This window comes from Kitasatospora sp. NPDC001683, assembly GCF_053596495.1.
In genome coordinates this window covers 1-57,034 of record NZ_JBSFGK010000042.1, presented here as the reverse complement: position 1 = coordinate 57,034, position 57,034 = coordinate 1, and the positions used below count along the sequence as shown (strand labels likewise).

General features: G+C 73.3%; 50 protein-coding genes (1 of these 50 cut by a window edge). 26 read left to right on the top strand and 24 right to left on the bottom strand.

Annotation, left to right across the window (positions count from 1 at the left end):
* Together ACWCYO_RS22635 and ACWCYO_RS22630 are read left to right on the top strand one after the other, a co-directional pair.
* Positions 1–666: the final stretch of a family 2B encapsulin nanocompartment shell protein gene (locus tag ACWCYO_RS22635; RefSeq protein ID WP_270146201.1), read on the top strand. 756 nt of this gene lie to the left of the window's left edge; 666 of the gene's 1,422 nt are visible here — the last part of the coding sequence; the start codon falls outside the window, past its left edge; its stop codon occupies positions 664–666.
* Positions 667–854: 188 nt separating this feature from the next.
* Positions 855–1,904 carry a family 2 encapsulin nanocompartment cargo protein polyprenyl transferase gene (locus ACWCYO_RS22630; protein ID WP_449785206.1) on the top strand — a complete coding sequence of 350 codons (1,050 nt, stop codon included), beginning with the start codon at positions 855–857 and terminating at the stop codon, positions 1,902–1,904.
* 69 nt (positions 1,905–1,973) lie between these two features.
* Here the strand turns inward: ACWCYO_RS22630 and ACWCYO_RS22625 are convergent, their stop codons facing one another.
* Positions 1,974–3,014 (bottom strand): NAD-dependent epimerase/dehydratase family protein, encoded by a 1,041-nt coding sequence (locus tag ACWCYO_RS22625; RefSeq protein ID WP_449785205.1) that lies wholly within the window; start codon positions 3,012–3,014, stop codon positions 1,974–1,976.
* A 230-nt stretch (positions 3,015–3,244) separates the two neighbouring features.
* On the opposite strand from ACWCYO_RS22625, the gene ACWCYO_RS22620 reads away from it, so the two are divergent.
* Together ACWCYO_RS22620 and ACWCYO_RS22615 are read left to right on the top strand one after the other, a co-directional pair.
* Entirely contained in the window at positions 3,245–4,582 is a 1,338-nt protein-coding gene (locus ACWCYO_RS22620; RefSeq protein WP_449785204.1) for a DUF1254 domain-containing protein, read from the top strand.
* A gap of 74 nt (positions 4,583–4,656) precedes the next feature.
* Positions 4,657–5,991 carry a DUF1254 domain-containing protein gene (locus ACWCYO_RS22615; protein ID WP_449785203.1) on the top strand — a complete coding sequence of 445 codons (1,335 nt, stop codon included), beginning with the start codon at positions 4,657–4,659 and terminating at the stop codon, positions 5,989–5,991.
* 249 nt (positions 5,992–6,240) lie between these two features.
* On the opposite strand, the gene ACWCYO_RS22610 is transcribed toward ACWCYO_RS22615, so the two are convergent.
* Positions 6,241–8,109, bottom strand: a complete 1,869-nt coding sequence (locus tag ACWCYO_RS22610) for a BACON domain-containing protein (protein WP_449785202.1) — start codon at positions 8,107–8,109, stop codon at positions 6,241–6,243.
* A 150-nt stretch (positions 8,110–8,259) separates the two neighbouring features.
* On the opposite strand from ACWCYO_RS22610, the gene radA reads away from it, so the two are divergent.
* Both radA and disA read left to right on the top strand, forming a co-directional pair.
* Positions 8,260–9,771 (top strand): DNA repair protein RadA, encoded by a 1,512-nt coding sequence (radA, locus tag ACWCYO_RS22605; RefSeq protein ID WP_270146208.1) that lies wholly within the window; start codon positions 8,260–8,262, stop codon positions 9,769–9,771.
* 201 nt (positions 9,772–9,972) lie between these two features.
* Entirely contained in the window at positions 9,973–11,031 is a 1,059-nt protein-coding gene (disA, locus tag ACWCYO_RS22600; protein WP_270151163.1) for a DNA integrity scanning diadenylate cyclase DisA, read from the top strand.
* A gap of 157 nt (positions 11,032–11,188) precedes the next feature.
* Here the strand turns inward: disA and ACWCYO_RS22595 are convergent, their stop codons facing one another.
* The gene (locus ACWCYO_RS22595) at positions 11,189–12,055 is read right to left on the bottom strand and encodes a hypothetical protein (RefSeq protein WP_449785201.1); all 867 of its coding nucleotides are present in this window, start codon (positions 12,053–12,055) and stop codon (positions 11,189–11,191) included.
* Positions 12,056–12,247: 192 nt separating this feature from the next.
* Between ACWCYO_RS22595 and ACWCYO_RS22590 the strand changes: the two genes are divergently transcribed.
* The gene (locus ACWCYO_RS22590; protein WP_270146212.1) at positions 12,248–13,162 is read left to right on the top strand and encodes an HhH-GPD family protein; all 915 of its coding nucleotides are present in this window, start codon (positions 12,248–12,250) and stop codon (positions 13,160–13,162) included.
* Positions 13,163–13,234: 72 nt separating this feature from the next.
* Here the strand turns inward: ACWCYO_RS22590 and ACWCYO_RS22585 are convergent, their stop codons facing one another.
* Positions 13,235–14,827, bottom strand: coding sequence for an MDR family MFS transporter (locus ACWCYO_RS22585; RefSeq protein ID WP_270146214.1), 1,593 nt, complete (start codon positions 14,825–14,827; stop codon positions 13,235–13,237).
* A gap of 219 nt (positions 14,828–15,046) precedes the next feature.
* On the opposite strand from ACWCYO_RS22585, the gene ACWCYO_RS22580 reads away from it, so the two are divergent.
* Positions 15,047–15,679 carry a TetR/AcrR family transcriptional regulator gene (locus ACWCYO_RS22580; protein WP_270146216.1) on the top strand — a complete coding sequence of 211 codons (633 nt, stop codon included), beginning with the start codon at positions 15,047–15,049 and terminating at the stop codon, positions 15,677–15,679.
* Positions 15,680–15,852: 173 nt separating this feature from the next.
* Here the strand turns inward: ACWCYO_RS22580 and ACWCYO_RS22575 are convergent, their stop codons facing one another.
* From ACWCYO_RS22575 to ACWCYO_RS22505, 15 genes are all read right to left on the bottom strand, one after another.
* Positions 15,853–18,204, bottom strand: a complete 2,352-nt coding sequence (locus tag ACWCYO_RS22575; RefSeq protein WP_270146218.1) for an immune inhibitor A domain-containing protein — start codon at positions 18,202–18,204, stop codon at positions 15,853–15,855.
* A gap of 275 nt (positions 18,205–18,479) precedes the next feature.
* Positions 18,480–20,999, bottom strand: coding sequence for an ATP-dependent Clp protease ATP-binding subunit (locus ACWCYO_RS22570; RefSeq protein WP_270146220.1), 2,520 nt, complete (start codon positions 20,997–20,999; stop codon positions 18,480–18,482).
* 655 nt (positions 21,000–21,654) lie between these two features.
* Positions 21,655–22,005, bottom strand: coding sequence for a histone-like nucleoid-structuring protein Lsr2 (locus ACWCYO_RS22565; protein WP_449785200.1), 351 nt, complete (start codon positions 22,003–22,005; stop codon positions 21,655–21,657).
* Positions 22,006–22,096: 91 nt separating this feature from the next.
* The gene (locus tag ACWCYO_RS22560) at positions 22,097–22,633 is read right to left on the bottom strand and encodes an amino-acid N-acetyltransferase (RefSeq protein ID WP_270146223.1); all 537 of its coding nucleotides are present in this window, start codon (positions 22,631–22,633) and stop codon (positions 22,097–22,099) included.
* A 9-nt stretch (positions 22,634–22,642) separates the two neighbouring features.
* Entirely contained in the window at positions 22,643–23,122 is a 480-nt protein-coding gene (locus tag ACWCYO_RS22555; RefSeq protein ID WP_449785199.1) for a BlaI/MecI/CopY family transcriptional regulator, read from the bottom strand.
* Between the two features lie 252 nt (positions 23,123–23,374).
* On the bottom strand, positions 23,375–24,931 hold the full coding sequence (lysX, locus tag ACWCYO_RS22550; protein ID WP_405000693.1) for a bifunctional lysylphosphatidylglycerol synthetase/lysine--tRNA ligase LysX: 1,557 nt from the start codon (positions 24,929–24,931) through the stop codon (positions 23,375–23,377).
* 100 nt (positions 24,932–25,031) lie between these two features.
* Entirely contained in the window at positions 25,032–25,790 is a 759-nt protein-coding gene (locus ACWCYO_RS22545; protein ID WP_270146227.1) for a hypothetical protein, read from the bottom strand.
* A 99-nt stretch (positions 25,791–25,889) separates the two neighbouring features.
* Entirely contained in the window at positions 25,890–26,675 is a 786-nt protein-coding gene (locus tag ACWCYO_RS22540; protein WP_270146229.1) for a type III pantothenate kinase, read from the bottom strand.
* Between the two features lie 53 nt (positions 26,676–26,728).
* On the bottom strand, positions 26,729–27,697 hold the full coding sequence (nadC, locus tag ACWCYO_RS22535) for a carboxylating nicotinate-nucleotide diphosphorylase (protein WP_270146231.1): 969 nt from the start codon (positions 27,695–27,697) through the stop codon (positions 26,729–26,731).
* A gap of 4 nt (positions 27,698–27,701) precedes the next feature.
* A complete protein-coding gene (locus ACWCYO_RS22530) occupies positions 27,702–29,375 on the bottom strand; it encodes an L-aspartate oxidase (RefSeq protein ID WP_270146233.1) in 1,674 nt (557 codons plus the stop codon).
* 15 nt (positions 29,376–29,390) lie between these two features.
* Entirely contained in the window at positions 29,391–29,840 is a 450-nt protein-coding gene (gene panD / locus ACWCYO_RS22525; RefSeq protein WP_270146235.1) for an aspartate 1-decarboxylase, read from the bottom strand.
* A 44-nt stretch (positions 29,841–29,884) separates the two neighbouring features.
* Positions 29,885–30,790, bottom strand: coding sequence for a pantoate--beta-alanine ligase (gene panC / locus ACWCYO_RS22520; protein WP_270146236.1), 906 nt, complete (start codon positions 30,788–30,790; stop codon positions 29,885–29,887).
* Positions 30,791–30,945: 155 nt separating this feature from the next.
* Positions 30,946–31,911 (bottom strand): Rossmann-like and DUF2520 domain-containing protein, encoded by a 966-nt coding sequence (locus ACWCYO_RS22515; RefSeq protein WP_449785198.1) that lies wholly within the window; start codon positions 31,909–31,911, stop codon positions 30,946–30,948.
* 74 nt (positions 31,912–31,985) lie between these two features.
* The gene (locus ACWCYO_RS22510; protein ID WP_270146240.1) at positions 31,986–32,675 is read right to left on the bottom strand and encodes a response regulator; all 690 of its coding nucleotides are present in this window, start codon (positions 32,673–32,675) and stop codon (positions 31,986–31,988) included.
* A 21-nt stretch (positions 32,676–32,696) separates the two neighbouring features.
* Positions 32,697–33,920, bottom strand: coding sequence for a sensor histidine kinase (locus tag ACWCYO_RS22505; protein ID WP_270146242.1), 1,224 nt, complete (start codon positions 33,918–33,920; stop codon positions 32,697–32,699).
* A 129-nt stretch (positions 33,921–34,049) separates the two neighbouring features.
* Between ACWCYO_RS22505 and ACWCYO_RS22500 the strand changes: the two genes are divergently transcribed.
* The gene (locus ACWCYO_RS22500) at positions 34,050–35,066 is read left to right on the top strand and encodes an SAM-dependent methyltransferase (protein WP_449785197.1); all 1,017 of its coding nucleotides are present in this window, start codon (positions 34,050–34,052) and stop codon (positions 35,064–35,066) included.
* A complete protein-coding gene (locus tag ACWCYO_RS22495; RefSeq protein WP_270146246.1) occupies positions 35,063–36,232 on the top strand; it encodes an NADH-quinone oxidoreductase subunit D in 1,170 nt (389 codons plus the stop codon). Before ACWCYO_RS22500 ends, ACWCYO_RS22495 begins: the two co-directional genes overlap by 4 nt.
* Position 36,233: 1 nt before the next feature.
* On the opposite strand, the gene ACWCYO_RS22490 is transcribed toward ACWCYO_RS22495, so the two are convergent.
* Complete coding sequence (locus ACWCYO_RS22490) at positions 36,234–37,130, bottom strand: hypothetical protein (RefSeq protein ID WP_405000694.1); 897 nt, start codon at positions 37,128–37,130, stop codon at positions 36,234–36,236.
* Positions 37,131–37,280: 150 nt separating this feature from the next.
* Here ACWCYO_RS22490 and ACWCYO_RS22485 point away from each other — a divergent pair, with 150 nt between their 5' ends.
* Both ACWCYO_RS22485 and ACWCYO_RS22480 read left to right on the top strand, forming a co-directional pair.
* Positions 37,281–37,733 (top strand): hypothetical protein, encoded by a 453-nt coding sequence (locus ACWCYO_RS22485; protein WP_270146248.1) that lies wholly within the window; start codon positions 37,281–37,283, stop codon positions 37,731–37,733.
* A 28-nt stretch (positions 37,734–37,761) separates the two neighbouring features.
* Positions 37,762–40,611, top strand: a complete 2,850-nt coding sequence (locus ACWCYO_RS22480; protein WP_449785196.1) for a toxin glutamine deamidase domain-containing protein — start codon at positions 37,762–37,764, stop codon at positions 40,609–40,611.
* Positions 40,612–40,644: 33 nt separating this feature from the next.
* On the opposite strand, the gene ACWCYO_RS22475 is transcribed toward ACWCYO_RS22480, so the two are convergent.
* Together ACWCYO_RS22475 and ACWCYO_RS22470 are read right to left on the bottom strand one after the other, a co-directional pair.
* Positions 40,645–40,935, bottom strand: coding sequence for a hypothetical protein (locus tag ACWCYO_RS22475; RefSeq protein ID WP_270146251.1), 291 nt, complete (start codon positions 40,933–40,935; stop codon positions 40,645–40,647).
* On the bottom strand, positions 40,932–41,216 hold the full coding sequence (locus ACWCYO_RS22470; RefSeq protein WP_449785195.1) for a hypothetical protein: 285 nt from the start codon (positions 41,214–41,216) through the stop codon (positions 40,932–40,934). Before ACWCYO_RS22470 ends, ACWCYO_RS22475 begins: the two co-directional genes overlap by 4 nt.
* A gap of 118 nt (positions 41,217–41,334) precedes the next feature.
* Here ACWCYO_RS22470 and ACWCYO_RS22465 point away from each other — a divergent pair, with 118 nt between their 5' ends.
* From ACWCYO_RS22465 to ACWCYO_RS22435, 7 genes are all read left to right on the top strand, one after another.
* Positions 41,335–42,627, top strand: coding sequence for an SUKH-4 family immunity protein (locus tag ACWCYO_RS22465; protein ID WP_270146255.1), 1,293 nt, complete (start codon positions 41,335–41,337; stop codon positions 42,625–42,627).
* A gap of 139 nt (positions 42,628–42,766) precedes the next feature.
* Positions 42,767–43,627, top strand: coding sequence for a glycerophosphodiester phosphodiesterase (locus ACWCYO_RS22460; RefSeq protein ID WP_449785194.1), 861 nt, complete (start codon positions 42,767–42,769; stop codon positions 43,625–43,627).
* Between the two features lie 95 nt (positions 43,628–43,722).
* The gene (locus ACWCYO_RS22455) at positions 43,723–44,685 is read left to right on the top strand and encodes a Ppx/GppA phosphatase family protein (RefSeq protein ID WP_270146258.1); all 963 of its coding nucleotides are present in this window, start codon (positions 43,723–43,725) and stop codon (positions 44,683–44,685) included.
* A gap of 540 nt (positions 44,686–45,225) precedes the next feature.
* Positions 45,226–46,029 carry a sugar phosphate isomerase/epimerase family protein gene (locus tag ACWCYO_RS22450; RefSeq protein WP_270151168.1) on the top strand — a complete coding sequence of 268 codons (804 nt, stop codon included), beginning with the start codon at positions 45,226–45,228 and terminating at the stop codon, positions 46,027–46,029.
* A 44-nt stretch (positions 46,030–46,073) separates the two neighbouring features.
* Positions 46,074–46,844 carry a class I SAM-dependent methyltransferase gene (locus ACWCYO_RS22445; protein ID WP_270146260.1) on the top strand — a complete coding sequence of 257 codons (771 nt, stop codon included), beginning with the start codon at positions 46,074–46,076 and terminating at the stop codon, positions 46,842–46,844.
* A gap of 139 nt (positions 46,845–46,983) precedes the next feature.
* The gene (ilvD, locus tag ACWCYO_RS22440) at positions 46,984–48,828 is read left to right on the top strand and encodes a dihydroxy-acid dehydratase (RefSeq protein WP_270146262.1); all 1,845 of its coding nucleotides are present in this window, start codon (positions 46,984–46,986) and stop codon (positions 48,826–48,828) included.
* 83 nt (positions 48,829–48,911) lie between these two features.
* Complete coding sequence (locus ACWCYO_RS22435) at positions 48,912–49,424, top strand: EamA/RhaT family transporter (RefSeq protein ID WP_449785193.1); 513 nt, start codon at positions 48,912–48,914, stop codon at positions 49,422–49,424.
* A 2-nt stretch (positions 49,425–49,426) separates the two neighbouring features.
* Here ACWCYO_RS22435 and ACWCYO_RS22430 read toward each other — a convergent pair whose 3' ends face one another.
* Both ACWCYO_RS22430 and ACWCYO_RS22425 read right to left on the bottom strand, forming a co-directional pair.
* Positions 49,427–49,618, bottom strand: a complete 192-nt coding sequence (locus ACWCYO_RS22430) for a hypothetical protein (RefSeq protein WP_449785192.1) — start codon at positions 49,616–49,618, stop codon at positions 49,427–49,429.
* A 225-nt stretch (positions 49,619–49,843) separates the two neighbouring features.
* Complete coding sequence (locus ACWCYO_RS22425) at positions 49,844–50,293, bottom strand: hypothetical protein (RefSeq protein ID WP_270146267.1); 450 nt, start codon at positions 50,291–50,293, stop codon at positions 49,844–49,846.
* A 179-nt stretch (positions 50,294–50,472) separates the two neighbouring features.
* Here ACWCYO_RS22425 and proC point away from each other — a divergent pair, with 179 nt between their 5' ends.
* The 7 genes from proC to ACWCYO_RS22390 all read left to right on the top strand — a co-directional run bounded on the left by proC (position 50,473) and on the right by ACWCYO_RS22390 (position 56,927).
* Complete coding sequence (gene proC, locus ACWCYO_RS22420; RefSeq protein WP_449785191.1) at positions 50,473–51,300, top strand: pyrroline-5-carboxylate reductase; 828 nt, start codon at positions 50,473–50,475, stop codon at positions 51,298–51,300.
* Positions 51,301–51,385: 85 nt separating this feature from the next.
* Positions 51,386–52,609, top strand: coding sequence for an MFS transporter (locus ACWCYO_RS22415; RefSeq protein ID WP_270146271.1), 1,224 nt, complete (start codon positions 51,386–51,388; stop codon positions 52,607–52,609).
* 66 nt (positions 52,610–52,675) lie between these two features.
* Positions 52,676–53,872, top strand: a complete 1,197-nt coding sequence (locus ACWCYO_RS22410; RefSeq protein ID WP_270146273.1) for an acetoin utilization protein AcuC — start codon at positions 52,676–52,678, stop codon at positions 53,870–53,872.
* A gap of 225 nt (positions 53,873–54,097) precedes the next feature.
* The gene (locus tag ACWCYO_RS22405) at positions 54,098–54,307 is read left to right on the top strand and encodes a helix-turn-helix domain-containing protein (RefSeq protein ID WP_045699258.1); all 210 of its coding nucleotides are present in this window, start codon (positions 54,098–54,100) and stop codon (positions 54,305–54,307) included.
* A gap of 174 nt (positions 54,308–54,481) precedes the next feature.
* A complete protein-coding gene (locus ACWCYO_RS22400; RefSeq protein WP_425311139.1) occupies positions 54,482–54,598 on the top strand; it encodes a 30S ribosomal protein bS22 in 117 nt (38 codons plus the stop codon).
* 220 nt (positions 54,599–54,818) lie between these two features.
* Complete coding sequence (locus tag ACWCYO_RS22395; RefSeq protein WP_449785190.1) at positions 54,819–55,913, top strand: NAD-dependent epimerase/dehydratase family protein; 1,095 nt, start codon at positions 54,819–54,821, stop codon at positions 55,911–55,913.
* A 6-nt stretch (positions 55,914–55,919) separates the two neighbouring features.
* Positions 55,920–56,927, top strand: a complete 1,008-nt coding sequence (locus tag ACWCYO_RS22390) for a lysophospholipid acyltransferase family protein (RefSeq protein ID WP_270146279.1) — start codon at positions 55,920–55,922, stop codon at positions 56,925–56,927.
* The last annotated feature ends 107 nt before the right edge of the window (positions 56,928–57,034 follow it).

The window sequence follows — 57,034 nt, the reverse complement described above, 5'->3', positions numbered from 1 at the left end:
TACGAGCTCAAGCCACGCGAGTACGAGCTCAGCGTCGCGCAGACCATCCTCAAGGTGCACACCCGGGTCGCCGACCTCTACAACAAGCCGATGAACCAGACCGAGCACCAGCTCCGGCTGACCATCGAGGCCCTGCGCGAGCGCCAGGAGCACGAGCTCATCAACAACCCCGAGTTCGGCCTGCTGGAGAGCGCCGAGTACGACCAGCGGATCCAGACCCACTCCGGCCCGCCCACCCCGGACGACATGGACGAGCTGCTCAGCCGCCGCCGCAGCACCAGGATGTTCCTGGCCCACCCCAAGGCCATCGCCGCCTTCGGCCGGGAGTGCAACAAGCGCGGCCTCTACCCGGGCACCGTCGAGGTCGAGGGCAAGCACGTCAGCGCCTGGCGCGGAGTGCCGATCTTCCCGTGCAACAAGATCCCGGTCGTCGGCGGGCACACCAGCTCGATCATCGCGATGCGCATCGGCGAGGACAACCAGGGCGTCATCGGTCTGCACCAGACCGGAATTCCGGACGAATACCAGCCGGGCCTTTCGGTGCGGTTCATGGGAATCGACGAGAAGGCCATCATCTCCTACCTGGTGAGCGCCTACTACTCGGCCGCGATCCTGGTTCCGGACGCCATCGGCGTGCTGGAGAACGTGGACGTCGCCCAGCGCTGACGACAGCCGCCGGCTCCGGCATCCGAGCCCGATCCGCGCCGCCCGGCCCTGGCTGGTGTCCCCGGTCGGGCGACCCCGGCCGGGCGGCGCGCCGCGGCGCGTACGGCCACCGGCCCGCCGCCCCGGCGCAATCCGGCCGCCCGACGGGCCGGCCGTCCCACGCACGCGCCCTACAGGGGGAGGAACCCATGACGAGCTCCACGCTGGAGCGGGACCACAAAGAGGGCCACGAGGCGGCCGACATCCTCGCCCGCGCCCGCGGGCTGGTCGACCCGGTGCTGCGGGCCGCCGTCGACTCGCTGCCCGGCACGATGCGCAAGGTGGCCGGCTACCACTTCGGCTGGTGGGAGGCCGACGGCACGCCCTCCGAGGCCCCGTCCGGCAAGGCGATCCGTCCCGCCCTGGTCCTCGCCGCCACCCAGGCCCTCGGCGGCACCCCCGGCACGGCCGTCGCCGCGGCCGCCGCGGTGGAGCTGGTGCACAACTTCACCCTGCTCCACGACGACGTCATCGACCGGGACGACACCCGCCGCCACCGGCCCACCGCCTGGCGGGTGTTCGGCACCACCGAGGCCATCCTGGCCGGCGACGCGATGCACTCCCTCGCGCTGCGGCTGGTCGCCGAGGACGCCCACCCGGCTGCCCGGGGCTCGATCCGCCGGCTGGCCGACTGCGTGGTCGAACTCTGCGAGGGCCAGCAGATCGACTGCGCCTTCGAGCAGCGCAACGACGTCTCGCTCACCGAGTGCCTGGCGATGGCCGAGGCCAAGACCGGCGCCCTGCTCGGCGCCGCCTGCGCGATGGGCGCGCTGTACGGCGGCGGGACGGAGGAGGCCGCGCAGGCGATGGACGGCTTCGGCCGCGAGATCGGCCTGGCCTTCCAGCTGATCGACGACCTGATCGGCATCTGGGGGGACCCAGCGGTCACCGGCAAGCCGGTCGGCGCGGACCTGGTCGCCCGGAAGAAGTCGCTGCCGGTGGTCAAGGCGCTCGGCTCGGGCACCCCCGAGGGCGCCCGGCTCGCCGAGCTGTACGCGCTGGAACGCCCGTTCAGCTCCGAGGAGTTGACGCGCTGCGCGGCCGCCGTCGACGCGGCCGGCGGGCGAGGCTGGGCGCAGGGCGAGTCCTGCGAGCGGATGGCCGCGGCGATGGCGCAGCTGGCCGTGGCCGTACCGGAGCCGTCCGCGGCCGACGAACTGCTGGCCCTCGCCGAGCTGGTGACCCGCCGCACCCACTGAGGCGTGCTCCACCCGGAGTGGGAAGTCGACCCGGCCGACCTCCCACTCCGCCGCGTCACCGGCGGCGCGTCATCCGTGCGCGGCCAACAGCCGCTGCTCCTTGGCCGGTTCGATGCCCTGGGTGAACTGCGACCCCGGCGCACGCTTGCGCCCCTCGGTGTCGGTGTCCTCGGCCGACCCTCGGGTGCGCAGCCACTCCCAGGTGTCCCGCGCGGTCTCCGCGAACGGGCGGCAGCGCAGCCCGGCCGCCCGGGCGCGGCTGCTGTCGACCTGCCAGATGTACGCCCAGTCCGGCAGGTCCGGCGCCCAGAAGGGGAGTTCGAACCAGGGGGTGACCTGGTCCGGCCCCTCGGCGAGCAGCGGCCCGTCGTCGACCCGGACCAGCTCGGTGCCCGCCGCGCCCGCGACCTCCCGGCAGGTCTCCAGCCACTGCCCGAAGGCAAGCTGCCCGGGCGGCGCCGTGGTGAGGAAGCGCCCCGCCGTCCCGGCCGTCAGCAGGTCGAGCCCGAAGGCGGCGAAGTCCCGGACGTCGATCACCTGCATGGTCCGCCCCGGATCGCCGGGGGCGAGCACCCGCCCGCCGCGGGCCATCCGCTCGAGCCACCAGGGCAGCCGGCCGCCGCGCTCGTACGGTCCGATCAGCAGCCCGCTGCTGAGCACCAGGGTGCGCCCGGCGCCGAAGCCCTCCAGCACCGCGCGCTCGCCGCCCGCCTTCAGCTCCCGGCCGAACGGCAGGCCGGGCGGGGCGTCGGCGGGGCAGGGGAGGAGCGGGGAGTCCTCGGTGATCATCCGGGTGGCCCAGTCGGCGTAGGCGTGCACCGAGGAGACGAAGGTGTAGTGGTCGGCCCGCTCGCGCAGCAGCCGGGCGGAGAGCGCGGCCTGGGCGGGCTGCTGGGCGGAGGTGTCGACGACGGCGTCCCAGCGGCGGCCCTCGACCAGCCGGACGAGGTCCTCGGCGCTGTCGCGGTCGCCCCGGACGGCCTCGACCCCGGGCAGGTCGGGGGCGCTGCGGCCGCGGTTGAAGGTGGTGACCTGGTGGCCGCGGGCAAGCGCTTCGGCGGCGTAGGCGCGTCCGAGGAAGGACGAGCCCCCGAGCAGGAGGATCTTCATGCCGCCCAGCTTGTCCCGGCGCCGCCGCCCGCACACCCGGATTAGCGCTGAGCAGAGTGCCGGATCGGCTGGGCCGGAGCAGCCGCGCCGGGCCGGGCGCCGCCCGACGTGCCACCCCACCCCACCCCACTTAGCATCCCAGATGTACCGATCGCTCGATCCATGATCTGATCCGGCGATCCACGATCTGACCCGATCCATGACCTGACCCGGCCTGGGAGAGCGACAGCATGGTCAACCCGGCACTCGTCGATCCGGCCACCATCCGCGCGACCGCGGCCGAGGCCTGGATCCGCGGCCACCCCGTCCTGCGGACCTACCGCACCCTCTACGCCCAGGCCCTGGACGAGGCGGACCCCGGCTACGTCGGCGGGTTCGGCGTGTTCCGGCACGCCGCGCGACCGGCCACCCCCGCCGACACCGACGCCGTCACCCCCGACAACGACACCCTCCCCTCCCACGCCTGGCTCGACCTGCGCGCCGAACCGTGGGTGCTCTCGGTCCCCGCCCAGGACCGCTACCACGTCCTAGCGGTGCACGAACTCGACACCCTGCACGCCGGGTTGATCGGTTCCCGGACCACCGGCCAGGACGCCGGGGACTACCTGGTGGCCGGCCCCGACTGGCACGGCGAGCCCCCGCCCGGCCTCCACGGCGTGATCCGCACCACCACCCGGCTGGTCGGCATCGTCGGCCACACCCGCCTCACCGGCACCACTCCCGCCGACCTCGCCGCACTGAAGGCCGTCCAGGAGCAGTACCGGCTGCGCCCGCTGCACGAGTACGCCGGCACCCCGGCGCCCGCCCCCGCCCCCGAACCGCTCTGGCCGGTCTGGCGCGACGAAGTCCTGGAGGGCGTCGAGTTCCTCACCTTCCTGGACTTCCTGCTCGGCTTCTTCCCGCTGACCGACGAGCTGCCACCCGCCGAGACCGAGCTGCGCGGCCGCCTCACCGACCTCGGCATCGACGGCCGCGGCGAGTTCGAACCCGCCGTCCTCCCGCTGGAGGTCCGCGCCGAGCTCGACCGCGGGATCGCCGACGGCCGCGCCCGGCTGACCCGGGCCCTCGCCGAACTCCGCGACTCCGCAGGCATGTTCGGCACCCGCGAACAGCTCGGCGCGGACTTCCTCCGGCAGGCCGTCGCCGCCGAGCTCGGCCCGTACGGGCTGCCCGCCGAGGAGGTCTGGTACGGCCGTTGGGCGGCGGACAGCGAGGGCCGCCGCCCGCCGAACGCCAGTGACCGCGACCACCTGATCCGCTTCGCCCCGGACGCCCTGCCCCCGGCCCGCTTCTTCTGGTCCGCGACCATGTACGCGCTCCCCGGGCACCGGCTGGTCGACAACACCCTGGACCGCTACTCGGTCGGCGGCGACACCCCCGGCCTGGTCCGCGACCGGGACGGCGGCCTCACCCTCTACGTCCAGCACAAGCGCCCCGCGAACGCCGACCACTCCGCCAACTGGCTGCCCGCCCCGGACGGCCCGTTCGCCGTCGTGCTGCGGATCCACGGCCCGGAGGCGTCCGTCCTGGACGGCCGCTGGCAGCCCCCGCCGCTCACCCCGCGCTGACCAGCCCCGCCCCCCGGGGCCCGACCGACCCGGCCCCGACCGACCCGGCTCCGACCCGATGAAGGACCCCTCCGATGAACCTGCCCGAGCTGGAAGCCCTGGCCGCCGACGCCTACGTCTACGGCTATCCGCTCGTCGCCGGCCTCACCATGGTCGAGCGCTTCGCCAAGGGCGGCCTGGGCACCCTCCCGGCGGCGCCGTTCAACCACTTCAGCCACGCCACCCGGCTGGCCGGCCCGGGCGACCAGTTCGTCTCGGTCAACAACGACACGATCTACTCGATCGCCCAGCTCGACCTCTCCGAGGGCCCGCAGCTGCTGCACGTCCCGGACACCGCCGGCGCCTACTACGTGCTGCAGTTCATCGGCGCCTGGACGGACAACGTCGCCTACCTCGGCAGCCGCGCCACCGGCACCGACGCCCAGACCTGGCTGGTCGTCCCGCCCGACTGGCACGGCACCGCGCCGGACCCGGACCGGGTGATCGAACTGCCCACCACCGTCGGCACCATCGTCGGCCGCTTCGCCTGCAACGGCCCGAGCGACCTGCCCCGGGTCAAGACGCTGCAGGCCGGACTCCTCCTGGAACCGCTGGAGCCCGGCGGCCTGGTCGCCGGACTGCCCGAGCCCGACCCGGACGTCCCCGAGCGGCTGGCCTTCTTCGAGCGCCTGCGGGTGTGGATGCAGGCCTTCCCGCCGGCCACCCCCGACGTCGAGTACCAGCGCCGCTTCGCCCCGCTCGGCCTGCTGGACGACGGCACCTCCCCGTACCGCGCGGCCGCCGCGGAGTGGACCCTCGCACTCGCCAAGGGCCTGGCCGCCGGACGCGAACGGGTCGAGGACGCCACCCGCCCGCCCGAGGAGCACCCGCCCGGCGAGTGGCGCTCCGCGCTCCACCTCTTCGACTACAACCTCGACCACCTGGGCCCCGGCACCCTGGACGACCCCGAGTGGCGCATCCCCGACCGCCGCGCCGCCTACCTCAGCCGCGCCGCCGCCGCCCGCGCCGGCCTCTGGGGCAACCACGCCTACGAGGCCTCGTACGCGGTGACCTACGACGACTCCGACGGCCGCCCGCTCACCGGTGCCAACAGCTACACCCTCCGCTTCGAACAGCCCCCGCCGGCCGAGGCCTTCTGGTCCGTCACCATGTACTCGGTGCCCGACTACTACCTGGTCGAGAACCCCATCAACCGCTACTCCATCGGCGACCGCACCCGCGGCCTGGTCTACGCCCCGGACGGCTCGCTGACCCTCACCCTCCAACACGACCAGCCCGACGACCCCACCGCCGCCGCCAACTGGCTGCCCACTCCCCTCGGCGAATTCCGCCCGATCATCCGCCTCTACCGCCCCAAGCCGTCCGTACTGGACGGCACCTACCAGATCCCCCCGATCCACCGCACCTGACGCCCCGGCCGCCCCGAGCCGCCGCCCCCGGCCGACCGCCGGGGCCCTCCTCGAGCCCGTGAGTGCCCTTCCGCGTGCCACCTCCGTCGCCCACCCGTCGGGCGCACGGCGGCAGTCGGGCCCTCCTACCGCCCTGGCGCCGTCCCCCGGCCGGTCGGCGGGGACATCTCGACCCGGAGCCCGCGCGCGCCCTTCCACGCGCCACCGAAGTCGCCCACCCACCGGGCGCGCAGCGGAAGTCGGGCCCTCCTACCGCCCCGGCGCCGACGCCGCACCCGTCGGGCGCGGGGAGGTGCTGCCCGTCGGAGTCGCCGAGGGCGTCGCCGTGCCGGTCGGTGATCCGGAGGGTGACGGCGCCCCCGACCCCGTCGGCGACGGCGTGCCCGTCCGGCTCGGCGTCGAGGTCGGCGTAGCCGTAGCCGTAGCCGAGGCCGTCGGCCCCCCGGTCGGTGCCGGCGAGGGTCCCGGCGAGGGCTCCGCCGAGGAGGACGCGGACCCGCCCCGGCTCGCAGGTCCGCCCTCCAGGGCGACCACCGCCTGCGAGGGCGGCAGTGCGATCCGGGCGGTCCAGTGGGTGGTGGGCGCGAGGTCCTCGTCCACGGTGACGATCACGGTGATCCGCTGCCCGGGTGCCAGCGTTCCCGAGTCACGGCTGAGGCGGAGCCAGCCGGCGCCCGTCGCGGCGCGCCAACGGATCTCCGTGGTACCGGAGTTGGTGAGGGTGAGCACCGTGCGGCTGCCGTACTCCGCGGCCTCGACGGTGAGTAGCCCGGCCGGAGCCGGGTCGGCCGCACCGGAGGCGGGGGCCCGTTCGACCGCGGGGGCCGGGGCGGCGACCAGGGCCGGGCTGCCGAGCGGGGTCGCGCCCCGGCCCGGTACCGGGACCGCCGGTCCCTGGAAGGTCAGCCGCGGAAAACCGGGAAGCAACGTTTCTGCATCCACGCCACCGACGCCGCCCGCACCCTCGGCCCCCGTACCCGCCAGCTCCAGCCCCGGCTTCCCCGCGCCCGCATCCGCCCCGGCCCCCGCCGCCCACGATCGCGACGGCTGCTGCCCGGAGTCCCGCCCGGCCTCGTCCACCCGCACCGCCGAGACCGAGGCCGCCGACCCCGCCCCAGCACCGCCCCGGTGCCCGGCCCACAGCGCGACCACCGGCGCCGCCAGGACGGCCGCGAGCACCCCGGTGGTCACCACCCGCCGCCGGACCGCCAGCCCCCGGCCCGCGTCGGGCGCCCGGTGCCGGGGGAAGCCGCCGTGGTCGAACCGCAGCCCGGGCTCGGCCGCCACCGCCCCCCGTCGCCCCGCCACCCCCACCGACGACGTCACCCCGCCCACCGAGGCGGAAACCCCGCCCACCGAGGGCGGTGCCGTCAGCAGCGGCAGCCCCGACAGCCCCGCCGCGCCCTCCGCCGCCTCCCCGGCGGACACCCGCTCCGCCGTCCCCCGGCAGGTCGGGCAGTCCAGCACGTGCTGCACCAGCTCCCGCCGCAGCGCCGGGCCGAGCACCCAGTCCCGCCAGGACTCCGCCCCGGCCCCGCCCAGCCGGTCCAGCTCGGGGCAGCTGCCCACCCCGAGCACCAGCAGCGCCGCCCTGGTCCGGGCCACCTCGGCCTCGGCGGCGCCGAGCAGCTCGCGGGTCCGCTCGAACGGCAGGCCGAGGACGGCCGCCACCTCCAGCGGGGTCAGCCGGTGCCGGGCGGACAGCTCGAGCGCCTCGCGCTGCTCCGGGTCCGTACCGGCAGCCTCCGGCCAGGCCAGCGAGGCCAGCTCACGTCGCCGCCGGACCGCCTCGGCCTCGCTCAGCCCCGCCCCGGACTCCGCCCCGGGGGCGACCCCCGCCCGGCCAGTCGCCCGACCCGACCCACCCGCCCCGTCCGTCAGCCGCCGCAGGCAGCAGTACCGGGCCAGCGAGAACAGCCAGGCCCGCACCAGCCCGGGTTCGGCCAGCCGGGCGCCGTGCCGCCGGGCCAGTTCGCGGACCTCGCGCAGGGCGTCGGCGGCCGCGTCGTGTTCGCACAGCACCGAGAGGCAGTAGGTGAACAGGCCGTCCACCTGCCGGTCGTACGCCGCGAGTACGGCGTCCGGCGCCCCGACGGGCCCAACAGTTCGCGTTGTCACCCGTCCGACGGTAGGGACAACGGGCCGCCCGCCCCCGCCAATCGCCGGGTCTGTACTTCTTTCGGGTAACAACATCGCCCATGTGTGTGGACGCGCGGCGCGTCCGGTCGCGGACCACGGCTGTCACACCCAGGCACTACCGTGGGCCGCATGCCTCCGCGTTCCAAGACCACCGCCAAGCCGCGCCCGGCCTACCGCTGCACCGAGTGCGGCAACCAGCTGCCCAAGTGGGTCGGCCGCTGCCCGGAGTGCAATGCCTGGGGCACGGTCGAGGAGTACGGCGCGGTGCCGATCCGCACCACCGCCGCCGGCCCGGTCAGCGCGCCGGCCCGCCCGATCGCCCAGGTGGACGGCCAGGTCGCGACGGCCCGTTCGACGGGCGTGCCGGAGCTGGACCGGGTGCTCGGCGGCGGCCTGGTCCCCGGCGCGGTGGTGCTGCTGGCCGGCGAGCCCGGCGTCGGCAAGTCCACCCTGTTGCTGGACGTCGCCGCCAAGGCGGCCACCGGGCAGCACCGCACGCTCTACGTCACCGGCGAGGAGTCGGCCGGCCAGGTCCGGCTGCGCGCCGACCGGATCAACGCCCTCTCCGAGCACCTCTACCTCGCCGCCGAGCAGGACCTCGGCGCGGTGCTCGGGCACATCGAGGCGGTCAACCCCGGCCTGCTGATCCTGGACTCGGTGCAGACCATCGCCTCCGCCGAGCTGGACGGCGCCCCCGGCGGCCCGGCCCAGGTCCGCGAGGTGGCGGGCGCGCTGATCCGGGCGTCCAAGGAGCGCGGCATGGCCACCCTGCTGGTCGGCCACGTCACCAAGGACGGCCAGATCGCCGGCCCGCGCCTGCTGGAGCACCTGGTGGACGTGGTGCTGAGCTTCGAGGGCGACCGGCACGCGCGGCTGCGGCTCATCCGCGGGGTCAAGAACCGCTACGGCGCCACCGACGAGGTGGGCTGCTTCGAGCTGCACGACGAGGGCATCGTCGGCCTGGCCGATCCCTCCGGCCTCTTCCTGACCAGGCGTGACAAGCCCGTCCCGGGCACCTGCCTCACCGTCACCCTGGAGGGCAAGCGCCCGCTGGTGGCCGAGGTGCAGGCGCTGATGGTGGATTCGCAGATCCCCTCCCCGCGCCGGACGACCTCGGGCCTGGAATCGCCCCGGATCGCGATGATCCTGGCCGTGGTCGAGCGGCACGGCGGGGTGAAGCTCGGCAAGCAGGACATCTACACCGCGACGGTCGGCGGAGTGAAGCTGACCGAGCCCTCGGCGGACCTCGCGGTCGCGCTCGCGGTGGCCAGCTCCTCCACCGACACCCCGCTGCCCAGCAACCTGGTGGCGATCGGCGAGGTCGGCCTGGCGGGCGAGGTGCGGCGGGTGACGGGTGTGCAGCGCCGGCTCGCCGAGGCGCACCGGCTGGGCTTCACCCACGCCCTGGTCCCGCCGGACCCGGGCAAGGTGCCGCCGGGCATGAAGGTGGTCGAGGTGGCCGACATCGGCGAGGCGCTGCGGGCCATCCCGGGCCGTCGCCGGGCCCCGGCCAAGCCGCGCGGCGAGGGGCGTGGTGAGGTCCCGTCGGCCCCGCCGGCGCCCCGCGCGGCGAAGGTCCCGGCGTACCCGGAGGAGCTGATGGACGGCTGGGAGCCGCTCGACTCCGACGAACTGCGCTGACCCAAGCCCTGCCGAAGCCGCACGCAGTTAGACTCTCCCCAGTCTCATTGGCCAGAAGGCAGTACCGAGCGGTACTGAGCGACAGAGCAACAGACCGCGGACCGGCGCACGGCGCGAGGCGCGCGGCACGGGGTCGACCGGAGGAGTCACGTGGCAGCCAGCGACCGGGGGGCGGACAAGGCCTCCCGTGAGGAGGCCCTGCTGCGGGCCTCCCTCACCGCCATCGCGCCCGGTACCGCGCTTCGTGACGGCCTGGAACGGGTCCTGCGGGCCAACACCGGCGGCCTGATCGTGCTGGGCTTCGACAAGACCGTCGAGTCCCTGTGCACCGGCGGCTTCGTGCTGGACGTCGAGTTCAGCGCGACCCGGCTGCGCGAGCTGTGCAAGCTCGACGGGGCGGTGGTGCTGGACAAGGACATCACCAAGATCGTCCGGGCCGGTGTCCACCTGATGCCGGACTCCACCATCCCCACCGACGAGACCGGCACCCGGCACCGCACCGCCGAGCGGGTCAACCGGCAGACCGGCTACCCGGTGGTCGCGGTCTCGCACTCGATGCGGCTGATCGCCATGTACGTCAACGGCACCCGCCGGGTGCTGGAGGACTCCACCACCGTCCTGTCCCGCGCCAACCAGGCGCTGGCCACCCTGGAGCGCTACAAGCTGCGCCTGGACGAGGTGGCCGGCACGCTCTCCGCGCTGGAGATCGAGGACCTGGTGACGGTCCGGGACGTCACCGCCGTGGCCCAGCGCCTGGAGATGGTCCGGCTGATCGCCACCGAGATCGCCGGCTACGTGCTGGAGCTCGGCATCGACGGCCGCCTGCTCTCGCTCCAGCTGGACGAGCTGATCGCGGGCGTGGAGCCGGAACGCGAACTGGTCGCCCGGGACTACTTCCCGGAGCGCGCCGCCAAGAAGGGCCGGACGGTCACCGAGGTGCTGGCCGACCTGGAGGCGCTCACCCACGCCGAGCTGCTGGACCTGCAGACGGTCGCCAAGGCGCTCGGCTACTCCGGCTCGCCGGAGTCCCTGGACGCCGCCGTCTCCCCGCGCGGCTACCGCCTGCTGGCGAAGATCCCGCGCCTGCCCAACACGGTGATAGAGCGCCTGGTCGAGCACTTCGGCGGTCTGCAGAAGCTGCTCGCCGCCAGCATCGACGACCTGCAGACGGTCGAGGGCGTCGGCGAGACCCGCGCCCGCTCGGTCCGCGAGGGCCTGTCCCGCCTTGCCGAATCGTCCATCCTGGAGCGCTACGTCTGACCCGACGCGCGACAGACCACGGACGGCCCCCGGGGCTGCGGAATCCGTCGGGGGCGCTTCCCCGGGGTCGTCCCGCGTTCCGGCCCGATCGCGACGCACAACGCCGGAGCCCCCGACCACACCACGGTCGGGGGCTCCGCGCGGAACTGACGTGCGCTCAGTTGTCCAGCCGGATCGAGGTCCGTGCCGACACCTTGTCGCCGGAGAGCCCGGTGAGCTCCGCGAGCACCACGTACGTGCCGTTCGCCGGTGCCGTCTGGTCGGCGGTGGCGCACTGCGGCTTGCTGCGGCTGCGGTCCCAGGTGAAGGTCTCGGTCTGGCTGCCGTTCGCCGGGATCTGCACCCAGATGCTGCCCTTGTCGGGCGGGCAGTCGCCGGAGGACCAGACCCGGTCGTTGTTGGTGCCGCTGCTGACCGTGATCACCGAGGCGGTGCGGCCCAGGTCCACCCGGCAGTTGGCGCCGGAGGAGTTCTTGACCGTCAGGGCCAGCTTCGGCTTGTCCTTGGGCTGGTACGAGTTCTGGGTGCCCGCCAGCTCCAGGGCGACCTGCGAGGAGGAGCAGACCGGAAGTGCCATCACCTCGGGGGTGTTCACCGCCGGAGTGCCGCCCGAGCCGCCGGTCCCGCCCGCCGGCGCCGGGTTGCCGCCACCGGTCCCACCTGCGCCACCGGCACCACCAGCGCCGCCGGCACCACCGCCGGTGCCGCCTCCGCTGAGGCCGACCTCGCTGCCGCCGCCGCTGACCACCGGCCCGCTGCCGGTGCCGCCGGTGGCGGGGTGCGCCGCGGGGCCGCTCGGCGAGGCGCCGGGCGTGATCGCCTGAGCGGGCGTCTGGCTCTCGGACTGGGGCGGTGCGGCCTGGGCGGCCTTGCTCGATGATCCGCCGTCACCGCCCCCGCCCTGATCGGTCATCAGCCAGGCGATCAGGGCGACGACCGCCGCGACGGCGACGAGCACGACGACGCGCCGACGCCAGTAGATCGAGGCCGGCAGCGGTCCCACGGGTTGACGCAGAGAGGGCACGATCAAACTCTACGAGACTGTGTGTGGCGATTGACTCACCAACACCGCACAGTCGCCCCTTCTTTCACATGATCCGCCATTTGATCCGTTCGAGGGAGCTGCTGAACCCGGACTTCCGGGCCATTTCGCCCCAACCGGAACACAATCCTCCACTTCGGCCGCGTCCACCGGCCGTGGGAGGATCGAAGGGCCATGACTGCCATCACCCTCACCGAAGCCCCCGCGCTGCCGATGCCCCTGCCGCTGCTGCACTCGACCGTCATCGACTGGTACGAGGCCAGCAAGCGCGACCTGCCCTGGCGGACCCCGGACGCGACGCCCTGGGCGGTCATGGTGAGCGAGTTCATGCTCCAGCAGACCCCGGTGAAGCGGGTGCTGCCCGCCTGGCGGGCCTGGCTCACCCGCTGGCCCGCCCCCGCCGACCTCGCCGCCGAGGCGCCCGGCGAGGCGGTCCGGATGTGGGGCCGGCTGGGCTACCCGCGCCGCGCGCTGCGGCTGCACGCGGCCGCCGTGGCGATCACCGAGGAGCACGGCGGCGAGGTCCCGGACGACCACGCCACGCTGCTCTCGCTGCCCGGGGTGGGGGAGTACACCGCCGCCGCGGTCGCCTCCTTCGCCTTCCGCCAGCGGCACGTGGTGCTGGACACCAACGTCCGCCGGGTCTTCGCCCGCGCCGTGACCGGCGTCGAGTACCCGGCCACCGCCACCACCGCCGCCGAGCGCCGCACCGCGACCGCGCTGCTGCCCGAGGACGCCGGGACGGCCGCCACCTGGGCGGTCGGCGTGATGGAGCTGGGCGCGCTGGTCTGCACCGCCCGCGGCCCGGAGTGCGGGGACTGCCCGCTGTTCACCGCCTGTGCCTGGCAGCGGGCCGGCCGCCCGCCGTACGAGGGCCCGGCCCGGCGCGGTCAGACCTACGAGGGGACGGACCGGCAGGTGCGCGGCAAGCTGCTCGCGGTGCTGCGCGAGGCGCACGGCACGGTGCCGCAGGCCCGGCTGGACGCCGTCTGGCCGGACGCGGTGCAGCGTGCCCGGGCCCTGGACGGCCTGGTCGCCGACGGCCTGGTCGAACCGGTCGAGCAGGGCGTCTACCGACTGCCCCAGTAGGCCGCGCGAACACGACGACGGCGCCCCCGGAAGGCCCGAAGCCTCCCGGGGGCGCCGTGCGTGGCAGGACCGTCAGACCGCCGCCGCCTCCAGCGAGGCCTCGGCCGGCTGCTCGCCCTTGCCGGCGCCGCGCAGCGGCACCTCGCGCAGGAACACCGCGGCGGCGATGGCGATCACGGCCACCCCGGCGGCCCACAGGAAGACGGTGTGGATGCCGTTGGACACCGCGTGGTGGTAGGCGTCCTGGATGCCCGGGTCCAGCTGGCGCAGGGCGGCCGGGCTCATCTGGCCCGGGTCCTTCATGCCGCCCGGCGGCATCTTCCCGGCCGTCAGCTCGCCCATGGTGTCCTTCACCCGGTTGTTGAACAGCGCGCCGAACAGCGCGACACCGAAGGAACCGCCGATGGTGCGGAACAGGGTGGCGGTGGAGCTGGCCACGCCCATGTCCTTGAGCTCGACGCTGTTCTGCGCGACCAGCATGGTGATCTGCATCAGGAAGCCCATGCCGGCGCCGAGCACGACCATCCAGCAGGCCGAGGTGAAGCTGCTGGTCTCGGTGCCCATGGTGGAGAGCAGGACCAGGCCGCCGGCCATCACGATGGTGCCGATGATCGGGAAGATCCGGTACTTGCCGGTCTTGGTGACGGCCTGGCCGACCACCAGCGACACGACCAGCATGCCGAACATCATCGGCATCAGCAGCAGGCCGGAGTTGGTCGCCGAGGCGCCCTGGACTATCTGCTGGTAGAGCGGGAGGAAGACGGTCGAGCCGAACATCACGAAGCCGACGATGAAGCCGATGATCGAGACCAGCGTGAAGTTCAGGTTCCGGAACAGGCTCAGCGGCAGCATCGGCTCCTGGGCCCGCTGCTCGACGTAGCAGAACGCGATCAGCGAGGCGATGGCGAGCGCCGCCAGGCCGAGGATCTCCTTGGAGCCCCAGGCGTACTGCTGGCCGCCCCAGGTGGTGATCAGCACGAGCGAGGTGATGCCGACGGTGAGCAGCACGGCGCCCGGGTAGTCGATCCGGGCGTTGTTGCGGACCTTCGGCAGCTTCAGGGTGACGATGACCACGGCGAGCGCGATCACGCCGAGCGGCAGGTTGATGTAGAAGGTCCAGTGCCAGCTCAGGTGGTCCGTGATGAAACCGCCGACCAGCGGGCCGCCGATGGTGGCGAGGGCCATCACGGCGGCGAACATGCCCTGGTACTTGCCGCGGTCGCGCGGCGGGACGAGCGCGCCCATGATCGACATGACGCCGACCATCAGACCGCCGGCGCCCAGGCCCTGCAGGGCGCGGAAGCCGATCAGCTCGTTCATGTTCTGCGACAGGCCGGACAGCGCCGAGCCCACCAGGAAGATCACGATCGAGGTCAGGAAGCTGCCCTTGCGGCCGTACAGGTCGCCGAGCTTGCCCCAGATCGGGGTGGAGGCGGCCATGGCCAGGGTGTACGCGGTGACGACCCAGGACAGGTGCTCGGCGCCGCCGAGGTCACCGACGATGGTCGGCATCGCGGTGCCGACGATCAGGTTGTCGAGCATGGCCAGCAGCATCGTGACGACCAAGCCGACCATCACGAGGCGGATCTCGCGGGGTGACCGCGGCTGTTCCTCCTCGGCCGTCTTGTCCTCCGGTACCGGGCCGGCGGTCTTGGACTGTGACATGGGGTGGGTCTCCCGGAGGTGTTCGGACGAGCGTCGCGCCGGGTGGCGGCTCACTTACTTGTCGCCCGGCTAGTTTATCGATCGTCGGCACGGTAAGTTGTTTCCTAGCCGGTCGTCAAGCCAGTTTTCATGCCGGCCCCCTGGGCAGGGAGAATGGGGCCCGGGGCGGACGCCACCCTGGAGTCCGCAGCAGTCACCGACGCAGTCATGAGGCAGGCCATGGGCACTCCGCACAGCCCCCGCAGCGACACCCGGGCTCGCATCATCGAGGTGTCGTTGGAGCTCTTCTCGGAGCAGGGCTACGAGCAGACCTCACTGCGCGAGATCGCCGACCGACTGGGCGTCACCAAGGCCGCGCTCTACTACCACTTCAAGACCAAGGACGACATCGTCCTGGGCATCGTCGAGCGGATGTCCGCACCGATCGACGAGACCATCGCGTGGGGCCGCGAGCAGGACTGGAGCCCGCAGACGCGCGACGAGCTGATCCGCCGCTTCGCGGACGGGATGGCCGAGCGGGCCCCGCTGCTGCGCTTCTTCCACGAGAACCAGCCCGCGCTCCGGGAGTCCCCGGCCGGACTGGCCTTCAAGGAGCGGATCATCACCATGATGCAGCTGGTCCACGGGCCGGAGGCGAGCTTCCAGGACCGGCTGCGCGCCGCGATGACGCTGTTCACCATCCACTCGTCGATGTTCCTGCTCCAGCAGGACGGCAAGGACCCCGTCCCCGCCGAGAACGTGTGGGGCGAGAAGGTGCCGGTGGCCGACTTGGACGAGGCGCTGGAGGCCGCCCGCACGGTCGCGCTGGAGATCGGCGGCCGGATCAGCCACCCGGCCCGGACGGCCGGCTGAGCGGCTGGGCCCTGTCCGGCCTGGAACGCCGGGTGAGCTCGGCCCCCCGGTGACCGGGTCCGGCCGTCGGCAGGGCGCCGCGAAAGCGTCCGGCCCGCCCCCGCGCGAGTGCGGGGGCGGGCCGGACGTGGAGACTTCAGTGCCGTGCGATCACGGCCCGATCGTCAGGACGATCAGTTGTCGACCGGGCGGACCCGGATCCAGGTCTCCAGGTAGTTCGCGGACTCGTTCTCGACCTCGATGCTGGTGCCGGTCTTCGGCACGTCGACACCCGCGTACGGGTTGTCCTTCGACCACCAGGACTTCAGGTCGGAGAACTCGTCGACGCCCTTGGACTTCGGGATGACCGTCTCGACGTCCGCCTTGTGCAGGGTCAGCGCCGGGACGCGACGCGAGCCGAAGGTGGAGTCAAAGCCCTGCATGCGCGGACGCATCAGGGTGCCGTCCGACCACTTCATCGGAGTCGGGTGCGAGTCGACCGGCAGGACCAGGCCGTGGCCCGGGTGGGCGCTGACGTTGTTGTCGGTCTGAGACTCGTCCCAGTACCAGATCAGCAGACCGGGCTGGTAGGAGTAGTGCTCGACCCAGTTGGGCTTGCTGGCGGAGCCGAAGTTGTACGGGCCGGTCTTCAGCGTCTGGTCGAACGACACGTACTGCTTGTTCTCCGCGATGTAGTACTGCGCGTAGTCCTTGGTGTACGAGCCGCCGAAGCGGGTGAAGCCGGCGGCGGTCCAGCCGTTGTCGCCGTTCTCCACGTCGTCGCTGAACACGGTGGCGCCGTCGGCGGTCACCGAGATGTCGTCCACCGCGAAGCCGCGGTAGTGCAGGCCGCCGTCGGTGGTGTTGTGGTAGCGGAACTGGATCTTCTTGCCGGCGTAGGCGTCCAGGTTGAAGGACAGGTCGCCCCAGGCGGCGGTGAGGCCGCTGAGGGCCGGGCGGCCGTTCGCCTTGGGGAGCGCGGCGCCGTTCCAGGTGCCGTCCACGACGGTCCAGGTCTTGCCGCCGTCGGTGGAGACCTCGCCGAAGGCGTAGTCGAAGTCCTGCTCCAGCTCGTACCAGGCCTTGGCGTTGATGCTGGCCTTGGTCTTGCCGGTCAGGTCGATGTCCCGGGTCAGCGTGACGTTCAGGTTGTCGGCGCTGCCGCTCCACCACTCGCTGTTGCCCGCGAAGGGCTTGTTGATGTCGGTGGTGATGCTCTTCTTCGGCAGGTCGACGATGAGCGCCTGCGGCAGGTTGGAGTTGTACTCCACCGGGCCGATGTGGTGGGTCGACTCGGTGCCGGCCTTGGCACGGTCGGCCTTGAGCCAGCCGAGCTGGTACTTGCTCCAGGCGTCGAGGTCGTCCGGCATGTCGCCGATGCTGTCCTTGCCCTCGCCGAGCCAGGAACCGGAGGACATCAGCGACCAGAAGCCGACCGAGTTGTCGATGCCCTTGCCGGCGGTGTCGTAGAGGTCCGGCAGACCGAGGTCGTGGCCGTATTCGTGGGCGAAGACGCCGAGGCCGCCGTTCTCCGGCTGCATCGTGTAGTCGCCGATCCAGAAGCCGGTGTTGCCGACCTGGACGCCGCCCAGCTTGTTGCCGTCGGGGCCGGCCTGGCCCGTCAGGTTGCCGTAGACGTAGGAGCGGTGGGCCCACAGGGCCTTGCTGCCCTGCTTGCCGCCACCGGCCGACTTGTCCTCACCGGCGTGCACGATCTGGAAGTGGTCGATGTACCCGTCGGGCTGGTTGAAGTTCCCGTCGTGGTGCGAGCCGTAGCGGTCCCACTGGTCGTACTGGGCCAGGGTCGCCTTGATCTGGGCTTCGGTCTGACCCTTCGCCAGCTGGTCCTTGTACCAGATGTCGACGGCGTCGCGGATCAGGTCCTGGGCGCTGGCGCAGACGTTGGAGCCGCAGTAGTCGGAGCCGTACCGGGCCTCGTTCCACGGCACCCGGACCCAGTCCGAGACCACGCCGTCGACCGAGTAGCGGCCCGAGGACTGCTTCTCGTAGAAGGTCTTCAGCGAGGGCTTGTCCTTGGCGAAGTACAGGTCCTGGTAGTGCTGCTGGTTGTAGTCGGCCTGCCAGGCGGTCGAGTTGTTCGTGGCGCGGTCCGGCGCCGCGATCTCGTTGTGCTTGGGGCCGGGCTCGCCGCCGTACTTGACCTTGCCGTCGGCGGTCTTGGTGGTGCTGTCGACCTGGTCGCCGAAGTCGACCAGGATCGTGAAGATCTTGTCGGTGCGCTCACGGGCGAGCTCGACGTACTTGTCCCTGCCGAGCTTCACGCTGGTGCTGCCGTTGTGCTGCTCGACCTGGGCGGTGCCGTTGAGCAGCTGCTCGGTGGCCGCCTTCTTCTCGGCCTCGACCTTGGCGGTCAGCGGGCCCGGGATGTTGTGCTCGGTGTTGACGGCCTGGACGGCGTCGGCGGGGTCCTTCGGAACCGGTGCCGAGCCGGCCGCGGCGGCGCTGCTCGGGAGCAGGCCCGCGCCGAGCGTGACTATGACCGCCGCCGCGGTGGTGACCGCGGCGGCCCTCCTGGTGGTCTTCAACGTTGTGACGCCCTCCCCGACCGAGCCGACACTTGGCCAAAGCTCGGTAAACCAATATGAAAGACAGGTGGACGTCATTTGACCGAAGCGTTGCTGGAAAAGATAGACCTTGACCCTGACATGGGCACGGCGCTATGCTCGCCGATTTTCCGTCAGCTGACGGTCGGTCGGAGAACCCCGGGCCTGGGCGCTTGGGCGGGGACGCGGAACGCACCGAGCCCCCGGCGCGAACGCCGGGGGCTCGGTGGCTGTGAAGTTGTCTGTTGAGTGTTGCTCTACTTCGTCAGGTCCGGACCGGACGAGGCGACCGCGGCCGGGGTGTCCGCGACGGCCGACTTCTCCTCGCCGCGGAAGGTGAACTTGGCGTCCTTGCCCTCGCCCTCCACGTCGACGACCACGATGTGGCCGGCCCGCAGCTCGCCGAAGAGGATCTTCTCGGAGAGGTGGTCCTCGATCTCGCGCTGGATGGTGCGGCGCAGCGGACGGGCACCCAGGATCGGGTCGTAGCCGCGCTTGGCCAGCAGCTTCTTGGCCTCGACGCTGAGCTCCAGGCCCATGTCCTTGTCCTTGAGCCGCTCGTCCACCTTGGCGATCATCAGGTCGACGATCTGGATGATGTCGTCCTCGGACAGCTGGTGGAACACCACGATGTCGTCGACGCGGTTCAGGAACTCGGGGCGGAAGTGCTGCTTGAGCTCCTCGCCGACCTTCGCCTTCATCCGCTCGTACCCGGTCTGGGTGTCACCCGTGGCCGCGAAGCCCAGGTTGAAGCCCTTGGAGATGTCCCGGGTGCCGAGGTTGGTCGTCATGATGATGACGGTGTTCTTGAAGTCGACCACGCGGCCCTGGGAGTCGGTCAGTCGACCGTCCTCCAGGATCTGCAGCAGCGAGTTGAAGATGTCCGGGTGGGCCTTCTCGACCTCGTCGAAGAGGACGACCGAGAACGGCTTGCGGCGGACCTTCTCGGTCAGCTGGCCGCCCTCCTCGTAGCCCACGTACCCGGGCGGGGAGCCGAACAGCCGGGAGACGGTGTGCTTCTCGGAGAACTCGGACATGTCGAGCGCGATCAGCGCGTCCTCGTCGCCGAAGAGGAACTCGGCGAGCGTCTTGGACAGCTCGGTCTTACCGACGCCGGACGGGCCGGCGAAGATGAACGAACCGCCGGGGCGCTTCGGGTCCTTGAGGCCCGCCCGGGTGCGCCGGATGGCCTGGGAGAGCGCCTTGATGGCGTCCTTCTGGCCGATGACGCGCTTGTGCAGCTCGTCCTCCATGCGCAGCAGCCGGGAGGTCTCCTCCTCGGTCAGCTTGAAGACCGGGATGCCGGTGGCGGTGGCCAGGACCTCGGCGATGAGCTCCTCGTTGACCTCCGCGACGACGTCCATGTCGCCGGCCTTCCACTCCTTCTCGCGCTTGGCCTTGGCCTGCAGGAGCTGCTTCTCGTCGTCGCGCAGGGACGCGGCCTTCTCGAAGTCCTGCGCGTCGATCGCGCTCTCCTTCTCGCGGCGCACGTCGGCGATCTTCTCGTCGAACTCGCGCAGGTCCGGCGGCGCGGTCATCCGGCGGATGCGCATCCGGGAGCCGGCCTCGTCGATCAGGTCGATCGCCTTGTCCGGCAGGAAGCGGTCCGAGATATACCGGTCGGCCAGGGTGGCGGCGGCGACCAGGGCGGCGTCCGTGATGGAGACCCGGTGGTGGGCCTCGTAGCGGTCGCGCAGACCCTTGAGGATCTCGATGGTGTGCGGCAGCGAGGGCTCGGCGACCTGGATCGGCTGGAAGCGGCGCTCCAGCGCGGCGTCCTTCTCCAGGTGCTTGCGGTACTCGTCCAGGGTGGTGGCACCGATGGTCTGCAGCTCGCCGCGGGCCAGCATCGGCTTGAGGATGCTGGCGGCGTCGATGGCGCCCTCGGCGGCGCCCGCGCCGACCAGGGTGTGCAGCTCGTCGATGAACAGGATGATGTCGCCGCGGGTGCGGATCTCCTTGAGCACCTTCTTCAGGCGCTCCTCGAAGTCACCGCGGTAACGCGAGCCGGCCACCAGGGCGCCCAGGTCCAGCGTGTAGAGCTGCTTGTCCTTGAGCGTCTCCGGGACCTCGCCCTTGACGATCGCCTGCGCCAGGCCCTCGACCACGGCGGTCTTGCCGACGCCGGGCTCACCGATCAGGACCGGGTTGTTCTTGGTGCGGCGGGACAGCACCTGCATGACCCGCTCGATCTCCTTCTCGCGCCCGATGACCGGGTCGAGCTTGGCCTCGCGGGCGGCCTGGGTGAGGTTGCGCCCGAACTGGTCCAGGACCAGCGAGGTCGACGGGGTGCCCTCGGCGGGCCCGCCGGCCGTGGCCGACTCCTTGCCGCCGCTGGTCTGGTAGCCGGAGAGCAGCTGGATGACCTGCTGGCGCACCCGGTTGAGGTCGGCACCCAGCTTGACCAGGACCTGGGCGGCGACGCCCTCGCCCTCGCGGATCAGGCCGAGCAGGATGTGCTCGGTGCCGATGTAGTTGTGGCCGAGCTGCAGGGCCTCCCGGAGCGACAGCTCCAGGACCTTCTTCGCCCGGGGGGTGAAGGGAATGTGACCGGACGGGGCCTGCTGGCCCTGGCCGATGATCTCCTCGACCTGCTGGCGCACGGCCTCAAGGGAAATCCCGAGGCTCTCCAGGGCCTTGGCGGCGACGCCCTCGCCCTCGTGGATCAGACCCAGGAGGATGTGCTCGGTGCCGATGTAGTTGTGGTTGAGCATCCGGGCTTCTTCCTGAGCCAGGACGACAACCCGCCGCGCGCGGTCGGTGAACCTCTCGAACATCGTTTATCGCTCCTCAGAGCGGTCGGGCAGTTCGGGGTCCGTCCCCGCCCTGTCCTTCCGCATGCTAGTCCCGCTCAGCGGCGCGGCCCACGGATTCACTCCCCGGTAGAGGAGCGAGATGCTGCGCGACCAGCCGACACCAATCCCAACCTGATGCTGGGAATCGGTGTTCCCACAGGTGGGCCGGATGCACCGGAAACCGCTACGCCATCGGCGAACAAGAGCCGCCGGGGCGGAGCCGGACCCTCTTCGGCCGGTCGAACATGCTGCCCCTGGACGGGTCGAAGAACCGTCCACCCGCATTCATACCCGGTATCGGGGTGCTTCTCGCGCAGTTTCCGCGGTGGCGGTGTTCGCCTGGCGAGAAGTCGGGCCGCGGTGACGGTGGTTCAACGGCGGCCGGGTCGGTCGTACGCCATCCCGGGGTGTCCGCGTTACCGCTTCGCTCCTACAGCGTTGCACAGCTCGTGATTGTTCCGCCGCCCGAGCCCGCCGGGCCGGCCGGTCGCCCCGGACCGGCCCCCGGCTCCACGGTCGGCCGGGTGCGCGCCGCGGGGCGCGGAGGTGTTCCCTCCGCGCCCCGCGCGTGTGTCGTCGGCGCCGTACGCGGCAGCCGGGGCCCCGCATCCGCTCCGGCGGGCGGGCGGCGCCGGGGTCAGGACACGTTGGCCTTGTCGTAGGCCTCGCGGACGGTGCTCGGCACCCGACCGCGGTCGTTGACGTCCATGCCCTGCTCCTTGGCCCACGCGCGGATCTTCGCGGTGTCGGGAGCGCTGCCGGACGGCCGCGCCGCCGCGCCGCGGCCCGGACGGCGGGAGCCGGCGAGCCGGCCGCTCTGCTTGCGGCCCTTCTCCACGTAGGGCGCCAGCAGACCGCGCAGCTTGTCCGCGTTGGCGCTCTTCAGGTCGATCTCGTAGGCAACGCCGTCGAGCGCGAACGTCACCGTCTCGTCCGCCGAACCGCCATCGAGATCGTCTTCAAGAATGACCTGCACCCTCTGTGCCACGGGCTTCCCTTTCCGCTAAACGACCCATTGCCTAAGGAAAGGAAAGCGCCTTTCTCCGGAAAACACAAACCCTTGACCGGCTCGGAGCCGCTCAGAGGTGCAGCAGCATGCGCGAGTTGCCCAGTGTGTTGGGCTTCACCCGCTCGAGGTCAAGGAACTCGGCGACACCTTCATCGTACGAGCGGAGGAGTTCTTCATAGACATCCGTAGCGATCGCCGCCGGGTCTGTCGTACCATCATCGGCTTCCTGAACCTCCCCGATCTCGACGAAACCGTGTTTCGCGAAGAACGGCACCTCGAACGTCAGGCAGAAAATCCGACGGACGCCCAGCCAGCGGGCCGTCTGCACCAGCTTCTCCAACAGCAGGTGCCCGATCCCGAAGCCCCGGCAGGACGGATCGACCGCGAGCGTGCGGACCTCGGCGAGGTCCTCCCACATCACGTGCAGGGCGCCGCAGGCCACCACCGCGCCGTTGTCGTCGCGTTCCGCGACCCAGAACTCCTGGACGGATTCGAACAGTGTGACCGTGGGCTTGTCGAGCAGAATGCCGTCGCGCGAGTAGGCGTCGATGAGCCCGCGTACGGCCCGTACGTCCGTGGTCCGCGCGCGGCGGATGGTGACCTCCATGGCGGGACGTTATCGCGTCGGACCAGGCGCGGTCTCCCCGGTATCCGCTCCGCCGGTATCGGAGCCGCCGCTATCGGGGCCGTCCCCGGCGGAATCCGCGTCGGTCGGATCCGCCGCCGGATCGGACGGGAACAACGCCGCCACCCGCAACGCGTCCCGGAGGGCCTCGCGTTGCTCCGGGGACATCAGGCCGAAGAAGTGCACCAGGGCCGCCGCGGGATTGTCACTGGTGGCCCAGGCGTCGTTCATCAGGGCCGCCGTGTACGCCTCGCGCGAGGAGACCGGTTCATATCGATAGGCCCGGCCGGCCCGCTCGCGGCGCAACCAGCCCTTTCTGTGCAGCTTGTCCAGGACGGTCATCACGGTGGTGTACGCGATTTCGCGTTCCGACTGCAGATCCAGGAGAACCTCGCGAACCGTCACCGGTCGGTTCCACCGCCACACCCGGGTCATGATGGCGTTCTCAAGTTCGCCGAGTTGCCGGACCATAGTGCCGCCAGGATAGGGAGTGAATGGGGCAAATCTTGTGAAGTGCGCCAAACCGGCGCGCCGCCACCCCCGGGAATCGGGAATGGCGGCGCACGGGTCGTTCGGGAGCGGCTGACGGCGTCAGTCGATCAGTCGACGTCTTCCTTGGCCTTCTGGGCCCCGCCCTGGCTGCGGATGATGGCCCGCACCAGGAATCCGAAGCCGATCGCCATGACCAGTGGCGGCACGATCGCGCTGACGTAGTCCATCAGATCACTCCTCCTCGGTCTTCTCCGCCGTCGCGGCGGAAGCCTTCGGCTCCGGCTTCACCAGCGGGAAGAGCACGGTCTCCCGGATGTTCTTGCCGGTCAGCAGCATGATCAGGCGGTCCACGCCGAGGCCGAGGCCACCGGTCGGGGGCATCGCGTACTCCAGGGCGCGCAGGAAGTCCTCGTCCAGCTGCATCGCCTCGACGTCGCCGCCCGCGGCCAGCAGGGACTGGGCGGTGAAGCGGGCGCGCTGCTCGACCGGGTCGATCAGCTCGGAGTAGGCGGTGCCGATCTCGGTGCCGAAGATCACCAGGTCCCACTTCTCGGCCACGCCCGGAACCGAGCGGTGCTGGCGGGTCAGCGGGGAGACCTCGGTCGGGTAGTCCTTGATGAAGGTCGGCCGGACGGCGTTCTCCTCCAGCAGGCGCTCGACCATCTCCAGCACGATCTGGCCGTGGCCCCAGTTCTTCTCGTACGGGATGCCGTGCTCGGTGGCCAGCTTCCGCAGCTCCTCGACCGAGGTCTCCGGGGTGACCTCGACGCCCAGGCGGGCGGAGATGCCCGGGTAGACGCTGACCTCCTCCCACGGCTCGGCCAGGTCGATCTCGTGCTCCACGCCGTGCGCGTCCACGCCCTTGATCACCGTGGTGCCCAGGGCGTCCCGGGCGGCGTTGACGATCGTCTCGCGGATCAGCTCGGCCTGGGTGTCGTAGTCGCCGTAGGCCTCGTACGACTCCAGCGAGGTGAACTCGGGGTTGTGGGTGGCGTCCGCGCCCTCGTTGCGGAAGTTGCGGTTGATCTCGAAGACCTTCTCGGCGCCGCCGACCACCAGCCGCTTGAGGTACAGCTCGGGCGCGATGCGCATGTACAGGTCGATGTCGTACGCGTTGATGTGCGTCTTGAACGGGCGGGCGTTGGCGCCGCCGTGCACCGGCTGCAGCATCGGGGTCTCGACCTCGATGTAGCCGCGGTCCTCGTAGGTGCGGCGGATCGAGCGGACGACCTTGCTGCGCAGGTGCAGGATCTCGCGGGCCTCGGGGTTCACGATCAGGTCGAGGTACCGCTGGCGGACCCGGGCCTCCGGGTCGGTCAGGCCCTTGTGCTTGTCCGGCAGCGGGCGCAGGCACTTGGCGGTGAGCTCCCAGCGGTCCACCATCACCGACAGCTCGCCGCGCTTGGAGGTGATCACCTCACCCTCGACGCCGACCTGGTCACCGAGGTCGATGTCGGACTTCCAGGCCGCCAGCCGCTCGGCGCCCAGCTTGTCCAGGGAGAGCATCACCTGGAGGTCGCCGGTGCCGTCACGCAGGGTGGCGAAGCACAGCTTGCCGCCGGTGCGGGAGAGGATCACCCGGCCGGTGATGCCGGCCCGCTCACCGGTCGCGGTGTCGGGCTCGAGGTCCGGGTGCTTGGCGCGCAGGTCGGCGATGGTGCTGGTGCGGGGGAAGCCGACCGGGTACGGGTCGACACCGGCCGCCCGGAGCCGGTCCAGCTTCTCGCGCCGGACGCGCATCTGCTCGGGAAGGTCGTCGGTCGCGGGAATAAGGCTCTGATCGCTCACCCCACAAGGGTAGCCAGCCGTACGGCGTGCTCCGCGACCGGATGACGCGTGAGGGGAGGCCGTCGGATCGACGGCCTCCCCTCCGGGGGCGGGCGGCGGGTCAGCCGGTGCCGGTGCGCAGTTCGACCTCGTCCGGGGCCTCGTCGGCCGGTTCGGCGGGGTCGGCCGGGTGGGCCGGCGGCTTGGGGCGGCGGCCGAAGATCTCGGCCGGGGTGGGCATCCGGTGCGGGCGGGGCGGGGTCGGCGCGGCGGCGGGCTGCTCCGGGCGGGAGTCCCGGGAGTCGGTGCTGCTCATCGTGGTCCGTCCTCCTACAGGGGTGGGGTGACTGCTCGGGGGTGCGGCGGGGTTCGGTACGGCGACCAGGTGGCGCGGGTGCCCGGCGGTGAGGGCGAGCCGTTCGCGCACGGCCGCCTCGGCCAGCGCGTGGCAGCGCCCGGCCAGCCGGGAGCGGCGGGCCCGTTCGCCGTGGCCGCAGGGCTGGCGGGTCAGCCCGCGCAGCGCGGTGAGGTCCTCGGGCCCGGGCAGGTAGCCGCCGGTCACGGCCTCCTCCAGGCGCTCCAGGTAGCCGGCGGCGCTGCCGGGCAGGGCGGAGCGGTAGCGGCCGAGGTCGGCGAGCAGGAAGGCGCGCAGCCGGCCGCCCTCCTGGACGGCCTCGTCGATCGCCTCGGTCAGACGCAGGGCGTCCTGGACGTCCTCCGCCCACAGTTCGGCGCCCGGCCCGGCGAACGCCGTCCGGTCGGGCCCCTGGAGGTGGACGGGGACAGCGGGGTGCAGGGCTTGGGCGAGGGCTCGGCGCAGCACGCGGACTTCATCGGCGCTGAAGGCCATGCCGCCGCGCGATCCGTGTGGCGTAGGCATGGGCTGACACTACGTGACGAATATCCGATTTGTCGGTAACGTCGCGCGGAATTCCGCACGATCGGCCCGACGGAACCAGGGCCTGTCCGGCCCGGCCGGTCAGCTCGGCCGGTTGCGCTCGTACACCAGGCGCAGGCCGATCAGGGTCAGCCAGGGCTCGTGGACGTCGATGGTGCCGGCCTCGCCGAGGACCAGGGGGGCGAGGCCGCCGGTGGCGATCACCTGGACGTCGTCCGGGTCCTTGGCCAGCTCCCGGGCCATCCGCTCGACCAGGCCGTCGACCTGCCCGGCGAAGCCGTAGAGGATGCCGGACTGCATGCCCTCGACGGTGTTCTTGCCGATCACGTTGCGCGGACGGGCCAGCTCGATCTTGCGCAGCTGGGCGCCGCGGACGCCGAGCGCCTCCACCGAGATCTCGATGCCGGGAGCGATCGCCCCGCCGACGTAGTCGCCGCGGGCGTTGACGGCGTCGAAGGTGGTCGCGGTGCCGAAGTCGACCACGATGCACGGGCCGCCGTACAGGTGATTGGCGGCCAGCGCGTTGACGATCCGGTCCGCGCCGACCTCCTTGGGGTTGTCCATCAGGACGTGCACCCCGGTCTTCACGCCGGGCTCCACGATCACCGCGGGGACGTCGCCGTAGTAGCGGCGGGTCACCTCGCGGAGCTCGTGGAGCACGGCGGGAACGGACGAGCAGATCGCCAGCCCCTCCACCGCGGCCTCCCGGACCGCGGTGTGGTTGCCCATCAACCCCTGCAGCAGCACCGCCAGTTCATCGGCCGTGCGGCGCGGATCGGTGGAGATCCGCCAGTGTTCCACCACTTCCTCGCCGTCGAACAGGCCGAGCGTGGTCTGGGTGTTGCCGACGTCGATGGTGAGGAGCACGGGGACGCTTTCTGCGAGTCGGGACGGGGCAGGGACTGCTCTCGACCTGACGGTCAGGCGCGCAGGTCCAGGCCGATGTCCAGGATCGGCGAGGAGTGGGTCAGCGCGCCCACGGCCAGGTAGTCGACACCAGTCTGGGCGACCTCGCGCGCGCTGGCCAGGGTCAGTCCGCCGGAGGCCTCCAGCTTCGCCCGGCCGGCCACCAGCGCGACGGCCTCCTTCAGCTGCTCGACCGTGAAGTTGTCCAGCAGGATCAGGTCCGCCCCGGCGTCCAGCACCGGCGGGATCTGCTCCAGGGCGTCCACCTCGACCTCGACCGGCAGCTCCGGGTACGCGGCCCGGACGGCCCGGAAGGCCTCGGCCACGCCGCCGGCCGCGACCACGTGGTTGTCCTTCACCAGGGCCGCGTCGGACAGCGCCATCCGGTGGTTGACGCCGCCGCCGCAGCGCACCGCGAACTTCTCCAGCGCGCGCAGGCCCGGGGTGGTCTTGCGGGTGTCCCGGACGACCGCGCCGGTGCCCTCCAGGGCGTCCGCCCAGGCCCGGGTCGCGGTGGCGATGCCGGACAGGTGGCAGAGCAGGTTGAGCGCGCTGCGCTCGGCGGTCAGCAGGTCGCGGGTACGGGAGCGGACCGAGAGCAGCACCTGGCCGGCCTCGACCAGGTCGCCGTCCTCGACGTGCCGCTCGACCTCGAACTCCTCCTCGCACACCAGCGAGACGACGGCCTCGGCGATCCGCAGACCGGCGACCACACCGGCCTGACGGGCGGTGAAGTCGGCGGTCGCGACGGCGTCGGCGGGCACGGTGGCCACCGAGGTGACGTCCTCGCCGCCGGCCAGGTCCTCGGCCAGCGCCAGGGTGGCGATGTCCTCGACCTCGATCGGGTCCAGCCCGGCCTGCTCCAGCAGCTCGGCCAGCTGCGGGTCCAGACCGGTCTCGTAGCCCTCGCCGTCCCCGCAGGCGCAGCCGTCGCCGCAGCCGCCCTGGTCGGCCAGGGGGAGTTCCTCGTGGGAGTGGGTCATGGTTCTACTGCTCCTCAGGGGTGCTGACGGGGTCGCCGGAGGCGGCGAGGGTGGTGATCAGGTGGCGCCGCCAGTGGGCGTCGTCGCGCTCGGGGAAGTCCTCGCGCCAGTGGCAGCCGCGGGTCTCCTCGCGCTGCGCGGCGGCCGCGACCAGGGCGGTGGCGACCAGCAGCAGGTTGGCGGCCTCCCAGGTCTCCACCCGGGGGTCGGCCGGCTTCTCCTCGGCCACGTGCGAGTGGGCCTGCTCGGCGATCAGGGCGAGCCCGGCCGCGGTGTCGGCCATCGAGGCGGCCGAGCGCAGCACGCCCGTGCCGCGCGACATCAGCCGCTGGATCTCGGCCCGCGCCTCGGACGGCGGCAGCGGCACCGGCCGCGCGGTCCGGGCGGCGGCGACGTCGACCGTGCGCTCGGGCAGCTCGCCGGCCGCGTGCCGGCCGGCCAGGTCGGCGGCGATCCGCTCGGCGAAGACCAGGCCCTCCAGCAGCGAGTTCGAGGCCAGCCGGTTGGCGCCGTGCACCCCGGTGCAGGCGACCTCGCCGCAGGCGTACAGGCCCGGGACGCTGGTGCGGCCCCGCGGGTCGGTGCGGACGCCGCCGGAGGCGTAGTGCGCGGCCGGGGCGACCGGGATCGGCGCGGTGACCGGGTCGATGCCGTGCGCGCGGCAGGAGGCGAGGATGGTGGGGAAGCGCTGCTCCCACATCTCGGCGCCGAAGTGCCGGCCGTCCAGGAACATGTGCGGGGCGCCCTGCTCCTGCATCCGCCGGGTGATCGCCTTGGCGACGATGTCGCGCGGGGCCAGCTCGGCCAGCTCGTGCTGCCCCACCATGAAGCGGACGCCGTCCGCGTCCACCAGGTGGGCGCCCTCGCCGCGCACCGCCTCGGAGACCAGTGGCTGCTGGCCCTCGGCCTCCGGGCCGAGCCAGAGGACGGTGGGGTGGAACTGGACGAACTCCAGGTCGGTGACGGCGGCGCCGGCCCGCAGCGCCAGCGCCACGCCGTCGCCGGTGGAGACCGCCGGGTTGGTGGTGGCGGAGAACACCTGGCCCATGCCGCCGGTGGCGAGCACCACCGCGCGGGCCCGGACGGCGCCGACGCCGTCGCGCTGGCCCTCGCCCATCACGTGCAGGGTCAGCCCGGCGGCGTGGCCCTCGGCGTCGGTCAGCAGGTCGAGGACGAGCGCGTGCTCGATCAGCTCGATGCCAGGGTCGGCGTGGACGGCGGCGACCAGTGCGCGCGATATCTCGGCGCCGGTCGCGTCCCCGCCCGCGTGCGCGATCCGGCGGCGGTGGTGCCCGCCCTCGCGGGTCAGCAGGATCTCGCCGTCCTCGCCCCGGTCGAACAGGGCGCCGGTGGCGATCAGCCGGCGGACGGCGTCCGGGCCCTCGGTGACCAGGGTGCGGACGGCCTCCTCGTCACAGAGCCCGGCGCCGGCCACCAGGGTGTCGTCCAGGTGCTGCTCGGGGGTGTCCCCCTCGCCCAGGGCGGCCGCGATGCCGCCCTGGGCCCAGCGGGTCGAGCCCTCGTCCAGCACCGCCTTGGTGACCACCATGGCCCGCAGGCCGGCCTTGCGGACGTTGAGGGCGACGGTGAGACCGGCCACCCCGGAGCCGACCACGACCACGTCGGTGGTGGCGGTCCAACCGGGGGTCGGGGCGGTGAGGCGATGCGTCACGGACATGGCTCAGTGGCTCCTTCAGCGCGTGGCCGCGGTGGCCGCGCCGTCTCCGCCACGGTACGCCTGGTCACCACGGAGCAGTCCGGTGCCCTCCTGGGCCTCGGCCGGGTCCCCGCCGAGGCCGGTGATCCGGTTGTGCTCGTCCACGAAGACGATCTTCGGCTCGTAGCCCTTGGCCTCGGCCGTGTCCATCTGCCCGTAGGCGATGAGTATGACCAGGTCGCCGGGGTGGACCAGGCGGGCGGCGGCGCCGTTGATGCCGATCACGCCGGTGCCGCGCGGGCCGGCGATGGTGTAGGTCTCCAGCCGGGCGCCGTTGTTGATGTCGACGATGTGGACCAGCTCGCCGGGGAGCAGGTCGGCGGCGTCGAGCAGGTCCTCGTCCACCGTGACGGAGCCGACGTAGTGCAGGTCGGCCTGGGTCACGGTGGCCCGGTGGATCTTGGACTTGAGCATGGTGCGGAGCATTGCGGGTCACGCCTCCTGTGAGTGCATGCCTGGGGGAGTACTGACTAGCGGACGATGATGCGGACGTTGTCGATCAGGCGGGTCGAGCCCACCTTCGCGGCGACGGCCAGCACCGCCTCGCCCTGGAAGTCGTCCGCCGCCTCGGTGAAGGCGTGCGGGTCGATCAGGGCGAGGTAGTCAAGGGTGACACCCTCGGCGCCGTCCAGGACGGCCGAGGCGGCCTCGCGCACGGCCTTCGGGCCCTGGGCGGCGACGTCCCGGCCGGCGAACAGGGCCCTGGACAGGGCGAGGGCGTGGCTGCGCTCCTCCTCGGAGAGGTAGCGGTTGCGCGAGGACAGCGCCAGGCCGTCCTCCTCGCGGACGGTCGGCACGCCGACGACCTCGACGTCGAAGTCCAGGTCGGCGACCATCCGCTGGATGACCGCCAGCTGCTGGGCGTCCTTCTCGCCGAAGAAGGCGAAGTCCGGGTCGGTGATGTGCAGCAGCTTGGCGACGACGGTCAGCACGCCGTCGAAGTGGCCCGGCCGGGTGGCGCCCTCGAAACGGTCGCCCATCGGGCCGGCCGCCAGGCGCACCTGCGGCTCGCCGTTCGGGTAGACCTCGTCGACGGACGGCGCGAAGACCACGTCGGCGCCGTTCTCCTCGGCCAGCTTCACATCGTCGTCGAGGGTGCGCGGATAGCGCTCCAGGTCCTCGGACGGACCGAACTGCAGCGGGTTGACGAAGACCGTCACCGCGACCCGGCCCTCCCGGCCGACCTGCTTGCGGGCGGCCCGGATCAGTGCGGCGTGGCCCTCGTGCAGCGCGCCCATGGTCATCACCACGGCGTTGTCCACCGGGCTCTCGTCCGGCCAGAACGCGGCCTCGAAGTCGTCCACGGTGTGGGTGACGACGGCCCGGTGGACCTTCGGCGTCCGCTGGGGCTTGCTTCGCTGGGCCTTGCCCGCCATTCCTGCGCTCCTTCGATCATTCGGCTGCGCGAACGTGCCGCCGCCTTGTTGCGCTCCGTCCCGTGCGGTGACGCACCGGGCAGGGCTTGTCCGTCATGAGGTCGCTTCGGCGACCGAGTAAAGAAGCCCCGGTCCAGGCCGGGGAGGAGTCACGTCTAGCGCTTCTCCTCGTTGAGGTCGAGAGCGTCCAGCACAGCGGCCGCCGAGTCGGTCGACAGGGTCCCGTTCGCCACCGCCCGCTGCGCGGTGGCGCGGGCCATCGCGCGGTAGGCCGCCGGGACGTCCGGGGACACCGTACTGAGCTGCGCCAGGTGGCGCCGTACGGTGCCCGCGTCGCCCCGGGCGACCGGGCCGGTGAGGGCCGCGTCGCCGGAGCGCAGGCTGTTGTCCAGGGCGGCGCCGAGCAGCGGGCCGAGCATCCGGCCGGGCTCGGCGACGCCGGCCGTGCGCAGCAGCTCCATCGCCTGGGCGACCAGGGTGACCAGGTGGTTCGCGCCGTGGGCGAGGGCGGTGTGGTAGAGCGGGCGGACCTCCTCGGGCACCCACTCGGGCTCCCCGCCCATCTCCACCACCAGCGCCTCGGCGACCGGCCGCAGCTCCTCGGGGGCGGTCACGCCGAACGGGCAGCCGGCCAGCCGGGCGAGGTCGACGGAGGTGCCGGTGAAGGTCATCGCCGGGTGCAGGGCCAGCGGCAGCGCCCCGGCCCGGGTGGCGGGCTCCATGATGCCGACACCGTGGGCGCCGGAGGTGTGCACCAGCAACTGGCCGGGGCGGACGGCGCCGGTGGCGGCCAGGCCGGACACCAGGTCGGCCAGCGCGTCGTCCGGGACGGTCAGCAGGACCAGGTCGGCGGCGGCCATGACCTGCGGCGGGGTGACGATCCGCACGCCCGGCAGCAGCGCGTCGGCGCGGCGCCGGGAGGCGGCGGACACCCCGGAGGCGGCGACCACTGTGTGCCCGGCGAGCTGCAGCGCGGCGCCCAGCGCCGGGCCGACCCGGCCGGTGCCGACCACGCCGACGGCGAGCCGGGCCGGGCGGTTGCCGGGGTCGCTGGGATCAGCGAAGGCCTGGTCGCCGAGCGGGGCGAACTCACCGAAGCCGGCGAAGTCGGACGAACCCATGTCCACCCTTGTCCTGAATGACCGTTCCGGTCCACCTGCGGGTACCGGACGTACCGCCCCAGTGTACGGAAGTGTCAGTCCGCCGCCCCGGCCCGGATCAGGCCGGCCTCGTACGCCAGCACCACGGCCTGGACCCGGTCGCGCAGCCCCAGCTTGGCCAGGATCCGGCCGACGTGGGTCTTCACGGTGGCCTCGGAGAGCACCAGCCGGGCCGCGATCTCACCGTTCGACAGCCCCTGGGCGACCAGCAGGAACACCTCCCGCTCGCGCTCGGTCAGCGGGCCGAGGACGTCCGAGCCGGGCGCGCTCTGCGGGGTGGGCAGCACCTCGGCGAAGCGGTCGATCATCCGGCGGGTGGTGGTCGGGGCGACCACCGCGTCCCCGCCGTGCACCGCGCGGATCGCGGCCACCAGCTCGGTCGGCGGGACGTCCTTGAGCAGGAAGCCGCTGGCCCCGGCCTTGAGCGCGGCGAAGGCGTACTCGTCCAGGTCGAAGGTGGTGAGGATGAGCACGTGCGGGGCGTTCGGCAGCGGGCTGCCGTCCCCGGCCAGGCAGATCCGGCGGGTCGCCTGCACCCCGTCCAGGCGCGGCATCCGGACGTCCATCAGGATCACGTCCACCGGCGTGTGCCGCAGCAGGTCCAGGGCCTGCGCGCCGTCGCCCGCCTCGGCGACGATCTCGATGTCGCCCTGCGACTGGAGGATCATCCGGAAGCCGGTGCGCAGCAGCTCCTGGTCGTCGACGAGCATCACGCGGATGGTCAAGGGGGGCTCCTAAGAGGGGGGTTAGTGCGCCGCCTTGAGCGGGAGGACGGCGCGGATCCGGAAGCCGCCGCCGGGGCGGGGGCCCACGTCGAGGCTGCCGCTGACCATGCCGACCCGCTCGCGCATGCCGATCAGGCCGTGGCCCAGACCGTCCGCGCCGCCGGTGGCCAGTTGCTCGTCGGTGCTGCCGCGGCCGTCGTCCTCCACCAGGACGGCCAGCTCGCGTTCGCCGAAGTCGACCGCGACCCGGGCGTGCGCGTCGGGGCCGCCGTGCTTGCGGACGTTGGTCAGCGCCTCCTGGACGATCCGGTAGACCGTCAGCTCGACGCCGCGCGGCAGCTCGCGCGGGTGCCCGGAGGTCGCGTAGTCCACCTGCAGCCCGGCGGTGCGGACCTGCTCCAGGAGGTCCGGCAGCTCTTCGACGCCCGGCTGCGGGACGTACTCCTCGGCGGTGTCGGCGGTGCGCAGCACGCCCAGCAGGCGGCGCATCTCGACCAGGGCCTGCCGTCCGGTGGAGGCGATCGTGCCGAGCGCCTCCTTCGCCTGCTGCGGGGAGTTGTCGAGCACGTAGGCGGCGCCGTCGGCCTGGACGATCATCACCGAGACGTTGTGCGCGACCACGTCGTGCAGCTCGCGGGCGATCCGGGCCCGTTCGGCCGCGACCGCCACCTTGGCCTGGGCGTCCCGCTCGCGTTCCAGCCGGGCCGCGCGGTCCTCCAGCTCGGTCAGGTAGGCGCGGCGCACCCGGGTCAGCCGGCCCCAGGCCCAGCAGAGGATGAACGGGGTGCTCATCAGCACCATGATCAGCACTGCTTCGCCGAGGTTGTACGGGCGGGAGTGCGCCTCGCCGCCCTGCACCGTCGTCTTCAGCGGGTTCATCTGCCAGAACGTCAGCGGCCCGGCGGCCAGCCCGGCGGCCAGGGCCAGCCGGGAGGTCCACTTCTGACCGAAGGCGGCACCGGTGTAGGCGAAGACCAGGTAGGCGATGGCCGAGGCGCCCGGTTCGACGTCGGCGACCACCTGGGCGAGGGCGACGCCGGTGGCGGCGGCGACCGTCACGTCGGGGAAGCGCCGGCGGAAGACCATCAGCAGCGGCAGCAGCACCGCGACCAGGAGCTCGGCGTTGAGGCGCCAGCCGGTGTCGAACTCGTTGTTCGGCAGCAGGCCGAGGAAGAGCACGATCGACGCCCAGGCGGCGTCGACCACCATGGGGTGACGGCGGAGCCAGGCGTTGAGTCGATGCACGTCTCCAGCCTAGGCAGTCGCGCGAGGTGCCCAGGTCCGCCGGTAGGGCGATCCGCCCTACTCCGTAGGTCGGAGACGTCGCCGCTCCGGTTGGGAGGGGGCCCCGGGGGCCCGGTAGCGTCCCGCCCCATGACTTGGATGCGGTGGGCGCCTGCCATGGAACGGGCCCTGTACGACCCGGAGGGCGGCTTCTACCGCAGGCCGGAGGGCCCGGCCGGGCACTTCCGCACCTCGGTGCACGCCTCGCCCCGGTTCGCCCGTGCGGTGGCCCGGCTGCTGCTGGAGGTTGACGAGGCCCTCGGCCGTCCGGAGGAGCTGGCCCTGGTCGACGTCGGGGCCGGGCGCGGGGAACTGCTGACCGGGGTGCTGGCCGAACTGCCCGGCGAGGTGCTGGCGCGGCTGCGCCCGTACGGCGTGGAGATCGCGGAGCGTCCGGCCGGACTGCCGTCCGCAGTCCTGTGGACGGACGAGTTGCCGCGCGGCCTGACCGGGCTGCTGTTCGCCAACGAGTGGCTGGACAACGTGCCGCTGGACGCCGGGGAGGTGGACGGGGACGGGGTGCTGCGCTACGTCGAGGTGGACACCGCGACCGGCCACGAGCGGTTCGGCGAGCCGGTCTCGGCGGCGGACGCGGCCTGGGCCGAGCGCTGGTGGCCGGTCGAGCACCCCGGGGACTTCGTGGAGTTCGGCGCGCCCCGGGACGCCGCCTGGGCGCGGGCCGTGGCCGGGCTGGAGCGCGGTCTGGCCGTCGCCGTCGACTACGGGCACACGGCGCAGCGGCGACCGCTGTTCGGCACCCACGCGGGCTTCCGGGACGGCCGGGAGGTACCCCCGGTGCCGGACGGCTCCTGCGACGTCACCGTGCACGTCGCGCTGGACGCGATCGCGGTGCCCGGTCTCCACAGCCTGTGGACGACCCAGCGCGAGGCCCTGCACGCGCTCGGGGTGAGCGGCGCGCGCCCGTCGCTGGCGCTCGCCTCCACCGACCCGGCGGCGTACCTGCGGGCGCTGAGCGGCGCGGGGGAGGGGGGCGAGCTCACCGACCCGGCCGGACTGGGCAGCTTCGGGTGGGTCCTGCAGGCCGTCCACATGCCGGTACCGGCGAGCTTGGAGCTGCTGCCGGGATGGCAGACTCTGGGGTCATGAGGGAGACCACGGTCGGCATCGGGGCGGGAGCCGAGAACTTCACCGGCGAGGCGGGCACCACCGACATGGTGCTCAACATCGGCCCGCAGCACCCGGCCACGCACGGCGTGCTGCGGCTGCGGCTGCTGCTCGACGGCGAGCGGATCGTCACCGCCGAGCCGGTGATCGGCTACATGCACCGGGGCGCGGAGAAGCTGTTCGAGGCCCGCGACTACCGGCAGATCATCATGCTGGCCAACCGGCACGACTGGCTCTCCGCCTTCTCCAACGAACTCGGCGTGGTGCTCGGCGTCGAGCGGATGCTCGGCATGGAGGTCCCGGAGCGGGCGGTGTGGGTGCGCACCCTGCTCGCCGAGCTCAACCGGGTGCTCAACCACCTGATGTTCCTCGGCTCCTACCCGCTGGAGCTGGGTGGGATCACCCCGATCTTCCACGCCTTCCACGGCCGCGAGGAGCTCCAGCACGTGCTGGAGGAGGCCTCCGGCGGCCGGATGCACTACATGTTCAACCGGGTCGGCGGCCTCAAGGAGGACCTTCCGGCCGGCTGGCTCGGCCGGGTCCGCGCCGCCGTCGCCAAGGTCCGGTCGGAGATGCCGGTCTTCGAGGACCTCGTCCTCGGCAACGACATCTTCCGCGCCCGCACCGCCGGCGTCGGCGTCCTCACCCGGGCCCAGGCCGAGGCGTACGGGGTCAGCGGCCCGATCGCCCGGGCCAGCGGCCTCGACCTCGACCTGCGCCGCGACGAGCCCTACCTCGCGTACGGCTCCGAGGAGCTGCGGCAGGTGCTCACCGTGGTCACCCGCGAGGAGGGCGACTGCCTGGCCCGCTTCGAGTGCCTGCTGGAGCAGACCCTCAACTCGCTGGACCTCGCCGACGCCTGCCTCGACAAGCTCGCCACCCTGCCGCCCGGCCCGGTCAACCAGCGGCTGCCCAAGGTGCTCAAGGCGCCCGAGGGCAGCACCTACGCGTGGACCGAGAACCCGCTCGGGATCAACGGCTACTACCTGGTCTCGCGCGGCGACAAGACGCCGTGGCGGCTCAAGCTGCGCTCGGCGTCCTTCAACAACATCCAGGCGCTGACCGAGCTGCTGCCGGGGACGCTGGTGGCGGACATGGTGGCGATCCTCGGGTCGATGTTCTTCGTGGTCGGCGACATCGACAAGTAGGTCACCCGGCCTTGGGCTTCCTGGCCGGGTCCGCCGGGTGCGGGGCCACCTTGCGGTCGCCCTTGGTGGCGATCCGCTGCTCGCACAGCCGGGCCAGCACGTCGTACGCCTCCTTCCCCATCAGCTCGGTGAGCTCGGGGCGGTAGCTGACGTACACCGGCTCCGCGCCCTGGTGCGCCGCCGGGGCGCCGGTGCACCACCAGTGCAGGTCGTGGCCGCCCGGGCCCCAGCCGCGGCGGTCGTACTCGCCGATCGAGACCTGCAGGTAGCGGGTGTCGTCGGGGCGGTCGATCCAGTCGTAGGTGCGGCGGATCGGCAGCTGCCAGCAGACGTCCGGCTTGGTCTCCAGCGGTTCCCGGCCCTCCTTGAGGGCGAGCGCGTGCAGGGCGCAGCCGGCGCCGCCGGCGAAGCCGGGGCTGTTCACGAAGATGCAGGCGCCGTTGACCCGGCGGGTCTGGCGGTCGCCGTCCTCGTCCAGCATGGTGATGCCGCCGTCGGCCCTGATCCGGCCCTTGGCGTCGGTGCCCTCGGCGAAGTTCTGCCACAGCTCGGGCGTCAGCCGCGCCGCGTGCTCCAGGACGCGCTTCTCGTCGTCCTCGTCCGAGTAGTGGGCGCCGAGCGTGCAGCAGCCGTCCGACTCGCCGCGGCCCTCGCGGATGCCGTGGCAGCCCTGGCCGAAGACGCAGGACCAGCGGGAGGTCAGCCAGGTGAGGTCGCAGCGGAAGACCTGCTCGTCGTCGGCGGGGTCGGCGAACTCGACCCAGGCGCGCGGGAAGTCGAGCGGGACCTCGTCGCGCGGGATCTCGCGGCGCAGGGTCGGCATCGCGAGGTCGACGGGGGCGGGGGAGGCCTCGGGCTTCGCCTTGGCCTTCTTCTTGGACGTTTCTGCTGGTGCCACCCGGCAAGGGTAGAGCTTCGCGGGGGCGTACGGGCGGGTGGTCGCACCCGGGGCGTGGTGAAGGCGGGGTGAAGAGGTCCGGCGGGCGGTACGGGCGGGGGCGGGCGGGTGCCTAGGATGGGCGGCCAGTCGCTACGGGGAGGTACGGGGATGGCAGGCGGCAGCACCGGGACGTCCGACGGCGGCAGCGGCGGGTTCGTCCTCAAGCCGTGGGAACTGCACGGTGAGGGGCGGGAGTTCGAGAAGCTCGGGCGCGAACTGGGCAAGGCCGTGGGCACCCTGGACAAGGGCCTGGCCGCGCTCGGCACGCCCTGGGGCACCGACCAGCCGGGCAGCGCCTTCGCCGCCGTGTACGGCCCGGCGCACGGCGAGCTCCTCGGCGGGCTGCGGGCGCTGGCCGGTCAGGTCGGGCAGGTCGGCGCCGGGCTGCACGCGATGGCGGAACGGACCACGGACACCGACACCTCGACCGCGGACGGCTTCGGAGGGCAGCCGGACCCCTCGGCCGGCCCGGCCGGGCCCGTCGCCCGGCCGGCGGTGTATTCGGGATCCGGGGCAACCCCGGGGGCGGCACCCGCCGTCCCCCAGGACATGTCGGTCTGAACGGCCCGGCTCGAAGGGGGAGAAGCGCGTGTCCCGGAAACTGCCCGAGGAACTGGTCCCGCTCCTGGCCAGGACCGGCCACCCGTGGCCGCAGGCCGACGAGGAGGCCCTGCGCAAGGCGGCCGCGCACTGGCGGGAGTTCGCCGCCGAGGCCGACCGGATCACCCGCCGCGGCGGGGAGTCCGTCCAACGGGTGGCCGCCGACAACTCCGGCCACGCCGTCGACGCCTTCACCGCGTACTGGCGGACGTACAGCGACGGCGGCAAGGGCCACCTGGTGGACGCGCACACCGCGGTCGGGCTGGTCGCCACCGCCTTCGACGCCGCCGCGCAGGCCGTGGACGGCGGCAAGGCCGAGATCATCGCCACCCTGCAGAACCTGGCCGCCGAGCTCGAGCAGGCCCAGGAGCAGGCCGCCAAGGTCCAGCAGACGGCGGCCGTGGTCGCCACGAGCACCGGGCAGACCGGGCAGGCTGGGCAGACCGGGCAGACCGGGGTCTTCGGCGGGCTGGAGAAGTCCGTCGCCGGCCTCGCGGACGGTGTGAAGAACGCGGCCACGACCCAGGTCGCCGCGGGCGTCGAGGCCGTCGCGGTGGAGACCGCCGCGCTGAAGATCGCCGGGCTGCTCGCCGAACTCGGCCGCGGCATGAAGGACGCCCTGGCCACCGCGCTCAAGGAGCCGGCCGCCGTGGCCCTGCTGCGGCTCGGCACCGCGTCCGGGACGGGCGTCACCGCCGCCTCCTACCGCACCAGGGGCGGCTTCGACCCGCTCGCCGCCGGACTGCCCACCGCCCTCGGCGAGCCCGGGGTGCTCGGGAAGGACGGCACCGGACTGGTCGTGCTCTCCGGGCGGGACGGCAAGCCGCTGGTCGGGGTGCCCGGCCTCAGCGTCAAGCTCGACGACCACGGGCAGCCCGTCCTCGGCCCGGACGGCAAGCCGGTCATCCTGCGCTCCGACGGCACCCCGGTGGCCGATGCCGCCGGGCTGCTCGTGGTCACCGGGTCGGACGGCAAGCCGGTGGTCGGGGTGGCCGACCTGGGCGTCCGGCTGGACGAGCACGGGCAGCCGGTGCTCACCGACCGGCAGGGCAAGGAACTGCACGGGCTGCCGCTCGCCGACCTCACCGACCCCCGCGATGCCAAGGGCGATCCGAAGGCGCCGGGCACGGTGCCGGCGTCGTCCGTGGTGCCGACGGTGGACCCGACGGCCGCTCCCGCCGTGGTCCCGGCCGCGCTCCCCACCGTGGATTCCGCCGTCGTCCCCGTGGGTTCCGCCACTGCCGTCGTGGATCCCTCCGCGGTGCCGTCCGCGGCCCCGGCGGCCGATCCGGTGGTCGCCGCCCCGCCGGCGTCGGGCCCCCCGTACGGCGGCTCGCACCGGGCGGTGGCGGCCGCCGCCGACTGGTCGCCGCCCGGGCGGGACGACGGGCCGTCGGTGCGGGCCGCGGCGGCGCACCAGGGCGGCGGACCGGTGGCGGCGAGTTGGTCGGACGGGGACTACCCGCTCCAGGCGCCCACCCACGGTGGTGGCGGCGGCAGCAGCGCGCCGGTGACCGTACGGACCGACTCGGTGAGCGCCCCGCCCGCGCCCGCCGCCCCGCCGTCCACCGGCGGTCCCGCGTACGGCTCCGGGTACGGCCAGGCGGCCGGCCCGGCGTACGGCTCGGCCCCGGAAGCGCCGTCGGTCGTCCGGCCGGTCGGAGTGGTCGGCGTGCCCGGGCAGTTCGGGACACCGGCCTACTCCGGCGGCTACCCCGGGATCGGCACCGTCGGCCCGGTCGGACCCGGCCCGCTCGCGGCCGGCGGCGTGTCGGCCGGGCCGGGGGCGGCACACGTGGCCGCGCCCTTCGGCAGCGGCATCGGGACGGGCGTGCCCGGCGGCGTCGTGGGCAGCGTCACCGGGACGGGCGGGCCCGGAGCCGGCGCCCCGGCCGTCGGCGCCCCCGTGGCCGGCGGACCCCAGCCCGGTGCCGAGCCCCGGCCGGGCGCGCCCCGCACCCCGGTGGGCACCGCCCCGCACCCGGGCACCGCCCCCGGCCCGGCCGCCCCGCCGCCCGCCCCGGCCGAACCGCCGATCGTCGGCACCACCCCGGTCATCGGCCGGCCCGAGCCGCAGCACGCCGACGGCCGCCGCCGGGACACCGCCGCGGCCCTCGCCGACCCGACCCTCGCCTGGGGCGCCGTCCCGGTCGCCACCGCCCACGCCATGGCCCTCCAACTCGCCCTGCGGGCCCGGCGCGGCCCGCTCACCGACGACCCGGAACTCCGGCTGCGCACCATCGCGGACAGCCGCCCGTACGGCCTGCCCGGCGGACTCGGCCCGGTCGACCCCGAGCACCAGGCCGAACTCGAACGCCGGGTGCCGCGCGACGAGGACGGCCTGCCCGTCCGCCACCCCGACCCGGCCGTCGGCGGCTGGTTCGAGGTGGTCAACGCGGGCGGCCACGGCGAACCCGGACGGGCCAACAACAGCCTGGAGATCGCCCTCTCCGCCGTCGACACCTACACCGGCCGCCCCACCTGCGCGGCCCCGCGCATCCCCACCGAGGGCGACGCCGGCGAACGCGGCGGCCGCGACCGCGCCGAGCGCGAACTCGGCGCCCCCTTCCGCGACCTCGGCGACGGCGGCCAGGCCTTCACCCGCCTCGCCGACGAACTCCGCCGCGCGGGCCACGGCGCCCAGGCCGTCCTGCTCACCCTCGACGCCTACGGGCGCCCCCACGCCTGGAACGCCGTCAACCACCAGGACACCGTCACCTACCTCGACCACCAACTCGCCCGCCGGAGCCCCGCCCCGCTCCACCCCGCCACCCAGGGCCTCTGGGCCATCGCCCTGACCCCGGAGGGCCGGCCCCTCGACCTGGCCGCGGTCGGGTGACTGCGGGGAACCGACCCCGCCAAGGCGCTTCGATCAATCCACTCGAAGGATGCGGGAGACGTAGATCCGCAGCGGCTCCTGCCCCTCGTGCACTGCGTATTCCACCAGGCCGAGATCGCGGCGCAGCGGCGCTGAGTGCATGCCGGGTCGGCCTGGTACCGGCGTGCTCAGGCGGGGGTGGGCGTTCTCGCGGAGGTCGACGAGGAACGCGACGACGGCGGAGAACACGTCGGGTGCCGTGCCAGGGTCCCCGAGGAGTTCCTCCACGGCTGGGGAGAGGGTGATCGGGTTGTCCTCGTCAGGGATCTGGAGGTGGTCGCTCACTGTGCCCCGAGCCGGCGCAGCACCGTGGACGCCGGGACGCCGGGGGCGGTGCCGTCCTGGATGGCGGCATGAATGCGGTCACCCTCCGGGTCGCGGTAGAGATTGGCACGCAGCCACCAGCGGCGCAGGACGCCGCCGATCGTCTCGTCGTCGGCTTCGCCCATCTCCCGGTAGAACTCCATCCGCTGTGCCGGCGGGAGGGCGGCGGCGACGGCGTCCTGGGTGCGGGCAATGGGCTGACGGTCGTCGTGGTGGCCGTGCATGGGTGCTGCGCTCACCATTCCTCCGGAGGTTCTCGTCGGACGGGACCGGTACCAGTGTCCTCCCCCGGCGGACTCCGCTGGTAGCCGGCGGGGGTTGGATGATAGTGAGGTCCGAATCGAGGACGGGGGTGGACGGGTGATCTCGCGGGCGCAGGCGGTCGAGGCGGGGCATCGGTGGATCAACGGGGATCTGCCGCAGGGAGCCGGGGCGGTGCGGCGGGTGTGCGCGCACGAGTTCGAGCTCGGGTGGGTGGTGTGGGCGGAGCCGCCGCGGGTGGAGGTGGATCCGCGCAGCGGCGAGCGGCGGGCGCCCGTGGAGGTGGGGGCCGCGTGTGCCGTGGTGGACCGGGAGAGCGGGCGGTTCACGGTGTGGCCGTCGGTGCCGGTCGAGGAAGTGGTCGGGCTCTACCGGGACTTCGTCGGCGCGGGCGGCTACGACCCGACCAGACCGCCGGCCACCGGCCGGGGCGCCCGGGCCGAGCTGACGTACCGGGACGGCGCCGGCGGGACCCACGCGCTGGCGCTGCGTTCGGCCCCCGGTCTGCCGCACCCGGCGCTGCGCGGCTGGTGGTGGCTGCGGGAGCAGGGCATCCCGGCCGAGGACGTGCTGGCGGTGCGGACCGACCTGCGGCTGAGCGCGCTGCCCGGCGGCTACTGGTCCTACGCGCTGGCGGCCGAACTGCCGCACGCCCGGCTGGACTTCGAGCTGCCGTACGGGCCGCGCTTCGACCACCGGGCCGCCGCCGTACGGGAGTTGCCCGCCCCGCCGGAGGGCCCGGGCCGCAACCGGGTGCCGTTCCCGCGCGCGGTGCCGCCGTCGCCGGGGGAGCCGGACGCGGTGCTGGCGGAGCGGCTGACCCGGCGCTTCGGCCCGGCGGGCGTGCAGCGCTTCGATCGGGCGGACGTGACGCGTGCGGAGCTGCCCGGGGACGCGGCCGCGCTGCTGCTGGCCGCGGGGGTGCCGAAGGCGGTGGACGGGTTCTTCGCGCTGCACCACCCCGGGGTGGAGGCGATCGCCGACGGCTCCCGCCCGGGCACCGTCCTGCCGCCGCTCGCCCCGCACCTCGCCGGGCTCGGCCGCGGCACCCGGGCGGCCGAGCGGGAGCGGCTGGCGCTCGCCGGGCAACTGGTGCTGGGCACGGACGGCTGGGCGCTGATCACCCTGGACGCCGGATCGGGCGCCGTCCGGGCGGTCGACCCCGACTACGCGACGGCCCGCCACTGCAACGCCGACCTGCGGGCCTTCGTCCGCTGCCTGGAGCTGTTCGCCGGCTGGTGGCCCGCACTGCGCGGGCTGGACCCGGCGGCCGCGGGCGCGGCGGTGGACGCCCTGCAGCGGGGCCTGGCGGAGCTGGACGGTGCGGTCTACGGCGATCCGGAGAACTGGTGGGCCGTCATCGTGGAACAGTTGTGGGACGGTCTGCTCTGATCCGACCTCAGACGGCGCTCCCGGGAACCGGACACCGTCACGGAGTTGTCAGAACGATCAGATGACCGCGAACCAGTCGAACCCAGGACCCGAGCGACCCGAACGACCTGCGCGACCCGAGCAGCCTCTTGGAGCCCCTGTGACCGCCGCCCCGCCCCGCACCGCCCGGACGGCCGTCCTCGCCGCGCTCGCGACCCTGGCCGCCGGCTGCGCCGCGGGCGGCGGCCCCGCGCTGCAGGCCCGTTCGGCCGCCGCGACGCCGGTGTGCGGCTCCCCGGTGGTGATCGGCCACCGGGGTGCGCCGTTCAACGCGCCCGAGAACACCATGGCCTCCTTCGAGACCGCGCTCGACCAGGGCGCCGACTGGCTGGAGACCGACGTCCAGACCACCCGGGACGGCGTCCCGGTGCTGATGCACGACCCCACCGTGGACCGCACCACCAACGGCAAGGGCGCCGTCGCCGACCTGACCGCCGCCCAGGTCGCCGCGCTGCGGGTGACCGTCGGCCCCGGCCCGGCCCAGCCCGTCCCGACCCTGGAGGAGCTGCTCCAGCGGCTCTCCGGCAGCAGCGCCACCCTGCTGATGGAGATCAAGTGGCAGCGCGCCGAGGACGTCGCCCGGATCGCCCGGATCGCGGCCGGCAGCAAGGCGCACGTCATCCTCTACTCCTTCTCGGTCGACCACCTGCGCCGGGCCCACGCGGTGGCGCCCGCCCTGCCCGTGGTGCTGATCCAGAGCGGCGGGATCGCCGAGGACCCGGGCGACCTGAAGCTGAACGGGATCGCCCTGGACGCCGGCCTGGCCAGCGCGGCCCGGATCGCCGCCGAGCGCAAGGCCGGACGCGAGGTCTACGTCTGGACGCTGGACGGCGAGGAGTCCTGGCAGCTGATGACCGCCCGGGACGCCGACGGCCTGATCACCGACACCCCGGGCCCGGCCCGCCGCTGGGTGGACGCCAACTGCCGCACCGAACGCCGGTCCGGACAGCGCGGCCACTGAAGAGCGGTCACCGAACGGTCGGGACCGACCCGGACCAGGGCGAATACCGTCACGACCGATCTCCTCGACGTCCGCATCGCGTAGCGTGGAGAGTTATGCGACTCGGTGTGCTCGACGTAGGTTCCAACACGGTCCACTTCCTCGTGGTGGACGCCCATCCGGGTGCCGCCCCCCTGCCGGCCTACTCGCACAAGGCCGAGCTGCGCCTGGCCGAGCTGCTGGACGAGTCCGGCGCGATCAGCGAGGCCGGCATCGAGCGGCTGATCGGGCACGTCGCCTCCTCGCTGCGGGTCGCCGAGGACAAGGGCGTGGTCGACATCCTGCCGTTCGCCACCTCCGCCGTGCGCGAGGCCGCCAACGGCGAGCAGGTGCTGCGCCGGGTCACCGACGAGACCGGGGTCGAACTGCGGGTGCTCTCCGGGCAGGACGAGGCCCGGCTCACCTTCCTGGCCGTCCGCCGCTGGTTCGGCTGGTCCTCCGGCCGACTGCTCAACCTGGACATCGGCGGCGGCTCGCTGGAGATCGCCTGCGGCCTGGACGAGCAGCCGGACGTCGCCTGCTCGCTGCCGCTGGGCGCCGGACGGCTGACCGCCCGCTGGCTGCCCGGCGACGTCGCCGACCCGGACGGACTGCGCGAGCTGAGACGGCACGTCCGGGCCGAGATCGCCCACGTGGTCGGCGAGATCTCCCGGCTGGGGCCGCCGCGGCACGCCGTCGCCACCTCCAAGACCTTCAAGCAGCTGGCCCGGATGACCGGCGCCGCCCCCGCCGACGCCGGCCCGTACGCCGACCGCCGGCTCACCCGCAGCGGGCTGTCCGCCTGGCTGCCGCGGCTGTCCGGGATGACCGTCGCCGAGCGCGCGCAGATCCCCGGCGTCTCCGAGGGCCGGGCCAAGCAGCTGCTGGCCGGGGCGCTGGTCGCCGACGCCGCGATGGACCTGTTCGGCCTGGACGAGCTGGACGTCTGTCCGTGGGCGCTGCGCGAGGGCATCATCCTGCGCCAGCTGGACGCCATGGACAGCCCCGCCGACCGCCGCCGCCCCGCGCTCACCCTGTAGGGCTTCTCCGGAGGCCCGGGCGTGCCGATGGTCACTCCGCCGGGCATCCCACCCCGTTCCGGGCGTGCTCCGCTTACGCTGTCTCCCGTGGTGCAACCAGCGGGCGAGGACGGAACGCAGGAGGGCCGCGCTCCCGGAGCGGACGGGCAGCCGCGGCCGACGAGCCCGCGCGGACGGCTCGGCAAGGCCGGGCTCGGCAAGGCGTCCCTCGGCAAGGCGTCCCTCGGCAAGGCCGTCAAGGGCGCCACCGCCGCGCAGGCCGCCAAGGCCACCAAAGCGGTCAAGGCCGCCAAGGCGGTCAAGGCCGCCAAGGCGGTCAAGGCGGTCAAGGCCGCCCAGCACACCGTGAAGAAGGCCACGAAGAAGACGACCGAGCCCACCACGGCGAAGCCGCCCAAGGAGACCCGCACCGCCCGGGCCGCCGGCGCCGCCAAGGCCGCCGTCCAGTCCGTCCGCTCGGTCAAGGCCGCCAAGCGCGACGCCGCCCGCCCGCCGCTGCTGCGCACCACCGACCGGCTCGTACTGCCCCAGCACCCGACCCTGCACATCCCGGACACCAAGGTGGTGCTGTCCACCGCCTCGGTGTACCCGGCGAGCACCGCCGTCGCCTTCGAACTGGCCGCCAAGCTCGGCTACGACGGGGTCGAGGTGATGGTCTGGAACGACCCGGTCAGCCAGGACCTGGAGGCCCTGCGCCGGCTCTCCGACGCCCATCAGCTGCCGATCCTGGCCGTGCACGCGCCCTGCCTGCTGATCACCCAGCGGGTGTGGACCACCGACCCGTGGACCAAGCTGGTCCGGGCCAGGGCGGCGGCCGAGAAGCTCGGCGCGAGCGCCGTCGTCGTCCACCCGCCGTTCCGCTGGCAGCGGCAGTACGCGCGGGAGTTCGTCGAGGGCATCAACCGGATGGCGGGCGAGACCGACGTCCGCTTCGCCGTCGAGAACATGTACCCGTGGCGCTACCGCGACCGCGAGGTGCTGGCGTACGCGCCGGGCTGGGACGTCACCGAAGAGGAGTACCGGCACTTCACCATCGACCTCTCGCACGTCGCCACCTCCCGGGTCGACGCCTTCGCCATGGTCGAGCGGATGGGTGACCGGCTCGCCCACGTCCACCTGGCCGACGGCAGCGGCTCCGGCAAGGACGAGCACCTGATCCCGGGCCGGGGCAAGCAGCCCTGCGCCGAGCTCCTGGAGCACCTCGCCCGCACCGGCTTCGACGGCCACGTGGTGCTGGAGGTCAACACCCGCCGCTCCGCGTCCCCCGCCGAACGCGAGGCCGATCTGGCCGAGGCCCTCGCCTTCACCCGCTTGCACCTGGCCACCCCCTCGCGCGTACGCTGAGCCCGGGCCCGGCCGGGCGCGAACAGCCGCACCGAGGGGGAGAGATGACGGAACGTCGGAACTACCGCGAGGCCGCCCTGAGCTTCGGCGCGGTCGCCGCCGAGTACGACCGGGGCCGCCCCGGCTACCCCGACGAGCTGTTCGACACGGTGGAGCGGCTCTGGGGCCGCGCCCTCAAGGGGGCCAGGGTCCTGGACGTCGGCGCCGGCACCGGCATCGCCACCCGGCTGCTGGCCGCCCGGGGCGCGGACGTCGTCGCGGTCGAGCCCAGCGACGGGATGGCCGCCCGGTTCCTGCTCTCCTCACCCGCCCTGCCGCTGGTCCGCGGCGACGGCGACGACCTGCCCTTCCACGACGCGTCCGCCGACCTGATCACCTACGCCCAGGCCTTCCACTGGACCCACCCCGAGCGGTCCGTCCCCGAGGCGATCCGGGTGCTGCGGCCCGGCGGGGCCGTCGCCACCTGGTGGAACGTGCAGGACGAGACCGTGCCGTGGGTCCGGGCCCGGGGCCGGCGGATGGCCGCCGCCCTCCCCGACCGCTACCACGGCTACGGCGGGATCAGCGCCCACACCGCCCACTTCGCCCCGGCCGGCCTCGCGGTCGAACGGGCGGTGCTGCGCTGGGAGCGGCGGCTCACCGTCGAGCACCTGCTCACCGACCTCACCTCGCGCTCCTACCTGGCCTCGCTCGGCCCCGAGGAGCGCGCACCGGTGCTGGCCGCCGAACGGGAGGCCGTGCTCGCCGAGTTCCCGGACGGCGTGGTGGTCGAACCGTTCGTCCTGGACGTCACCGTGGCCGTCAAACGGGGCTGACCCGCGGCGCCCGCCGGCTGCCCGCATCGCGGACGCGCCGTCCGCCGGCCGGACGGCGGGCGTAGGCTCGTAAGCCACACGGCCCCCGCACCCTCCTCACCGGCGGGCGCCGGCGACAGCCCCGAAGGAGTGGAGCACAGTGCCCGAGCTGAGGTCCCGTACGGTCACCCACGGTCGCAACATGGCAGGCGCCCGGGCGCTTCTCCGGGCCGCCGGCGTAGCCCGCGAGGACTTCGGCAAGCCGATCATCGCGGTCGCCAACTCCTTCACCGAGTTCGTCCCCGGCCACACCCACCTCCAGCCGGTCGGCCGGATCGTCTCCGAGGCCATCAAGCAGGCGGGCGGCATCCCGCGCGAGTTCAACACCATCGCCGTCGACGACGGCATCGCGATGGGCCACGGCGGCATGCTCTACTCGCTGCCCTCGCGCGACCTGATCGCCGACTCGGTCGAGTACATGGTCAACGCGCACTGCGCCGACGCGCTGATCTGCATCTCCAACTGCGACAAGATCACCCCCGGCATGCTGATGGCCGCGCTGCGCCTGAACATCCCGACCGTCTTCGTCTCCGGCGGCCCGATGGAGGCCGGCAAGGCCACCCTGGTCGACGGCACCGTGCGCAAGCTGGACCTGGTCGACGCGATCTCCCAGGCGGTCAACGAGAACGTCTCCGACGAGGACATCGCGATCATCGAGGAGAACGCCTGCCCGACCTGCGGCTCCTGCTCCGGCATGTTCACCGCCAACTCGATGAACTGCCTCACCGAGGCGATCGGCCTCTCGCTGCCCGGCAACGGCTCGGTGCTCGCCACCCACACCGCCCGCCGGGCGCTGTACGAGAAGGCCGGGCACACCGTCGTCGAGATCGCCAACCGCCACTACGGCCAGGACGACGCCTCGGTGCTGCCGCGCGCGATCGCCACCCGCGCCGCCTTCGAGAACGCCATGGCCCTGGACATCGCCATGGGCGGCTCGACCAACACCATCCTGCACCTGCTCGCCGCCGCCCAGGAGGCCGAGCTGGACTTCGACATGCGGGCCATCGACGCCGTCTCCCGCAAGGTGCCCTGCCTGTCCAAGGTCGCGCCCAACGGCTCGTACTACATGGAGGACGTGCACCGGGCCGGCGGCATCCCGGCCATCCTCGGCGAGCTGTACCGGGGCGGGCTGCTCAACGAGGACGTCCACACCGTGCACGCCGACTCGCTCGCCGAGTGGCTCAAGACCTGGGACGTGCGCGGCGGTTCGCCCTCCGCGGAGGCCGTCGAACTGTGGCACGCCGCCCCCGGCTGCGTCCGCTCCGCCGAGGCCTTCTCCCAGTCCGAGCGCTGGGAGTCGCTGGACACCGACGCCGCCAAGGGCTGCATCCGCAGCGTCGAGCACGCCTACTCGGTCGAGGGCGGCCTCGCCGTGCTGTACGGCAACCTCGCCGAGGACGGCTGCATCGTGAAGACGGCCGGCGTGGACGAGTCGATCTGGACCTTCAGCGGCCCGGCCGTCGTGGTCGAGTCCCAGGAGGACGCGGTCGAGGCGATCCTCGCCAAGCGGGTCAAGGAGGGCGACGTCGTCGTCATCCGCTACGAGGGCCCCAAGGGTGGCCCGGGCATGCAGGAGATGCTCTACCCCACCTCCTTCCTCAAGGGCCGCGGCCTCGGCAAGGCCTGCGCGCTGGTCACCGACGGCCGCTTCTCCGGCGGCACCTCGGGCCTGTCCATCGGCCACGCCTCCCCGGAGGCGGCCTCCGGCGGCACCATCGCGCTGGTCGAGGACGGCGACACCATCGCCATCGACATCCCGGCCCGGACCATCTCCCTCGAGGTGCCGGCCGAGGTCCTCGCCGAGCGCCGCCGCGCGCTGGAGGCCGGGGACGGCTACCGGCCGAAGAACCGCGACCGCCAGGTCAGCCAGGCCCTGCGGGCCTACGCGGCGATGGCCACCTCGGCCGACAAGGGCGCCGTCCGGGACGTCGGCAAGCTCGGCTGAGACCTGCTGTCACGAGGAGGAGCCGTCCCGCCGGCCGGGACGGCTCCTCCGCCGTCCGTGCCGACCGGGTGATAATCGGGGGCGTGAGCGAGCAGCCCCCCACCCCCGCCCCCAAGCCCGCCGGCGCCCCCGAGCCGGAGCCGATCCGCTTCTTCGGCACCAGCTGGCTCGACCGGGACAACGGCTACTGGCCGCGCCGGGTCGGCGTCTCGACCGGCGCCCTGGTCGCCACCGCCGCCGCCGTGCTGGTGCTGCGCTTCGGCGTCGAGGGCGTCGCGCTCTCCGACAGCGGCGGCTTCCTGAACGGGCTGCTCACCGCGGCGATCGCGGTCTGCTCGCTGATGTCCGTCCGGCGCACCTGGAAGGTGCTCACCGAGGGCAAGGACCAGCTGACCGGCTGGATGGCCGAGGACAAGTCGCTCGGCGCGGTCTGGCTGATCGGCGGGGCCGGCAGCCTGGCCGCCTACTTCGCCCGCAGCCTGGTCGAGGCCCCGGGCGAGGCCGTCCGGCGCGCCGCGTACGAGCGGGCCGTCGAGCAGCACGCCAAGCGCCGGGCCGGCCGCAGCGGCCGCCCCGGCGGGAAGCGCAAGCGCTGACGTCAGTAGCGGCTGACCCTGCCGCAGTCTCCGCCGCCGGTGGTCGGAAGGTCATTGCTGCGGTCGTACGGGTCGCTCTTGGGGCCGGTCTGTCCCGGATCGGGGCTCGCGAACTGCTCGAACTCCGGGTGCAGCAGGCCGTCGTAGACGCCGCACGCGCTGTTGCCGAGGTCCGACGCGGACTTGTCGATCATGAGCTTCCCCGGATTGACCTGGAACCTGGCCGGTCGTAGAAGCGGCAGTCCTGCTGCCTGCGCACGATCGTCCGGGTGGTCCAGGTAATTCCGGATCTTCGGCTATCGGCATCGCGCCGGTATGCCGACGGGGTGTGACGGTTCGTCGATCGGGGGCGCACCTTGTGGTGAACCCGTGCGCGGGGCTGGAGCGTTCACCGGTCCTTGTCCGGGAAAGTGCTCCGGTCAGCCCTTGCCGCGGGCCTGCTTCACCGAGCCCACCACCCCGGCGATCACCAGCAGGAGGCCCGCCGGGAGTAGCGAGATGAAGAAAGCGCCGAACAGCCCGGCGTCGCCGAGGAAGTACTGCGCCAGGGTGTTCAGCACCAGCAGCCCGCCGGCCGCCGGAAGGGCCGACTGCCACGGGTGCGCGTCGGCCCAGCGGCGCAGCCGTCGGTCGGTGGTGTCGCGGCGCAGCTGCCCGCCGACGGTGCCGACCAGGAAGAGGAAGAACAGGGCCCAGCCGGCCGGTCCGGCCAGCATGCTCAGCGACCAGTCACCGGAGATCGCCTCGACCCCCAGGGCGGTCGCCCCCACCACCGCACCGACTCCCGCAGCGGTCCGCCACGGGCCCACCGTCGCCGAGGCGGCGGCGAGTTGCCGGTTCTCACGTCGGGACATCTCGTCGTGTGCCATGCCTCCACCGTGCGCCTGCCCGGGCCGGGAGGCCATAGGGGAAACCCCGGAGTTTTCTCCCTAGGGGCGACCGCCCTCGCGACGGCTTCCCGGTACCCGGGGACCACGGAGCGGACGGTCCCGACGGGCGCCGCCGCGCGGTGGAAGGATGGCCGCAGTACCGAGGCAAGGAGCGGACCATGGGCAGCAGCGCAGCACACGGACAGAAGATCGCCTTCCTGGGCACCGGCAAGATCGGGGAGGCCCTGCTCTCCGGTCTGCTGCGGGCCGGCAAGGCCCCGTCGGACGTCCTGGTGACCGCCCGCCGCCCGGAGCGCGCGGCCGAACTCACCGCCCGCTACGGCGTGGTGGCCGTCTCCAACGCCGAGGCCGCCAAGCTGGCCGACACCCTGATCCTCGCCGTCAAGCCGCAGGACATGGGCACCCTGCTGGAGGAGCTGGCCCCGCACATCAGCCCGGACCGGCTGGTGATCTCGGCGGCGGCCGGCATCCCGACCGCCTGGTTCGAGGAGCGGCTGGCGGCCGGCACCCCGGTGGTCCGGGTGATGCCCAACACGCCCGTGCTGGTGGACGAGGGGATGAGCGTCATCTCCGGCGGCTCGCACGCACGGGAGGAGCACCTGGCGCGCGCCGAGGAGATCTTCAGCTCGGTCGGCAAGGCGCTGCGGCTGCCGGAGTCCCAGCAGGACGCGGCCACCGCGCTGTCCGGCTCGGGCCCGGCCTACTTCTACTTCCTGGTCGAGGCCATGACCGACGCGGGCATCCTGCTCGGCCTGCCCCGGCAGGTGGCGCACGACCTGATCGTGCAGTCCGCGATCGGCGCCTCGGTGATGCTGCGCGACTCCGGCGAGCACCCGGTGAAGCTGCGCGAGGCGGTCACCTCCCCGGCCGGCACGACCATCGCGGCCATCCGCGAGCTGGAGAACCACGGGGTGCGGGCCGCGCTGCTGGGCGCCCTGGAGGCGGCCCGGGACCGTTCCCGGGAGCTGGCCTCCGGCGGGAAGTGATCGCGCGCGACCCCTCCCGCAATCGCGGCGCAACCCCTACGCTCTCGGCCACCATCGTCCGTACCGGCCAGTAGCGAGGTCCCGCATGAGTGCCGCGCCGTCCGTGCAGCCCGTCTCGTCCTCGATGGCCGTCGGCCTGCGCGCCGGGCGGGCCGCGCTCGCCGTCAGCTTCCTGCTCCAGGGCACCACCTTCGCGCTGCTGGTCACCTGCATCCCGGAGATCCAGCACCGGTACGGGCTGAGCGACGGGTTGCTGCCGGTCTTCCTCGCCGCGGTGCCGATCCTGGCCGGGGCGGGCTCGATCCTCTCCGAGCAGTTGGTGAAGCGCACCGGCGCCCGGGCCGTGCTGCGGGTGGTCCAGCCGGCGGTCTGCCTCAGCCTGGCGGGCGCCGGGCTGGGCGACTCGCTGTGGCAACTCGCCCTCGCGCTCGGCGCGTTCGGTCTGTTGGTCGGCGCGCTGGACGCCAGCATGAACATGCTGGGGGTGGGGCTGCAGCACCGCTACGGCCGCTCGATCATGATCGGGTTCCACGCCGCGTTCAGCCTCGGCGGCATCCTCGGCGCGGCGATCGCGGGCCTCGGCTCGCACTACGGCCTGGGGCTGCCGGTGCTGTTCGGCACGGCCGGGGCGGTGATCGCCCCGCTCGCGGTGCTGACCGGCACCGGCTTCGCCGGACCGGCCGAACTCGGCGACGCCGTCCGGGAGGCCGCCGAGGCCGCCGCCCGGTCCATCCCGTGGCGCCCGCTGCTGCCGCTGTGCCTGGCGATGGCCTTCGCGTACATCGCGGACGCCTCCGTCTCCAACTACAGCGTCAAGTACCTCACCGACGGCCTGGGCAGCCGCGAGGACCTCGCCAAGCTCTCCTACCTCGGCTACATGGTCGCGATGCTGCTCGGCCGGGCCCTGGGTGACCGCGCGGTGCAGCGCTTCGGTGCGGTCGCGGTGGTGCGCGGCGGCGCGGCGCTGGCCGCGCTCGGCTTCGGGCTGGCCGCGGTGGCGCCCGTCGCCTGGGCGGGCATCGCCTCGTTCACCGTGCTCGGCTTCGGCATCTGCGCGATCATCCCCCAGGTGTTCGCGGCCGGCGGGCGGCTCTTCCCGGCCGACTCGGACGCCGCCGTGGCCCGGCTCAACCTCTTCAACTACGTGGGCTTCCTGATCGGTTCGCCGCTGGTCGGGGCGATCGCGGACGCCGGCTCGTACCGCTGGGCGCTGCTCGCCCCGATGCTGCTGGTGCTCGCCGTGCTGCCGCTGGCCGAGCGCTTCGCCCCGGCACCGGTGGTGGCCCCCGCCGCGGCGACACGCCCCTAGGCCCCCGCGGTGGGTGGGCGAGCCCTGGCGGTCGTCCGTGCACGCCCACCCACTACGGTGGAGGCCATGCCCGAAGCCGAGCGTGACACCCCCTGCGGCCTGCACCTCTTCTGGGACGAGGCCGTCACCGCCTACGACTTCGGCCCCGGCCACCCGATGGACCCGACCCGGCTGGCGCTCACCATGCGCCTGGTCGAGGCCCTCGGGCTGGACGCCGGGCCCGGGGTGACCGTCCGCTCCGCGCCGGCCGCGGGGGAGTCCACCCTGCGGCTGGTGCACACCCGGGAGTACGTCGAGGCGGTCAAGCACGCCGCCGCGCACCCCGAGCAGTCGGACCCCCGGCACGGCCTCGGCACCGACGACAACTGGTCCTTCCCGGCCGTCCATTCGGCCTCCGCGCTGATCGCCGGTCAGTCGGTCGCCGCCGCCGAGGCGGTCTGGCGCGGCGAGACCCCGCACGCCGTGAACTTCGCCGGCGGGCTGCACCACGCGATGCCCGGCAAGGCCTCCGGCTTCTGCATCTACAACGACCCGGCCCTCGCCATCGCCCGGCTGCTCGAACTCGGCGCCGAGCGGGTCGCCTACGTCGACGTGGACGTCCACCACGGCGACGGCGTCCAGGAGGCCTTCTGGAACGACCCCCGGGTGCTGACCGTCTCGCTGCACGAGCACCCGGCCACGCTCTTCCCGCAGACCGGCTGGCCCACCGAGACCGGCGGCCCGGACGCCCCCGGCTCCGCCGCCAACCTGCCGCTGCCGGCCGGCACCGGCGACGCCGGCTGGCTGCGCGCCTTCCACGCCCTGGTGCCCGAGCTGCTCGCCGCCTTCCGGCCGCAGGTCCTGGTCACCCAGCACGGCGCGGACACCCACCTGGAGGACCCGCTCGCCCATCTGGCCGTCACCGTGGACGCCCAGCGGCTGATCGCCGAGGAGCTGCACGAGCTGGCCCACCGGCACGCCGGCGGCCGCTGGGTGGCCACCGGTGGCGGCGGCTACGCGGTGGTGGACGTCGTCCCACGCAGCTGGACCCACCTGGTCGCCACCGCCGCCGGCCGGCCCGTCGACCCGGCCACCGAGACCCCCGAGGCCTGGCGCGCCGAGGTCTACCACCGCACCCGCCGCCCGGCCCCGCTGCGGATGACCGACGGCGCCCGCCCGGCCTGGCGCGACTTCGACTCGGGTTACGATCCGGCCGACCGACTCGATCAGGCCATCCTCGCCAGCCGCCGCGCGGTGTTCCCGCACCACGGACTGCTGGCCTGAAACCGCCGCCCCGGCCGCGCGTCGGGCGGGCCGTGCGTACGCCCACTGGTGCGATCCGCCGAGTGACTACGTACTGCAACGGTCCTATCTCTCACCGTACGAGGACTGCATCTCCCCTCTTCCCACTGGTACCACCCATAACTACTCTGGGGATACACGTGTGCCGGTGGAGTCACCGGAGGGGAAGCCGGTGCCTTGCACACGGGTAAGGGTCGGGTGATGGTCATGAGTTCCGTCGAGCGTCCCCTGCAGGAAGTCGTCTTCCTGACCGTGGCCGAGGTCGCCGCGGTCATGCGGGTGTCCAAGATGACCGTGTACCGGTTGGTGCACAGCGGAGAGCTGCCGGCCATCCGGGTCGGACGGTCCTTCCGGGTGCCCCAGCAGGCGGTGCACGAGTACCTCAAGGAGTCGTACGTGCGGCTCGAGAGCGCGTAGCCGACCGGTCGGGCGGGGGCGCGTCCGCAGCCGTGGACGCGCCCCCGTCCGCCCCGGATTTCCCGGGAGTTTCCCGGCTGCCGGGAGTGCGATTTACAGGCCCGGGCACACGGACGGTAGGCTAGGCCCTCACGTCAGTCGTATGGACTCCGTCTCTCACGGACGAGAGTCTCAGTGAGCGAGGGTTGTTCCGTGGGCTCTGTCATCAAGAAGCGTCGCAAGCGTATGGCCAAGAAGAAGCACCGCAAGCTTCTGAAGAGGACCCGGGTCCAGCGCCGCAACAAGAAGTAACGCCTGAGCCTGCGCTTCGGCCCCGCACTCGCGGGGGTCACCCCCGCACTGGGGTTCGGCGGCGCAGGAAGAACTCATCGGCCCCGCCCTCGCGGGGGTCAGGCGTTCCACCGCCCGCCCAGGCTTCGTGCCCGGGCGGGCGGTGTCGTTTCACGGCCCGGCGCGGCGGCGCGGTACGGTGCACGCAGGCCGCTCGGTCGAGGGAATGGGGTGCAGCACCGTGGGCGTGGTCGTGCTCGTCACCGGCGTGGCACGCCATCTCGGTGCCCGCTTCGCCGCCGAGGTCCGTCGCCGGCCGGGGGTGGACCGGGTCGTCGGGGTGGACGTGCAGCCGCCGCGGCAGCCGGTCGAGGAGCCGGACGGCTCGGCCGCGCCGTACACCTTCCACCAGCTGGACCTGCGCCGCCCGGCGGTCTCCCGGGTGATCGCCGAGCACCGGGTGGACACCGTGGTGCACCTCAGCGTCAGCGCCACCGGCCTGGGCTCCACCAACCGCTCCGCGGTGAAGGAGTCCAACGTCATCGGCACCATGCAGCTGCTCGGCGCCTGCCAGAAGGCCCCCGGGGTGCGCCGGCTGGTGGTGAAGTCGACCACCGGCGTCTACGGCTCCGCGCCCCGCGACCCGGCGGTGTTCAGCGAGCGGAACCAGCCGAAGGACCCGCCCGGCGGCGGCTTCGCCAAGGACGCGGCCGAGGTGGAGGGCTACGTGCGCGGCTTCGCCCGGCGCCGCCCGGACGTCGCGGTGACGGTGCTGCGCTTCGCCAACATCGTCGGCCCGGGCGCGGACACCCCGCTCAGCGAGTACTTCGCCCTGCCGGTGCTGCCGACCGTGCTCGGCTACGACCCCAGGCTGCAGTTCGTGCACGAGGACGACGCGGTCGCGGTGCTCTGCCGGGCCGTCGACGAGCCCGCCCCGGGCACCGTCAACACCGGCACCTTCAACGTGGCGGGGGAGGGAGTGCTGCTGCTCTCCCAGTGCGCCCGCCGGCTCGGCCGCCCCACCCTGCCGCTGCTGCTGCCCGCGGTCAGCTGGATGGCCGCGCTGGCCCGGCAGACCCGGCTGGTGGACGTCTCGCCGGAGCAGCTGCGGCTGCTGACCCACGGCCGGGTGGTGGACACCACCCGGCTGCGGGAGGTCTTCGGCTACCGCCCGGCGTTCAGCACTCCGGAGGCCTTCGCCGACTTCGCCGCCGCCCTGGGCCCCGGCCTGCTGCCGCCCGAGCGGCTGGCCGCCGTCACCGACCGGCTGGCCACCCTGGTCGTGCCGCACGAGCGGCCCGCCGTACCGAACCGCCCCCGCCGCCCGAGGAGCTGAACCGCGATGAGTGCCGCCGCCGAGAAAGCGCCGGGCGAGGCCAAGGTCATCCCGATCGAGACCGCCCCCAGCTGGACGTCCCCCGAGGGCCCCGGGCTGGCCGACCGGCTCGCCGGAGCCGTCGGCGGGGCGCTGTCCGGGCAGCTCGGCCCGGCGGCGACCCGGCTGTTCGGCAAGGGCTGGGAGGGCCGGGCCACCGAGGGGCTGGCCTTCCTGCGCCGCCGGATCACCGGCGACTACGAAGTGGACGAGTTCGGCTTCGACCGGGAGCTCACCGAGGAGGTGTTGCTCTCGCTGCTGCGTCCGCTGGCCGAGAAGTACTTCCGGATCACCGTCGAGGGGATCGAGAACATCCCGTCCGAGGGCGGCGCGCTGATCGTCGCCAACCACTCCGGCACCGTCCCGCTGGACGCCCTGATGACCCAGGTGGTCATCCACGACCACCACCCGCACCACCGGCACCTGCGGATGCTCGCCGCCGACCTGGTCTTCGTGCTGCCGGGCGTCAACGAACTGGCCCGCAAGGCCGGCCACACCCTGGCCTGCAACGAGGACGCCCAGGCGCTGCTGGAGCGCGGCGAGGTGGTCGGGGTCTGGCCGGAGGGCTTCAAGGGCATCGGCAAGCCGTTCTCCGAGCGCTACAAGCTGCAGCGCTTCGGCCGCGGCGGCTTCGTCTCCTCGGCGCTGCGGGCGAGGGTGCCGATCGTGCCGTGCTCGATCGTCGGGGCGGAGGAGACCTACCCGATGATCGGCAACGTGAAGACGCTGGCCCGGCTGCTCGGTCTGCCGTACGTGCCGATCACGCCGACCTTCCCGTGGCTGGGGCCGCTCGGGGTGCTGCCGCTGCCGACCAAGTGGACGATCCGCTTCGGCGAGCCGATCGCCACCGACGGCTATCCGGCGGAGGCGGCGGACGATCCGATGCTGGTCTTCGACCTGGCCGACGAGGTGCGCGAGACCATCCAGCACACCCTCTACCAGCTGCTGGTGCAGCGGCGTTCGGTGTTCTTCTGATCCCTCCTCCGGAAACGGTGTGACGGTGGCCCGGCGGAGCGCACTCCGCCGGGCTCGGCCCGCTGCTGCGCCCCGGCGAGACCGGCTGCTGGAGCTGCCTGGCCCAG

Bases quoted from the DNA above. Each gene is read 5' to 3' on its own strand.
- ACWCYO_RS22630 (WP_449785206.1), top strand. From the start codon at position 855: ATGACGAGCTCCACGCTGGAGCGGGACCACAAAGAGGGCCACGAGGCG.
- ACWCYO_RS22625 (WP_449785205.1), bottom strand. From the start codon at position 3,014: ATGAAGATCCTCCTGCTCGGGGGCTCGTCCTTCCTCGGACGCGCCTAC.
- ACWCYO_RS22620 (WP_449785204.1), top strand. From the start codon at position 3,245: ATGGTCAACCCGGCACTCGTCGATCCGGCCACCATCCGCGCGACCGCG.
- ACWCYO_RS22615 (WP_449785203.1), top strand. From the start codon at position 4,657: ATGAACCTGCCCGAGCTGGAAGCCCTGGCCGCCGACGCCTACGTCTAC.
- radA (WP_270146208.1), top strand. From the start codon at position 8,260: ATGCCTCCGCGTTCCAAGACCACCGCCAAGCCGCGCCCGGCCTACCGC.
- ACWCYO_RS22590 (WP_270146212.1), top strand. From the start codon at position 12,248: ATGACTGCCATCACCCTCACCGAAGCCCCCGCGCTGCCGATGCCCCTG.
- ACWCYO_RS22585 (WP_270146214.1), bottom strand. From the start codon at position 14,827: ATGTCACAGTCCAAGACCGCCGGCCCGGTACCGGAGGACAAGACGGCC.
- ACWCYO_RS22580 (WP_270146216.1), top strand. From the start codon at position 15,047: ATGGGCACTCCGCACAGCCCCCGCAGCGACACCCGGGCTCGCATCATC.
- ACWCYO_RS22570 (WP_270146220.1), bottom strand. From the start codon at position 20,999: ATGTTCGAGAGGTTCACCGACCGCGCGCGGCGGGTTGTCGTCCTGGCT.
- ACWCYO_RS22560 (WP_270146223.1), bottom strand. From the start codon at position 22,633: ATGGAGGTCACCATCCGCCGCGCGCGGACCACGGACGTACGGGCCGTA.
- ACWCYO_RS22555 (WP_449785199.1), bottom strand. From the start codon at position 23,122: ATGGTCCGGCAACTCGGCGAACTTGAGAACGCCATCATGACCCGGGTG.
- ACWCYO_RS22545 (WP_270146227.1), bottom strand. From the start codon at position 25,790: ATGCCTACGCCACACGGATCGCGCGGCGGCATGGCCTTCAGCGCCGAT.
- nadC (WP_270146231.1), bottom strand. From the start codon at position 27,697: ATGACCCACTCCCACGAGGAACTCCCCCTGGCCGACCAGGGCGGCTGC.
- ACWCYO_RS22530 (WP_270146233.1), bottom strand. From the start codon at position 29,375: ATGTCCGTGACGCATCGCCTCACCGCCCCGACCCCCGGTTGGACCGCC.
- panD (WP_270146235.1), bottom strand. From the start codon at position 29,840: ATGCTCCGCACCATGCTCAAGTCCAAGATCCACCGGGCCACCGTGACC.
- panC (WP_270146236.1), bottom strand. From the start codon at position 30,790: ATGGCGGGCAAGGCCCAGCGAAGCAAGCCCCAGCGGACGCCGAAGGTC.
- ACWCYO_RS22515 (WP_449785198.1), bottom strand. From the start codon at position 31,911: ATGGGTTCGTCCGACTTCGCCGGCTTCGGTGAGTTCGCCCCGCTCGGC.
- ACWCYO_RS22500 (WP_449785197.1), top strand. From the start codon at position 34,050: ATGACTTGGATGCGGTGGGCGCCTGCCATGGAACGGGCCCTGTACGAC.
- ACWCYO_RS22495 (WP_270146246.1), top strand. From the start codon at position 35,063: ATGAGGGAGACCACGGTCGGCATCGGGGCGGGAGCCGAGAACTTCACC.
- ACWCYO_RS22485 (WP_270146248.1), top strand. From the start codon at position 37,281: ATGGCAGGCGGCAGCACCGGGACGTCCGACGGCGGCAGCGGCGGGTTC.
- ACWCYO_RS22470 (WP_449785195.1), bottom strand. From the start codon at position 41,216: ATGGTGAGCGCAGCACCCATGCACGGCCACCACGACGACCGTCAGCCC.
- ACWCYO_RS22455 (WP_270146258.1), top strand. From the start codon at position 43,723: ATGCGACTCGGTGTGCTCGACGTAGGTTCCAACACGGTCCACTTCCTC.
- ACWCYO_RS22445 (WP_270146260.1), top strand. From the start codon at position 46,074: ATGACGGAACGTCGGAACTACCGCGAGGCCGCCCTGAGCTTCGGCGCG.
- ACWCYO_RS22430 (WP_449785192.1), bottom strand. From the start codon at position 49,618: ATGATCGACAAGTCCGCGTCGGACCTCGGCAACAGCGCGTGCGGCGTC.
- ACWCYO_RS22425 (WP_270146267.1), bottom strand. From the start codon at position 50,293: ATGGCACACGACGAGATGTCCCGACGTGAGAACCGGCAACTCGCCGCC.
- proC (WP_449785191.1), top strand. From the start codon at position 50,473: ATGGGCAGCAGCGCAGCACACGGACAGAAGATCGCCTTCCTGGGCACC.
- ACWCYO_RS22415 (WP_270146271.1), top strand. From the start codon at position 51,386: ATGAGTGCCGCGCCGTCCGTGCAGCCCGTCTCGTCCTCGATGGCCGTC.
- ACWCYO_RS22410 (WP_270146273.1), top strand. From the start codon at position 52,676: ATGCCCGAAGCCGAGCGTGACACCCCCTGCGGCCTGCACCTCTTCTGG.
- ACWCYO_RS22405 (WP_045699258.1), top strand. From the start codon at position 54,098: ATGAGTTCCGTCGAGCGTCCCCTGCAGGAAGTCGTCTTCCTGACCGTG.
- ACWCYO_RS22390 (WP_270146279.1), top strand. From the start codon at position 55,920: ATGAGTGCCGCCGCCGAGAAAGCGCCGGGCGAGGCCAAGGTCATCCCG.